Source organism: Sphingomonas sp. AC435 (assembly GCF_979253005.1).
Window position 1 is genome coordinate 511,917 of record NZ_CEEDCJ010000002.1, and the last position, 53,766, is coordinate 565,682.

67 protein-coding genes (2 of these 67 running past the window's edge) are annotated in these 53,766 nt (G+C 66.8%); 21 read left to right on the forward strand and 46 right to left on the reverse strand.

Going from position 1 to position 53,766, the window contains the following annotated elements:
• A protein-coding gene (gene epsC, locus AC0CH8_RS06065; RefSeq protein WP_204195527.1) for a serine O-acetyltransferase EpsC crosses the window boundary here: on the reverse strand, positions 1–533 show its 5' portion. It extends 151 nt beyond the left edge of the window; only the first 533 of its 684 coding nucleotides appear in the window; it begins with the start codon at positions 531–533; its stop codon lies beyond the left edge, outside the window.
• Between the two features lie 210 nt (positions 534–743).
• Here epsC and AC0CH8_RS06070 point away from each other — a divergent pair, with 210 nt between their 5' ends.
• From AC0CH8_RS06070 to AC0CH8_RS06085, 4 genes are all read left to right on the forward strand, one after another.
• The gene (locus AC0CH8_RS06070; RefSeq protein ID WP_204195528.1) at positions 744–1,508 is read left to right on the forward strand and encodes a sulfite exporter TauE/SafE family protein; all 765 of its coding nucleotides are present in this window, start codon (positions 744–746) and stop codon (positions 1,506–1,508) included.
• A gap of 47 nt (positions 1,509–1,555) precedes the next feature.
• Positions 1,556–2,455, forward strand: coding sequence for a hydrogen peroxide-inducible genes activator (locus tag AC0CH8_RS06075; protein WP_204195529.1), 900 nt, complete (start codon positions 1,556–1,558; stop codon positions 2,453–2,455).
• Positions 2,452–2,997: a fasciclin domain-containing protein gene (locus AC0CH8_RS06080; protein WP_465239111.1), complete on the forward strand. Its 546-nt coding sequence runs from the start codon at positions 2,452–2,454 to the stop codon at positions 2,995–2,997. Before AC0CH8_RS06075 ends, AC0CH8_RS06080 begins: the two co-directional genes overlap by 4 nt.
• A 119-nt stretch (positions 2,998–3,116) precedes the next feature.
• A complete protein-coding gene (locus AC0CH8_RS06085) occupies positions 3,117–3,863 on the forward strand; it encodes a fasciclin domain-containing protein (RefSeq protein ID WP_465239112.1) in 747 nt (248 codons plus the stop codon).
• A 182-nt stretch (positions 3,864–4,045) separates the two neighbouring features.
• Here the strand turns inward: AC0CH8_RS06085 and AC0CH8_RS06090 are convergent, their stop codons facing one another.
• Genes AC0CH8_RS06090 through pgsA form a run of 3 tightly spaced genes read right to left on the reverse strand, consistent with a single transcriptional unit; the run spans position 4,046 to position 5,291 of the window.
• A complete protein-coding gene (locus AC0CH8_RS06090; protein WP_204195532.1) occupies positions 4,046–4,483 on the reverse strand; it encodes a molybdenum cofactor biosynthesis protein MoaE in 438 nt (145 codons plus the stop codon).
• Positions 4,483–4,734 (reverse strand): molybdopterin converting factor subunit 1, encoded by a 252-nt coding sequence (gene moaD, locus AC0CH8_RS06095; protein ID WP_211534395.1) that lies wholly within the window; start codon positions 4,732–4,734, stop codon positions 4,483–4,485. Before moaD ends, AC0CH8_RS06090 begins: the two co-directional genes overlap by 1 nt.
• Before the next feature lie 5 nt (positions 4,735–4,739).
• Positions 4,740–5,291 carry a CDP-diacylglycerol--glycerol-3-phosphate 3-phosphatidyltransferase gene (gene pgsA, locus AC0CH8_RS06100; RefSeq protein ID WP_204195534.1) on the reverse strand — a complete coding sequence of 184 codons (552 nt, stop codon included), beginning with the start codon at positions 5,289–5,291 and terminating at the stop codon, positions 4,740–4,742.
• Between the two features lie 114 nt (positions 5,292–5,405).
• Between pgsA and AC0CH8_RS06105 the strand changes: the two genes are divergently transcribed.
• Entirely contained in the window at positions 5,406–6,695 is a 1,290-nt protein-coding gene (locus tag AC0CH8_RS06105) for an MFS transporter (RefSeq protein WP_204195535.1), read from the forward strand.
• Positions 6,696–6,701: 6 nt separating this feature from the next.
• On the opposite strand, the gene AC0CH8_RS06110 is transcribed toward AC0CH8_RS06105, so the two are convergent.
• From AC0CH8_RS06110 to AC0CH8_RS06125, 4 genes are all read right to left on the reverse strand, one after another.
• On the reverse strand, positions 6,702–6,869 hold the full coding sequence (locus tag AC0CH8_RS06110; protein WP_465239113.1) for a hypothetical protein: 168 nt from the start codon (positions 6,867–6,869) through the stop codon (positions 6,702–6,704).
• A 131-nt stretch (positions 6,870–7,000) separates the two neighbouring features.
• Positions 7,001–8,278 carry an SPOR domain-containing protein gene (locus AC0CH8_RS06115; RefSeq protein WP_465239114.1) on the reverse strand — a complete coding sequence of 426 codons (1,278 nt, stop codon included), beginning with the start codon at positions 8,276–8,278 and terminating at the stop codon, positions 7,001–7,003.
• Positions 8,279–8,293: 15 nt separating this feature from the next.
• Entirely contained in the window at positions 8,294–8,827 is a 534-nt protein-coding gene (locus AC0CH8_RS06120) for a hypothetical protein (RefSeq protein WP_465239115.1), read from the reverse strand.
• Between the two features lie 5 nt (positions 8,828–8,832).
• Positions 8,833–9,543 (reverse strand): AAA family ATPase, encoded by a 711-nt coding sequence (locus AC0CH8_RS06125; protein WP_465239116.1) that lies wholly within the window; start codon positions 9,541–9,543, stop codon positions 8,833–8,835.
• 155 nt (positions 9,544–9,698) lie between these two features.
• Between AC0CH8_RS06125 and AC0CH8_RS06130 the strand changes: the two genes are divergently transcribed.
• The gene (locus AC0CH8_RS06130; protein WP_465239117.1) at positions 9,699–10,634 is read left to right on the forward strand and encodes an SPOR domain-containing protein; all 936 of its coding nucleotides are present in this window, start codon (positions 9,699–9,701) and stop codon (positions 10,632–10,634) included.
• Between the two features lie 185 nt (positions 10,635–10,819).
• Here the strand turns inward: AC0CH8_RS06130 and serB are convergent, their stop codons facing one another.
• The gene (serB, locus tag AC0CH8_RS06135) at positions 10,820–11,701 is read right to left on the reverse strand and encodes a phosphoserine phosphatase SerB (RefSeq protein ID WP_465239118.1); all 882 of its coding nucleotides are present in this window, start codon (positions 11,699–11,701) and stop codon (positions 10,820–10,822) included.
• Here serB and miaA point away from each other — a divergent pair.
• The 5 genes from miaA (at position 11,694) to AC0CH8_RS06160 (ending at position 17,260) form a co-directional block, all read left to right on the forward strand.
• Positions 11,694–12,635 (forward strand): tRNA (adenosine(37)-N6)-dimethylallyltransferase MiaA, encoded by a 942-nt coding sequence (gene miaA / locus AC0CH8_RS06140; protein ID WP_465239119.1) that lies wholly within the window; start codon positions 11,694–11,696, stop codon positions 12,633–12,635. The two genes, serB and miaA, sit on opposite strands and share 8 nt — an antisense overlap.
• Positions 12,636–12,691: 56 nt before the next feature.
• On the forward strand, positions 12,692–14,437 hold the full coding sequence (locus AC0CH8_RS06145; RefSeq protein ID WP_465239120.1) for an acetolactate synthase 3 large subunit: 1,746 nt from the start codon (positions 12,692–12,694) through the stop codon (positions 14,435–14,437).
• 146 nt (positions 14,438–14,583) lie between these two features.
• Complete coding sequence (gene ilvN / locus AC0CH8_RS06150; RefSeq protein WP_465239121.1) at positions 14,584–15,099, forward strand: acetolactate synthase small subunit; 516 nt, start codon at positions 14,584–14,586, stop codon at positions 15,097–15,099.
• Positions 15,100–15,225: 126 nt separating this feature from the next.
• Positions 15,226–16,245 carry a ketol-acid reductoisomerase gene (ilvC, locus tag AC0CH8_RS06155; RefSeq protein WP_465239122.1) on the forward strand — a complete coding sequence of 340 codons (1,020 nt, stop codon included), beginning with the start codon at positions 15,226–15,228 and terminating at the stop codon, positions 16,243–16,245.
• A gap of 412 nt (positions 16,246–16,657) precedes the next feature.
• The gene (locus AC0CH8_RS06160) at positions 16,658–17,260 is read left to right on the forward strand and encodes a YceI family protein (RefSeq protein WP_204195547.1); all 603 of its coding nucleotides are present in this window, start codon (positions 16,658–16,660) and stop codon (positions 17,258–17,260) included.
• A gap of 35 nt (positions 17,261–17,295) precedes the next feature.
• Here AC0CH8_RS06160 and AC0CH8_RS06165 read toward each other — a convergent pair whose 3' ends face one another.
• Entirely contained in the window at positions 17,296–17,694 is a 399-nt protein-coding gene (locus AC0CH8_RS06165; protein WP_465239123.1) for a BLUF domain-containing protein, read from the reverse strand.
• Positions 17,695–17,942: 248 nt separating this feature from the next.
• Here AC0CH8_RS06165 and leuA point away from each other — a divergent pair, with 248 nt between their 5' ends.
• Complete coding sequence (gene leuA / locus AC0CH8_RS06170) at positions 17,943–19,601, forward strand: 2-isopropylmalate synthase (RefSeq protein WP_465239124.1); 1,659 nt, start codon at positions 17,943–17,945, stop codon at positions 19,599–19,601.
• A 77-nt stretch (positions 19,602–19,678) separates the two neighbouring features.
• Here the strand turns inward: leuA and AC0CH8_RS06175 are convergent, their stop codons facing one another.
• The 4 genes from AC0CH8_RS06175 to folE all read right to left on the reverse strand — a co-directional run bounded on the left by AC0CH8_RS06175 (position 19,679) and on the right by folE (position 22,283).
• Complete coding sequence (locus AC0CH8_RS06175) at positions 19,679–20,269, reverse strand: PEPxxWA-CTERM sorting domain-containing protein (protein WP_465239125.1); 591 nt, start codon at positions 20,267–20,269, stop codon at positions 19,679–19,681.
• Between the two features lie 295 nt (positions 20,270–20,564).
• Complete coding sequence (locus AC0CH8_RS06180) at positions 20,565–20,921, reverse strand: dihydroneopterin aldolase (protein WP_465239126.1); 357 nt, start codon at positions 20,919–20,921, stop codon at positions 20,565–20,567.
• Positions 20,914–21,666 carry an SDR family oxidoreductase gene (locus AC0CH8_RS06185; protein ID WP_465239127.1) on the reverse strand — a complete coding sequence of 251 codons (753 nt, stop codon included), beginning with the start codon at positions 21,664–21,666 and terminating at the stop codon, positions 20,914–20,916. The genes AC0CH8_RS06180 and AC0CH8_RS06185 overlap by 8 nt, the downstream gene beginning before the upstream one ends.
• Positions 21,663–22,283: a GTP cyclohydrolase I FolE gene (gene folE / locus AC0CH8_RS06190; protein ID WP_465239128.1), complete on the reverse strand. Its 621-nt coding sequence runs from the start codon at positions 22,281–22,283 to the stop codon at positions 21,663–21,665. Before folE ends, AC0CH8_RS06185 begins: the two co-directional genes overlap by 4 nt.
• Before the next feature lie 66 nt (positions 22,284–22,349).
• On the opposite strand from folE, the gene AC0CH8_RS06195 reads away from it, so the two are divergent.
• The 3 genes from AC0CH8_RS06195 to AC0CH8_RS06205 all read left to right on the forward strand — a co-directional run bounded on the left by AC0CH8_RS06195 (position 22,350) and on the right by AC0CH8_RS06205 (position 25,055).
• Entirely contained in the window at positions 22,350–22,553 is a 204-nt protein-coding gene (locus AC0CH8_RS06195; protein WP_465239129.1) for a hypervirulence associated TUDOR domain-containing protein, read from the forward strand.
• Between the two features lie 42 nt (positions 22,554–22,595).
• Entirely contained in the window at positions 22,596–22,898 is a 303-nt protein-coding gene (locus tag AC0CH8_RS06200) for an SWIB/MDM2 domain-containing protein (protein WP_204195555.1), read from the forward strand.
• Positions 22,899–22,994: 96 nt separating this feature from the next.
• Complete coding sequence (locus AC0CH8_RS06205; protein WP_465239130.1) at positions 22,995–25,055, forward strand: GDSL-type esterase/lipase family protein; 2,061 nt, start codon at positions 22,995–22,997, stop codon at positions 25,053–25,055.
• A gap of 328 nt (positions 25,056–25,383) precedes the next feature.
• Here the strand turns inward: AC0CH8_RS06205 and AC0CH8_RS06210 are convergent, their stop codons facing one another.
• On the reverse strand, positions 25,384–26,445 hold the full coding sequence (locus tag AC0CH8_RS06210; protein ID WP_239474108.1) for a LacI family DNA-binding transcriptional regulator: 1,062 nt from the start codon (positions 26,443–26,445) through the stop codon (positions 25,384–25,386).
• A 183-nt stretch (positions 26,446–26,628) separates the two neighbouring features.
• On the opposite strand from AC0CH8_RS06210, the gene AC0CH8_RS06215 reads away from it, so the two are divergent.
• The 6 genes from AC0CH8_RS06215 to paoC all read left to right on the forward strand — a co-directional run bounded on the left by AC0CH8_RS06215 (position 26,629) and on the right by paoC (position 34,738).
• Positions 26,629–27,720 carry a glycoside hydrolase family 43 protein gene (locus AC0CH8_RS06215; protein WP_204195558.1) on the forward strand — a complete coding sequence of 364 codons (1,092 nt, stop codon included), beginning with the start codon at positions 26,629–26,631 and terminating at the stop codon, positions 27,718–27,720.
• Positions 27,721–27,727: 7 nt separating this feature from the next.
• Positions 27,728–29,170 (forward strand): xylulokinase, encoded by a 1,443-nt coding sequence (gene xylB, locus AC0CH8_RS06220; protein ID WP_465239131.1) that lies wholly within the window; start codon positions 27,728–27,730, stop codon positions 29,168–29,170.
• Entirely contained in the window at positions 29,167–30,477 is a 1,311-nt protein-coding gene (gene xylA / locus AC0CH8_RS06225; RefSeq protein WP_465239166.1) for a xylose isomerase, read from the forward strand. Before xylB ends, xylA begins: the two co-directional genes overlap by 4 nt.
• A gap of 441 nt (positions 30,478–30,918) precedes the next feature.
• Complete coding sequence (paoA, locus tag AC0CH8_RS06230) at positions 30,919–31,566, forward strand: aldehyde dehydrogenase iron-sulfur subunit PaoA (protein ID WP_465239132.1); 648 nt, start codon at positions 30,919–30,921, stop codon at positions 31,564–31,566.
• Positions 31,563–32,519 carry an FAD binding domain-containing protein gene (locus AC0CH8_RS06235; protein ID WP_465239133.1) on the forward strand — a complete coding sequence of 319 codons (957 nt, stop codon included), beginning with the start codon at positions 31,563–31,565 and terminating at the stop codon, positions 32,517–32,519. Before paoA ends, AC0CH8_RS06235 begins: the two co-directional genes overlap by 4 nt.
• Positions 32,516–34,738, forward strand: a complete 2,223-nt coding sequence (gene paoC, locus AC0CH8_RS06240; protein ID WP_465239134.1) for an aldehyde oxidoreductase molybdenum-binding subunit PaoC — start codon at positions 32,516–32,518, stop codon at positions 34,736–34,738. The genes AC0CH8_RS06235 and paoC overlap by 4 nt, the downstream gene beginning before the upstream one ends.
• Before the next feature lie 45 nt (positions 34,739–34,783).
• On the opposite strand, the gene guaA is transcribed toward paoC, so the two are convergent.
• From guaA to rplC, 31 genes are all read right to left on the reverse strand, one after another.
• Positions 34,784–36,337, reverse strand: a complete 1,554-nt coding sequence (gene guaA / locus AC0CH8_RS06245) for a glutamine-hydrolyzing GMP synthase (protein ID WP_204195564.1) — start codon at positions 36,335–36,337, stop codon at positions 34,784–34,786.
• 90 nt (positions 36,338–36,427) lie between these two features.
• Positions 36,428–36,850: a 50S ribosomal protein L17 gene (gene rplQ / locus AC0CH8_RS06250; protein ID WP_204195565.1), complete on the reverse strand. Its 423-nt coding sequence runs from the start codon at positions 36,848–36,850 to the stop codon at positions 36,428–36,430.
• A gap of 248 nt (positions 36,851–37,098) precedes the next feature.
• A complete protein-coding gene (locus tag AC0CH8_RS06255; RefSeq protein WP_204195566.1) occupies positions 37,099–38,166 on the reverse strand; it encodes a DNA-directed RNA polymerase subunit alpha in 1,068 nt (355 codons plus the stop codon).
• Positions 38,167–38,246: 80 nt separating this feature from the next.
• Entirely contained in the window at positions 38,247–38,636 is a 390-nt protein-coding gene (gene rpsK / locus AC0CH8_RS06260) for a 30S ribosomal protein S11 (RefSeq protein WP_204195567.1), read from the reverse strand.
• 105 nt (positions 38,637–38,741) lie between these two features.
• A complete protein-coding gene (gene rpsM, locus AC0CH8_RS06265) occupies positions 38,742–39,110 on the reverse strand; it encodes a 30S ribosomal protein S13 (RefSeq protein WP_055845469.1) in 369 nt (122 codons plus the stop codon).
• A gap of 188 nt (positions 39,111–39,298) precedes the next feature.
• Positions 39,299–39,544 (reverse strand): hypothetical protein, encoded by a 246-nt coding sequence (locus AC0CH8_RS06270; RefSeq protein ID WP_465239135.1) that lies wholly within the window; start codon positions 39,542–39,544, stop codon positions 39,299–39,301.
• Between the two features lie 40 nt (positions 39,545–39,584).
• A complete protein-coding gene (locus tag AC0CH8_RS06275; RefSeq protein WP_465239136.1) occupies positions 39,585–40,958 on the reverse strand; it encodes a sensor histidine kinase in 1,374 nt (457 codons plus the stop codon).
• Entirely contained in the window at positions 40,955–41,647 is a 693-nt protein-coding gene (locus AC0CH8_RS06280; RefSeq protein WP_465239137.1) for a winged helix-turn-helix domain-containing protein, read from the reverse strand. The genes AC0CH8_RS06275 and AC0CH8_RS06280 overlap by 4 nt, the downstream gene beginning before the upstream one ends.
• Before the next feature lie 236 nt (positions 41,648–41,883).
• Positions 41,884–42,366, reverse strand: a complete 483-nt coding sequence (locus tag AC0CH8_RS06285) for a hypothetical protein (RefSeq protein WP_465239138.1) — start codon at positions 42,364–42,366, stop codon at positions 41,884–41,886.
• 45 nt (positions 42,367–42,411) lie between these two features.
• Positions 42,412–43,056 carry an adenylate kinase gene (locus AC0CH8_RS06290; RefSeq protein ID WP_465239139.1) on the reverse strand — a complete coding sequence of 215 codons (645 nt, stop codon included), beginning with the start codon at positions 43,054–43,056 and terminating at the stop codon, positions 42,412–42,414.
• A gap of 33 nt (positions 43,057–43,089) precedes the next feature.
• A complete protein-coding gene (gene secY, locus AC0CH8_RS06295) occupies positions 43,090–44,454 on the reverse strand; it encodes a preprotein translocase subunit SecY (RefSeq protein WP_055845486.1) in 1,365 nt (454 codons plus the stop codon).
• Positions 44,455–44,638: 184 nt separating this feature from the next.
• Complete coding sequence (rplO, locus tag AC0CH8_RS06300) at positions 44,639–45,181, reverse strand: 50S ribosomal protein L15 (protein ID WP_465239140.1); 543 nt, start codon at positions 45,179–45,181, stop codon at positions 44,639–44,641.
• Positions 45,182–45,287: 106 nt separating this feature from the next.
• The gene (rpmD, locus tag AC0CH8_RS06305; protein ID WP_204195574.1) at positions 45,288–45,464 is read right to left on the reverse strand and encodes a 50S ribosomal protein L30; all 177 of its coding nucleotides are present in this window, start codon (positions 45,462–45,464) and stop codon (positions 45,288–45,290) included.
• A gap of 6 nt (positions 45,465–45,470) precedes the next feature.
• Positions 45,471–46,277: a 30S ribosomal protein S5 gene (rpsE, locus tag AC0CH8_RS06310; protein ID WP_055845493.1), complete on the reverse strand. Its 807-nt coding sequence runs from the start codon at positions 46,275–46,277 to the stop codon at positions 45,471–45,473.
• A 2-nt stretch (positions 46,278–46,279) separates the two neighbouring features.
• Positions 46,280–46,630, reverse strand: a complete 351-nt coding sequence (gene rplR, locus AC0CH8_RS06315; RefSeq protein WP_204195576.1) for a 50S ribosomal protein L18 — start codon at positions 46,628–46,630, stop codon at positions 46,280–46,282.
• A complete protein-coding gene (rplF, locus tag AC0CH8_RS06320; protein WP_055845501.1) occupies positions 46,630–47,163 on the reverse strand; it encodes a 50S ribosomal protein L6 in 534 nt (177 codons plus the stop codon). The genes rplR and rplF overlap by 1 nt, the downstream gene beginning before the upstream one ends.
• Positions 47,163–47,558: a 30S ribosomal protein S8 gene (rpsH, locus tag AC0CH8_RS06325; protein WP_055845506.1), complete on the reverse strand. Its 396-nt coding sequence runs from the start codon at positions 47,556–47,558 to the stop codon at positions 47,163–47,165. The genes rplF and rpsH overlap by 1 nt, the downstream gene beginning before the upstream one ends.
• Before the next feature lie 9 nt (positions 47,559–47,567).
• Positions 47,568–47,873, reverse strand: coding sequence for a 30S ribosomal protein S14 (rpsN, locus tag AC0CH8_RS06330; protein ID WP_055845511.1), 306 nt, complete (start codon positions 47,871–47,873; stop codon positions 47,568–47,570).
• Positions 47,874–47,932: 59 nt separating this feature from the next.
• Positions 47,933–48,520 (reverse strand): 50S ribosomal protein L5, encoded by a 588-nt coding sequence (gene rplE / locus AC0CH8_RS06335; RefSeq protein WP_211534359.1) that lies wholly within the window; start codon positions 48,518–48,520, stop codon positions 47,933–47,935.
• A complete protein-coding gene (gene rplX / locus AC0CH8_RS06340; RefSeq protein WP_204195579.1) occupies positions 48,513–48,830 on the reverse strand; it encodes a 50S ribosomal protein L24 in 318 nt (105 codons plus the stop codon). Before rplX ends, rplE begins: the two co-directional genes overlap by 8 nt.
• Positions 48,830–49,198: a 50S ribosomal protein L14 gene (rplN, locus tag AC0CH8_RS06345; RefSeq protein ID WP_017979484.1), complete on the reverse strand. Its 369-nt coding sequence runs from the start codon at positions 49,196–49,198 to the stop codon at positions 48,830–48,832. The genes rplX and rplN overlap by 1 nt, the downstream gene beginning before the upstream one ends.
• Before the next feature lie 223 nt (positions 49,199–49,421).
• The gene (gene rpsQ / locus AC0CH8_RS06350; protein WP_055845520.1) at positions 49,422–49,694 is read right to left on the reverse strand and encodes a 30S ribosomal protein S17; all 273 of its coding nucleotides are present in this window, start codon (positions 49,692–49,694) and stop codon (positions 49,422–49,424) included.
• Between the two features lie 12 nt (positions 49,695–49,706).
• Positions 49,707–49,910 carry a 50S ribosomal protein L29 gene (gene rpmC, locus AC0CH8_RS06355; RefSeq protein ID WP_055845523.1) on the reverse strand — a complete coding sequence of 68 codons (204 nt, stop codon included), beginning with the start codon at positions 49,908–49,910 and terminating at the stop codon, positions 49,707–49,709.
• 2 nt (positions 49,911–49,912) lie between these two features.
• A complete protein-coding gene (rplP, locus tag AC0CH8_RS06360; RefSeq protein WP_055845527.1) occupies positions 49,913–50,347 on the reverse strand; it encodes a 50S ribosomal protein L16 in 435 nt (144 codons plus the stop codon).
• Between the two features lie 13 nt (positions 50,348–50,360).
• Positions 50,361–51,068, reverse strand: a complete 708-nt coding sequence (gene rpsC / locus AC0CH8_RS06365) for a 30S ribosomal protein S3 (RefSeq protein WP_055845529.1) — start codon at positions 51,066–51,068, stop codon at positions 50,361–50,363.
• Positions 51,068–51,445, reverse strand: coding sequence for a 50S ribosomal protein L22 (gene rplV / locus AC0CH8_RS06370; RefSeq protein ID WP_055845534.1), 378 nt, complete (start codon positions 51,443–51,445; stop codon positions 51,068–51,070). The genes rpsC and rplV overlap by 1 nt, the downstream gene beginning before the upstream one ends.
• A complete protein-coding gene (rpsS, locus tag AC0CH8_RS06375; protein ID WP_204195580.1) occupies positions 51,445–51,720 on the reverse strand; it encodes a 30S ribosomal protein S19 in 276 nt (91 codons plus the stop codon). Before rpsS ends, rplV begins: the two co-directional genes overlap by 1 nt.
• A gap of 3 nt (positions 51,721–51,723) precedes the next feature.
• On the reverse strand, positions 51,724–52,563 hold the full coding sequence (gene rplB / locus AC0CH8_RS06380) for a 50S ribosomal protein L2 (RefSeq protein WP_055845538.1): 840 nt from the start codon (positions 52,561–52,563) through the stop codon (positions 51,724–51,726).
• Between the two features lie 6 nt (positions 52,564–52,569).
• Positions 52,570–52,884, reverse strand: a complete 315-nt coding sequence (locus tag AC0CH8_RS06385) for a 50S ribosomal protein L23 (protein ID WP_204195581.1) — start codon at positions 52,882–52,884, stop codon at positions 52,570–52,572.
• Positions 52,877–53,503, reverse strand: coding sequence for a 50S ribosomal protein L4 (gene rplD, locus AC0CH8_RS06390; protein ID WP_465239141.1), 627 nt, complete (start codon positions 53,501–53,503; stop codon positions 52,877–52,879). Before rplD ends, AC0CH8_RS06385 begins: the two co-directional genes overlap by 8 nt.
• Before the next feature lie 3 nt (positions 53,504–53,506).
• Positions 53,507–53,766: the final stretch of a 50S ribosomal protein L3 gene (gene rplC / locus AC0CH8_RS06395; RefSeq protein ID WP_204195583.1), read on the reverse strand. Its footprint extends 475 nt past the window's final position; only the last 260 of its 735 coding nucleotides appear in the window; the start codon falls outside the window, past its right edge — the gene reads right to left on this strand; its stop codon occupies positions 53,507–53,509.

Here is a 53,766-nt window from a genome sequence, read left to right on the forward strand (position 1 = left end):
CGGCCGCGCGGCTCGACGCCGCCTTCGACGGTGGTGGGGCGTGCCGGGATACCGACCATCACCGCGCCTTCGGGCACGTCGCGCGTCACCACCGCATTGGCCCCGACCCGCGAGCGGCGGCCGAGCGTGATCGGCCCCAGCACCTGCGCGCCCGATCCGATGATCGCGCCGTCCATCACCGTCGGGTGACGCTTGCCACCGACACCGTTGTCCGGACTGGTCCCGCCCAGCGTCACGCACTGGTAGATCGTGACATCGTCGCCGATGTGCGCGGTTTCGCCGATCACCACGAAACCGTGGTCGATGAAGAAGTTGCGGCCGATCGTCGCGCCCGGATGGATGTCGATCGCGGTCCAGGCCCGCGTCCAGTGGTTGACCGCACGGGCGAGGAAGAACAGCCGTGCGCGAAACAGCCGGTTCGCGATGCGGTGCCCGGCGAGCGCCCAGACGCCCGGATACAGCAGCACCTCCGCGCGGCTGCGCGGGGCCGGATCGCGGGCGCGGATCGAATCGATATAGGTGCGAAGGCCCATTCCAGTCCCCTGCGCGGCCCTCCGCGCGCTCCAAGAAACACGCGGTCCTCCGCGCGTCCAGCGCGCGATTTAGGTGCTCGCCGCGCCGAAATCCAGACGCGGCCGACAATCGGGGGCTGATCGCGGCGTCCGGCACGACTCGGCTGAAAGCCTATCTTTGTTGTGGATATTGCCGCGTCCGGCCACGTTCATGGTCACGAAAGGACATCCATGCCCGATTTCGCCGCGTTCGATTATTCCTCCATCCTGCCCTTCATCGCGATCGGTTTCGCCGCGCAGGTGGTCGACGGCGCGCTCGGCATGGCGTTCGGCGTGATCTCCAACACCGCCCTGCTGTGGATCGGCGTTCCGCCCGCGGCGGCGTCGGCGGGCGTGCATACCGTCGAGACGTTCACGACCGCGGTGTCGGGGGTCAGCCATGTCCTGCATCGCAACGTGAACTGGAAGCTGTTCTTTCGCCTCGTCATCCCCGGCATCATCGGCGGCGTGCTCGGCGCATACCTGTTGTCGAACATCTCCGCGGCGGCGGCCAAGCCGTTCATCCTCGCCTATCTGTCGGGGATCGGCATCTATCTGCTCGTCCGCGCCTTCCGTTATCCGCCGCAGCACAAGGAGCCCAAGGTCGTCGAGCCGCTCGGGTTGATCGGCGGCTTCCTCGATGCGGCGGGCGGCGGCGGCTGGGGGCCGGTGGTGACGTCGAACCTGCTCGTGCAGGGCGCGACTCCGCGGACGACGATCGGCACCGTCAACACCGTCGAGTTCTTCCTGACGCTGACGATCTCGATCACGTTCCTCACGCAACTCGGCTGGGCGGCGTTCACGGTGGCGACGATCGGCTTGCTGATCGGCGGCGTCATCGCCGCGCCATTCGGAGCGATCCTGGCGAAGCGCGTGCCAGCCAAGACGTTGCTGGCGCTGGTCGGCGTGATCCTCATCATCACCAGCCTCTTCGGCCTGTGGCGGGCACTGCACTGATCCCCCCTGCCCTTTGAATGTCGCGGCGGGCTGGGCTAACGGCGGGCATGGCCGCAACCTACCTGCCGACCCTCAAGCAGCTGCAATATCTGGTCGCCCTGCGCGATCACGGGCATTTCGGGCGCGCCGCCGATGCCAGCTTCGTGACGCAGTCGACCCTGTCCGCCGGCCTGCGCGATCTGGAAACGCTGATCGGCGTGACGCTGGTCGAACGCACCCGCCGCGTCGTGCGCTTCACGCCGGTGGGGGAGCGGATCGTCGACAAGGCGCGGCGCGTCCTGCGCGAGGCCGAGGAGCTGGGCGATCTCGCCCGTGCCGCCGGCCGGCCGCTGACCGGCGAGATGCGGATGAGCGTCATCCCCACGATCGCGCCGTTCATGCTGCCACGCATCCTGCCCCGCCTGCGCCGTGACTATCCCGACCTCAAGCTGTTCCTGCGCGAGGAGCCGAGCGGGCCGGCGTGCGAGGGCCTGCACAACGGCCGCACCGATTGCGTGCTGCTGGCGCTACCCTTCGCATGCGGAGAGGTGGCGTCCGAACCGCTGTTCGACGACCGGCTCTATGTCGCGTTCCAGCAGGGCGAGGGCGAACCGCCCGCCTCCATTCCCGCCGCCGCCATCGACGAGACGCGGCTGTTGCTGCTGGAGGACGGGCATTGCCTGAAGGATCATGCGCTGTCCGCGTGCAACCGTCCGGAACTGCGGGCGGAGGCGACGATGATGGGCACGTCGCTGCACACGATCGTGCAGATGGTCGACAACGGGCTCGGCGTGACCATGCTGCCCGAGATGGCCGTGAACGCGGGCATTCTCGACCATACCAGCGTCACCGCGCGGCCACTGGATGCCGCGAACGCCGTTCGCCACATCGCCTTGGTGTGGCGGCGTGCGTCGCCGCGCGAGAGCGATTTCCGCCTGCTCGCCGGTGTATTGAAGGATCATTCTTGAAGCATTTCACGGCGCTTGCCGCCCTTTGCTCGCTGGCCGGCTGCGTTGCGGCGATCCCTGTCGTCGCACCGCCGCCGATGGTGCTCGCGCCCGAACAGCGGAACTTGGCGGCGGAGATCGCCGCGCGTCCCGATCTGTCGATCTTCTCGGCGCAACTCGCGGCGAGCGGCGATACACGCCTTGCCGCGGCACCGCCGATGACGGTGTTCGCGACCCAGGACGACGCCTATGCGCGGCTGGCGCCGGGGGTCGTGCCCGCGATGCTGACGGAGGAGAACCGGCCGCTGCTGACGAAGGTCGTGGCGTACCATATCGTACCCGGCGCTCTCGATCCGGTGGAATTGCGGCGGCGCGTCGCCGCCGGAAACGGCCGCGCGACCCTCGTCACGCTGGCGGGCGATCCGCTGGTCGTGACGCTGACCGGCACGACGCTGACGCTGACCGATGTCGATGGCGATGTCGGCTATGTCGGTGAGGACGTGCGGCGGCCGAACGGAATCCTGTATTCGGTGAACGGCTTCCTCGCCCCCGCCGTGGAGTAGCCGCGACCGAACGATCGATCCTGTATCGGCTTCGCTTCATCGTGGGTTTGTGACATTTCGGCTTCACATTCGTTCTGTGAACTCCATGATATATTGCAGAGCAACACGGGAGTGATCGAATGTTTCATGCCGGGACCAAGAATGTCCGCGTCATCCTCGCCGCCGGGACCGCGCTGATCGCGACGCCGGTCGTTGCAGTACCATATGCAACCGCTACGGCGGTGGCGCCGCAGGCTGCCGTCGGCCGTACGCCGATGACCGCGCCTGCCCAAACGGCCCAGGCTACCCAGACGGCGCCGCAAGCCGCGCCCGCAGGCCAGGCCGCGCCTGGCGGCCAAGCCGCACCGGCGGGTCAGGCCACTCCGGCGCAGGCCGCTCCTGCGGCACCCGCCGCCGCACCGGCACCGGCCGCCACCACCACGATCGCGGCAGCGCTGCCGACCCTGCCGAACCACGCCACACTATTGAAGCTGGTGACGGCCGCGAAGCTCGAGGCGCAGCTCGCCGGTCCGGGTCCGTTCACGGTCTTCGCCCCCGATGACGGAGCGTTCGCGCGCCTGCCCGCGGGCACGCTCGATGCCTTCCTCGCCCCGGCCAATGCGCCCACGCTGGCGACGATCCTGAAGAACCACATCGTCGCGGGCTCGATGGACGAGGCGCAGATCCGCGCCGCGATCACCGCCGGCGGCGGGCGCGCAACGATCCCGACGCTCTCCGGCCAGCCGCTGATCGCGACGATCGATCAAGGTTCGGTGCTTCTGACCGACGCCGTCGGCAACAAGAGCTACATCGACAAGCCCGATCTGCGCCAGACCAACGGCGTGATCCATTCGACCAACGGCATCAGCCTGCCCAAGATCGGCTAGGCCGTTTCTCTCCCCTCCCCTCGAGGGAGGGGGGTCCCCACCCCAGTCATCTCCGGCACGCGAGGCGGTGGAGGGAAAGCCACGAGCGGCATCGCTTGCTTCTGCCCCTCCGTCACGCCTGCGGCGTGCCACCTCCCCGTGCCGGGGAGGACTGCATGTCACCCTGAAGGAAGATGCCGGGCTCACGCCCCCCAGCGCGCCGCCGCTGTATCGTCGGCGGCGCGCGGTTCGACCCAGGTACTCGCGGCACCGCGCGTTTCGCGTTTCCAGAACGGGGCGTCGGTTTTCAGCCGGTCGATCAGATAGGCACAGGCCTCCAGCGCCGCACCGCGATGGGCCGCAGCCGCGGCCACGAACACGATCCGCTCGCCCGGATGCATCGCACCGACGCGGTGGACGATCGTCGCTGCGGTCAGCGACCAGCGCGCGGTCGCTTCCTCCGCCAGGCGGTGCAGCGCCGCCTCGGTCGCGCCCGGATAATGTTCCAGTTCCAGCGTACCGACGCCGTCGTCGGCGCGGACCAGTCCGGTGAAGGTCGCCACGGCACCCACTCCGTCTTCGACCCGCGTCATCTCGGCGGCGATGTCGATCGGATCGGGCGAGACGAGGATGCGGATCATCAACCGCCCGTCACTGGCGGGAAGATCGCGATCTCCCTCGCCCCTGCGATCGGCGCATCCAGCGCCACGAACGCCTGATCCACCGCGCACCTCAGCCGGCCGCGATCGGCGAAGGCACGGGCATGCCCGTCGCTGCGGCCGGCGAGCCAGTCGATCAGACCGGCGACCGTTGCGACCTCCGCCGGCGGGGTCACGTCCTCTTGGCCGATACCGACAGCTTCACGGACCCAGGCGAAATACAGCACACGCATCACGCTCAATCCATGTGCTTCAGGCCGACGCGCAGATAGTCCCAGCCGGTGATCGCCGTCAGCGCCGCCGCACCCCACAGGCTGGCGAGCCCGACGACCTTGATCCACTCCGCCTGTGGCAACGCGCCGCCCAGGATCAGCGCGCCGAGCGACACGAGTTGCAGCGTCGTCTTCCATTTGGCGAGCCGCGACACCGGCATCGACACGTGCAGCGGCGCGAGGAACTCCCGCAGGCCGGACACCGCGATCTCGCGCAGCAGGATGATCAGCGCGGCGACGATGCTGAACCCCTCGATATCGCGAGTCGCCACCAGCATCAGGATGACGGCGGCGACCATGATCTTGTCGGCGATCGGATCGAGGAACACGCCGAGCCGCGACACCGCGCCGTTGCTGCGCGCCAGATATCCGTCGAAATAATCGGTGATGCCCATCAGGCAGTACAGCGCAAAGGCGAGCGCATAGCCGGCCGGCCAGTGCGGCCACCACAGCAGCCCGACCAGCAGCGGCACCGCGACGATCCGCGACAGGGTCAGCAGGTTGGGCAGTGTCAGCATCGGGGGCGACTCCTAACCCCCTATGGCGGAACCGCAACCGGATTGAGCATGGCGCGGGCTCGCGCGCTCGGCTAAGTGCCGTTCGTTCGTAAACGACCGAGGCCGGCGTCCGTCATGATAAATGCCTTGGGGCTGTTGAAGCAGCGCCGCTTCCTGCCTCTGTTCACCACCCAGTTTCTCGGCGCCTTCAACGACAATCTGTTCAAGACGTCGATGGTGTTGTTCGCAACTTACGCGATCTTCGACGATGCCAAGCACGAAGCCAATTTCAATGCCCTGGCAACCGGCATCGCCATTTTTCCCTTCTTCCTGCTCTCCGCGCTGGCCGGCCAGCTGGCTGATAGTCACGACAAGGCGCGGATCATCCGGCTGGTGAAGTCGGCGGAGATCGGGATCATGGCGGTGGGAGCCGCGGGACTCGTGGTCGCGCGGGCGGGGCACATCAATCTCGGCGTCGGGTTGATGCTGTTCGCGGTGCTGTTGCTCGGTACGCACTCGACCTTCTTCGGGCCGATAAAATACGCGATCCTGCCGCAACACCTCGCCCCCTGCGACGTGCTGGGGGGCACGGGGCTGGTCGAGGCGGGCACCTATCTGGCAATCCTGCTCGGCACCGTCGTCGCCGGCTGGATCTCGATCGACGGTGCGGCGGTGCTGGTGCTGGTGATCGCCATCATCGGTTGGTTCGCCGGGCGTCACGTCCCGCCGGCTCCGCGTGAAGGACCGCCGCTGAAGCTGAACTACAACCCGTTCACCGCGTCGTGGCGCCTGATTTCCGCGACGATGCATATCCCGCGGCTGTTCCTGGCGATCTGCGCGATCAGCTTCTTCTGGACGATCGGATCGGTCCTCATCATCGTCTTCCCGCCGCTGGTGAAGAACGTGCTGACCGCCGACGAACGTGTCGCGAGTGCGGTGATCGCGGTGTTTTCGGTTGGCGTCGCGATCGGCTCCGTCGTCATCAACTCGATGCTGAAAGGTCGGATTTCGGCCCGCTATTCGCCCGTATCGGTGATCGCGATGGGCGCGTTGGTCTGCGTCTTCTCGTTCCTGTCGCGCAACTGGACTCCCGCGCCGGCGGGGCAACTCTACGGCTGGGCGGGCTTCGTGGCGCAGCCGGGCGCGATCCCGATCCTGGTGACGCTGCTGCTGATCGCCGTCACAGGCGGCATGTTCGTGGTGCCGCTCTACGCGTTCCTGACGACGACGGTGGAGAAGGATCAGACCGCGCGGACGGTGGCGGCGAACAATGTCGTCAATGCCGGGGCGATGACGATCGGCGCGGTCGCGGTGCTGTTCATCACCGGGCTTGGCGTCACGCCGGAGGACATGCTGTTCCTGGTGGCGGGCATGTGCCTCGTGTCCGCATGGATCGCGCAGAAGCTCCACCGCGCCTGCGATTGAGCCCCGTCAGATCAGGAACGTGTAGAAGCAGGTGAAGAACGCCGCGAAGCTGAGCAGGAACAGCTTCCAGTCGTGATCCTCGCTGCGGACGGCCCCTACGGCAGGCACGCGCGGCAGCGTCTGGCGGAAGGGATGCCTTGCGGCTTCGTTGGTCAGGACAAGGCGTCGTTTCATGGCGCATGTGTTAACGCGCCGTTTACGAATTGGACCAGCGACAAAAATGGTTAACCGCCACCCGTCCGGCGATGGGACGGATAGCGGTTAACGCGCCCGCCCTCCCCCACTCGGAGAGGCGATCGGGAATATCAGCGCGAGGCGACCTGCAAGCCCGGCTTCCGCAGCCACTGCGCCATCGCGTCGCCGGCGTTGCGGCGAACGAAACAGGCACCGCCGCGTGCACGATATTTCGTGCAGAGCGCCACCGCCTGCGTGCGATCGAACCCGCCGATCGACAGGCGATAGAAGTCGCTGCCGCCGGTCTTGAACATCATCCCCTGAGGCGTGTGCCCGGCGAGTGCGGAAAAGCGCCGCGTCATCCGTCCCCACGCGTCGCGCGCAACGCCGGGCGCACCGAACGCGCCGAGCTGGACCTGCCAGTCGCCCGAACGGACCGCCGGCTGCGCCGCTGCACGCTGGCGCAGGATCGCAGCGAAGGACACCTTGGCGGGCGCCTTGTCGGCGGCGATCAGGATCGACGGCTGCATCGGCAGCGGCTGCACGACTTCCTTGCGAGGACCGAATACGACAGGCGCGAGCAGCGGCGTGGGCAGCGGCTCCGCGGCAGGGACGATCGCGACGACCTTCTCGACCGGCTCCGCCTCGGCGACAGAAGCCGCTTCGGGCGCAGCGGCGGTCATCGTCGGCGCGGCGGACAGCGCCAGCGTCACCGGCTGGCCGCTATCGGCGACCGGATGCACGCCGAGCAACGTCGCGACCTGATCGGACGCGGCGGCGGGCTGCGCGAAGCTGGCCCATTCCTGCATGCGGTGGTCGACATCGGCGGGCGACAGATCGGCGGACGCGGCGGCCCGCGCCATCGTCCAGTCACCGGCCAGCGCCAGCGCCAGCGCGAGGTTCTGCCGCACGGTCGCGGTTGCCCCCGGCAGGCGCGCAGCCTGCGTCAGCAACGCGACGCCGCCCGCCGGATCACCGGCCAGCGCCATCGCCAGTCCGCGATCGGCCAACGCGATCTGGTTCGCATGATCGATCAGCGTCGTGCGCGCCGTCGCGAAATCACCCGTCGCGATCTGCATCAGCGCTAGGTTCAGCGCGGTCGCGCCGTCGTCCGGTGCCAGCGACAGCGCGTCGGCATAGGCTGCGCGTGCCGACTGGAAGCGACCGGCCTGAAGATAGCTCTTCGCCAGCAGCACGCGGTAATTGGCGACGGACGGTGCGGCGGCGACCGCCGCCTCCGCCTCGCCGATCGCGAGCGCGGGGCGATGCTTGTCCAGGGCCTTGCCCGCCTTGCGAGCGTGATCGGCGGGGCTGCCCTTGGCGGCGTCGCCACCGATGGCGCTGCCCGCCATCACCGTGCCGATCGCCAGCGCCGAGAGGCCGAGCGAGAACAGCGTGCGCGTCTTCATGTCATCGACTCCGGATCAGGCGGTACGGCGGGCCTTGGGTGCGGGCAGCTGTTCGATCAGCGCCTCCACCTCGGGCATCGTGTTCAGGAAGGCGTCGAGCGCGTCGGCGACCAGCGCCTGCGCCGAGCGGTTCGCGACCGCACTCGCCAGCCGCAGCCGCAGGTGTCGATCGGTGTCGAGGCGCAGCGTGAAGGCGGCCTTGCCGCGCTTCGTCTGGGCGGCGCTGTCGCGCCCGATCCGGGCGGCGGTGGCGATCGATACCGGCCGCGCCTCGACCCGCTCGCGCAGCACGGCGCGTTCGGTCAGCACCGGCGGCGCTTCGACGGGCAACGACACGGGCGCTTCCGCGACGGGTACGACGGACGGCTCGGGTGCCGCTACAGCCGCGACGACAGGCTCCCCGCCCATGTCGTTCCAGCCGAGATCGTCGGCGCTGACCGCCATAGTCTGCGGCGTGTGGGACATGGCGAAGGCCTGGCTGCGCATCGCGGGCCGGGCCTGCCCCTTGCGGGCGAGCAGTTGCGAGGAAAGCGAGGCGAGCGGCTTCATGCCCCTTACCCCACCACGCGACGGCCGAAGCCCGACGCGGCCGGGCGCTGGCCGAAGCCGACGGTGCCCGGAACCGCGAATACGGTTCGGCGAAAATTCTTCTCGAGGCGATCGGAGACATAGGTCCACAGCGCCTCGACCTCTGCCGCCGATTTGCCGTTCGGATCGGTTTCCATGACCGTGCGGCCGTCGATCATCGACGCGGCGAAGTCGGTGCGCTGGTGGATCGTGATCGGTGCGACCGTGCCGTGCTGCGACAGCGCGACCGCGGCCTCCGACGTAATCCGCGCCTTGGGCGTGGCGGCGTTGACGACGAACACCAGCGGCTTGCCCGCACGGTCGCAGATGTCGACCGTGGCCCCCACCGCGCGCAGGTCGTGCGGGCTGGGACGCGTTGGCACCAGCACCAGTTCGGCGACCTGGATGACGCTTTGGATCGCCACGGTGATCGCCGGCGGCGTGTCGATCATCGCCAGCTTGAAGCCCTGCTGGCGCAGCACCTCCAGATCGGCGGCCAGCCGTGCCACGGTAGTCTGCGCGAAGGCGGGAAACTCCGCCTCCCGCTCGTTCCACCATTCGGACAACGACCCCTGCGGATCGATATCGATCAGCACGACGGGTCCTGCGCCGGCGCGTTGCGCCTGCACGGCGAGATGGCCAGACAAGGTGGTCTTGCCCGATCCGCCTTTTTGCGATGCCAACGCGAGAACGCGCATAGTTCCCCGACACTCCTGTAAGTCGATCGGGGAAGTGACACGCGCGTCCCTAATAACTCGTTAAATCTCTCGCTTTAGAAATACCCCGGACGAACAACGCCGGTGAACGCGATCTTGACCAAAGACCACGGTACACCGGGCTCGAGGAACGGACGATGACGAAGCTGCTGCCATCACTGGTGTCCGCATTGGTGCTGACGATAACCGCCGCGCCCGCGGCGGCGGATGTGAAGACCGGCGTCGATGCGTGGGGCCGCGGCGAATATGCGCGTGCGGTGCAGGAGTGGCGGACACCGGCGGTGCAGGGAGACCCCGACGCGCAGTTCAATCTGGCGCAGGCGTACAAGCTGGGCCGCGGCGTGCCAGTCGACCCGGCGCAGGCGGAAAGCTGGTTCCGCAAGGCCGCCGATCAAGGCCATCAGCAGGCACAGGACAATTACGGTCTCGCGCTGTTCCAGGGGGGCCACAAGGAACAGGCCGCGCCGTGGCTGTTCAAGTCCGCCGACCGCGGCGAGGCGCGCGCGCAACTCGTACTGGGCACGATGCTGTTCAACGGCGACGGCGTGCCCCGCGACTATCCGCGCGCCTATGCGCTGATGACGCGCGCGTCTCAGGCCGGCTTGCAGTCGGCAGGTACGACGCTGGCACAGATGGACCAATATGTCTCCGCCGAAGACCGCCAGCGCGGGCTGGCGCTGGCGCAGGAATATGCGGTGGGCTCGGTGATGCCGGACCTGCCGGGGGTGGCAACGACCACGCCGGTGAAAGCCGTGAAATCGGCGTCTGTGGTGAAGCCCGTCGCGATCCCGGCCTCCGTGCTGCGTGAGCCGGTCCTGCGCGCCGAGCCGAAGACCGTCGCCAGACCGCCGGCAAAGACCGGAGCATGGCGGGTGCAGCTCGGCGCCTTCCGCGATCGCGGCAATGCGGAGGGATTGTGGAGGCAGGTTCGCGGTAAGCTCGGCGGCGCGGGACCGGCCTATGTAGCGGGCGGCGGGGTCACCCGGTTGCAGGCGACCGGCTTTATGAACAAGGCGGAGGCACAGCGCGCGTGCAAGGCCGTGGCGGCATCGTGCGTGGTGGTTGCGCCGTAGAGTTCTTGACGGGCTCGTTCCGGCATCCGCCGTTCCGCAGATGTGATTTGAGCTGACACCGCAAAACCATCTTCTCCCCTCCCCTTCAGGGGAGGGGCTTGGGGTGGGGCGATGCCGCGAGTACATCGCCTGAGGGGAGGCCCCACCCCAACCCTGCCCTGAAGGGGAGGGAGTAGAAAGTTTGGCTACACTCCGACCCAATCCGCCCGCGCGATGCCCTGTGCATAGAGCAGCGCCGTCAGGTCGGCATTCTCGACCCGCGCGCCGGCCGCCGCCGCGACGATCGGCTTGGCGCGAAACGCCACGCCCAGCCCCGCCGCGCAGATCATCGGCAGGTCGTTGGCGCCGTCGCCGACCGCCAGCGTATCCCCGTGCGACAGATCGAGGCGTGCGGTTTCCGCCGCCAGCGTCGCCTCCTTTGTCCCGGCATCGACGATCGGCTTCGCAACGGTGCCGGTGAGCTTGCCGTCCGCGACGAGCAGCACGTTGGCGATCGCGCGGTGGAAACCGATCTCCGCCGCCACCGGCTCGGCGAAGCGCGTGAAGCCGCCGGACACCAGCACGCAGGTCGCGCCCCGCGCCCGCATCGTCTGCACCAGCGGCTTCGCGCCCGGCATGATCCGCACGCGTTCGGCCAGACACTGGGCGATCACCGCCTCGTCCAGCCCCGCGAGCAGCGCGACGCGGGCGTCCAGCGCCCCCGCGAAGTCCAGTTCGCCGCGCATAGCCGCCTCGGTCACGGCCGAAACCTGCGCCTTGATCCCGGCATAGTCCGCCAGTTCGTCGATGCATTCGACGGTAATCATCGTCGAATCCATGTCGGCGATCAGCAACCGCTTCTCGCGCGCGGTCGCCGGCTGCACGATCGCATCGACGCCGGGCAGCAGCCCTTCGAGCACCGCCCTGCCCGCCTCGGGTTCCGCGGAGAAGACCAGATCGGCGGCCACGCCTTCGTCCAGCCATGTCGAAGCCCCCGGCGCGCAGCCGGCGTCACGCAGCGCGTCCAGCGCCACCGATACGTCTCCCGCCCGGAGCGTCTCTGCTGCTATCAGCGTCGCCATGAACATCGTCGATCTCCCACCGGCGGCTGAGCGGCCAAGGCTGGCGCTCATCGCAGGGCCGACCGCCAGCGGCAAGTCCGCCGCCGCGATCGCGCTGGCGGAACACGCCGATGGCGTGGTCGTCAACGCCGACGCCAGTCAGGTCTACGCCGACCTGCGCATCCTCAGCGCACGCCCGTCGGAGGAGGACGAGGCACGCGTGCCGCACCGCCTGTTCGGCTATATCGACGGCGCAGAGAGCTGCTCCGCCGCGCGCTGGGCGGGCGATGCCGCCGCCGCGATCCACGCGATCCACGCGGAGGGCAAGCTGCCGGTGCTGGCGGGCGGCACCGGCCTGTATATCCGCACGCTGCTCGACGGCATTGCTCCGGTGCCCGACATCGATCCGGCGATCCGTGCCGACGTACGCGCCCTGCCCGTGGCGGTCGCCCACGATCGGCTGGCGACGCTCGACCCCGCCGCCGCCGCCCGCCTCGCACCCGCCGACACCACCCGAGTCGCGCGCGCGCTGGAGGTGGTTCTGTCGACCGGACGATCGCTGGCGGCGTGGCAGGCGGAACGCAGCGGCGGGATCGGCGACCGCGTTGCGCTCCAGCCGCTCATCCTGCTTCCTGATCGAGCTGCGCTGATTGCACGCTGCGACGCGCGGCTGGCGGCGATGTTCGCCGGTGGCGCGTTCGAGGAAGTCGCCAGATTATTGAGACGCAACGATATTCCCCCCGACGCCCCCGTCCGTCGCGCCATCGGCGTGCCGGAAATCGCGGCGATGCTGGCCGGCGATGCGAGCCGGGAAGAGGCACTCGCGGGGGCGCGGCTGGCGACGCGCCGTTATGCCAAGCGCCAATATACGTGGTTCCGGCACCAGCCACCCGCTGACTGGCCGAGATCAGAAAGTTTCTCCCAAGAGACTTTAAATGAAATATTCTGTCTTTCGGGTTGACGCGCAGGAAAGCGTCCTTTAGCGGGACGGCCATTCCCAACAGGTGGAGACGTGACGTGACCGAGCAAAGCGGAGCAGACATCCTCGTCGAGGCGCTGTGCGATCTCGGCGTGGAGGTCGTGTTCGGCTATCCGGGCGGTGCCGTCCTGCCGATCTACGATGCGCTCTTCCGGTCGGGCCGGATCAAGCACATCCTCGTCCGGCACGAACAGGCCGCGACGCATGCGGCAGAGGGCTATGCCCGCTCCACCGGCAAGCCCGGCGTCGTCCTCGTCACCTCCGGCCCCGGCGCGACCAATGCCGTCACCGGAATCACCGATGCGCTGATGGACTCGATCCCGATGGTCGTCATCACGGGTCAGGTCCCGACCGCGCTGATCGGCACCGACGCTTTCCAGGAAGCGGATACGGTCGGCATCACGCGCCACTGTTCCAAGCACAATTATCTGGTGAAGGACCCGGCCAAGCTCGGCGCGATCATCCACGAGGCGTTCCACATCGCCACCAAGGGTCGTCCCGGTCCGGTCGTCGTCGACATTCCCAAGGACGTTCAGGTCGCAACCGCCGCCTACACGAAGCCGGGCGCGATCCAGCACAAGACCTATCGCCCGCAGGTGAAGGCGGACCGTGCCGCGATCGAGCAGGTCGTCGACATGCTCGCCGTGGCGGAGCGGCCCGTTCTTTACACCGGCGGCGGCATCATCAATTCGGGTCCGGCGGCGTCGCAGATGCTGGCGGAACTGGCGCGGCTGACCGGTGCGCCCGTCACCTCGACGTTGATGGGCCTGGGCTGCTTCCCAGCGTCGTCGCCGCAGTTCCTCGGCATGCTCGGCATGCACGGGACGTACGAGGCGAACATGGCGATGAACCAGGCCGATCTGGTCGTCGCGATCGGTGCGCGGTTCGACGATCGCGTCACCGGGCGGCTGGACGCGTTCAGCCCGAACAGCCGCAAGGTTCATATCGACATCGACCGCTCGTCGATCAACAAGACGGTGCGGATCGACCTGCCGATCGTCGCCGATGCCGGCCATGCGATGGAAGACATGGTCCGCATCTGGAAAAGCCGCCAGCATCCGAAGCCGGACACGCGCGAGTGGTGGAGCAGGATCGCCGAATGGCGCGCGGTCGCCTGCCTGTCGTTCCCGGAGGTCGGCAACGACATCATGCCGCAACGCGCGATCCGCGCCTTGTGGGAGGCGACCCACGCCCGCCAGCCGATCATCACGACCGAAGTCGGCCAGCACCAGATGTGGGCCGCGCAGCATTTCGGATTTGAGCTGCCCAACAAGTGGCTCACGTCCGGCGGGCTCGGCACGATGGGCTATGGCCTGCCCGCCGCGATCGGCGCGCAACTCGGCAATCCGAACGCGCTGGTCATCGACATTGCCGGCGAAGCATCGATCCAGATGAATATCCAGGAACTGGCGACGGCGACTCAGTATCGCCTGCCGGTCAAGATCTTCATCCTGAACAACCAGTATATGGGCATGGTCCGCCAGTGGCAGGAACTGACCTATTCCTCACGCTATGCGGAGAGCTATTCGGAATCGCTCCCCGACTTCGTGAAGCTCGGCGAGGCGTACGGGTGGAAGGGTATTCGCATCGAGACTCGCGATCAGCTCGACGCAGGCATCGCCGACATGCTCGCCTATGACGGGCCGGTGATCGTCGACTGCATGGTGTCGCAGCTGACAAACTGCTTCCCGATGATCCCGTCGGGCGCGGCGCATACCGACATGATCCTTCAGGCGAACGAGGTATCGGGCACGATGGACGACGAGGCCAAGGCCCTCGTCTGACCGTCTCCCTCCCTGTCAGGGGAGGGGCCGGGGGTGGGTAAAATGCTCGCGACCCAGCGCGGCATACCCCCAGCTCTCCGTACATCGCCCAGACGCCACCCACCCCCAGCCCCTCCCTTGCAAGGGAGGGGAGTTGAGGACCCGGAATGCACATCAAGACCGAAGCCGCCGAACGCCACACGCTGGCCGTGATCGTCGACAACGAGCCGGGCATCCTCGCCCGGATCGCCGGGCTGTTCACCGCGCGCGGCTATAATATCGAGAGCCTGACGGTGTCCGAGATCACCGAGGACAAGGCGGTCAGCCGCATCACGATCGTCACCAGCGCATCGCCGCCGGTGATGGAGCAAATCATGGCGCAGCTCGATCGGCTCGTCCCCGTCCATCGCGTCACCGACCTGACCGTCGCGGGCGAACACGTCGAACGCGAACTCGCGCTCGTGAAGGTGGCCGGCGTCGGCGACAAGCGGATCGAGGCGATGCGCCTCGCCGAGGTCTATCGCGGTCGGGTAGTCGATGCGACCACGTCCAGCTTCGTGTTCGAAGTCACCGGCGGCCGCGACAAGATCGACAAGTTCGTGGAACTGATGGCGGAGGTCGGGCTGGTCGAAGTCGCCCGCACCGGCATCGTCGCCATCTCCCGCGGTCGCGAGGCCGCCTAATCCTTACCACTCAACCAACCTCCGTCGCCCCGGCGCACGCCGGGGTCTCCCGGAGAGGGAGCACACCCTCACCGCGAGATGCCGGCGTCCGCCGGCATGACGGCCTTCGAAAAGGGACCTGAACCAATGCGTGTCTATTACGATCGCGACGCCGACCTGAACCTCGTCACCGACAAGAAGATCGCCATCGTCGGCTACGGCTCGCAGGGGCATGCCCATGCGCAGAACCTGCGCGACTCCGGCGTCAAGGACGTGGCGATCGCCCTGCGCGAGGGTTCGGCGACCGCGAAGAAGGCGCAGGACGCCGGCTTCAAGGTGCTGTCCAACCGCGAGGCGGCACAGTGGGCCGACATCGTCATGATCCTCGCCCCCGACGAGCATCAGGCGGCGATCTGGGACACCGACCTGAAGGGTCATATGAAGCCGGGCGCGGCGCTCGCCTTCGCGCATGGTCTGAACGTGCATTTCGGCCTGATCGAGCCGCCCGCGGACATCGACGTCATCATGATCGCGCCCAAGGGCCCCGGCCACACCGTGCGCAGCGAATACGTCAAGGGCGGCGGCGTGCCGTGTCTGATCGCGGTGCATCAGGACGCCAGCGGCAACGCGCATGACGTCGCGCTCGCCTATGCGTCGGGCGTCGGCGGCGGCCGTTCGGGCATCATCGAAACGAACTTCAAGGAAGAGTGCGAAACCGACCTGTTCGGCGAGCAGGCCGTGCTGTGCGGCGGCATCACCCACCTGATCCAGGCCGGCTTCGAGACGCTGGTCGAGGCCGGCTACGCCCCGGAAATGGCGTATTTCGAATGCCTCCACGAGACGAAGCTGATCGTCGACCTGCTGTACGAGGGCGGTATCGCCAACATGCGCTACTCGATCTCGAACACCGCCGAATATGGCGACATCGTCACCGGGCCGCGGATCATCACCGACGAGACCAAGGCGGAAATGAAGCGCGTGCTGGCCGACATCCAGTCGGGCCGCTTCGTCCAGAAGTTCGTCCTCGACAACCGCGCCGGTCAGCCCGAACTGAAGGCGTCGCGCAAGCAGGCCGCCGCGCACCCGATCGAGAAGGTCGGCAGCGAGTTGCGCGCGATGATGCCGTGGATCGGCGCGAACAAGCTGGTCGACAAGGCGAAGAACTGAGACACGCTGCCACTGCTCCCCTCGTTCACCGAGGGGAGCAGTAGTCTCGGGTCCGGTCCCGCTCCAGTTCGGTGATATTGCCGGCGCGAGATTGCCGTAGGACTCGTGTCGCGCGCGTTCCGGCCAGCCTTGCTGTCCCGATTTTACGTCGTCCGCCTCGATCTCGACCACGGTTGGTTCGGTCGCGGCCCGACACACCGGCCGCTGCGGTGACGGACAGGCCCAGCGTCGTCACGCTGGCGGCAAGTGCAATCCGCATCGTGATGAATTCCCGGGAAGATCCGCGAACCGGTCGAACGTCATCGAACGTTGCCTTGCTCTCCAACTCGCGAAACCGATCGTTGCCGCTTTGGTCGTTTGACAAGGGCCGCATCGGCCCGCACCTCCTGTGCCATCAACAGGAGGATTATCCATGCGTTTCGCGCTTCCCGTCGCGGCTCTGTTCGCCGTCGCCGCCCCCGTCATCGCTCAGGGCCTGCCCGGCACCGCCAACACGGCGCTGGTCAAGGCCGGCACCTATCAGGTCGATCCCAATCACACGCAGGTGACGTGGACCGTCAATCATATGGGCTTTTCCATGTTGTCGGGTCAGTTCGGTGCCGGCTCCGGTTCGATTACGATCGATCCCGCCAAGCCCGCGGCGACGAAGGTCGATGTGACCTTCCCCGTCGACCAGCTGTCGACCACCGCGGCTCGGTTCACGGAGCATCTGAAGTCGAAGGATTTCTTCGACGTCGCCAACAATCCGACCGCGCGCTTCGTCTCGACCGGCGTGACGCCGACCGCGAACGGCGCGACGGTGACCGGCAACCTGACGCTGAAGGGCGTGACCAAGCCGGTGACGTTGCAGGCGAAGTTCGTCGGGGCGGGCGATAACCCAATGAGCAAGAAGCTGAACTTCGGCTTTCACGCGACCGGCACGATCAACCGCAGCGATTTCGGCCTCGGCTATGCCGTGCCGGCGGTGGCCGACAAGGTCGACCTGACGATCAACGCGGCCTTCTCGGCCTCGTAACGACCGACGGGCGGCGTCCTCGACGCCGCCCGCTCTCAGGCCGTACGCCGGGTCGCGATCAGGCCGGTGAAGGTCGCGCGGACGCTGTCGCTGGCACCCGCCAGCAGCCGCGCGACCTTGCCGTCGAACGTGTCCGCCTCGTCCGTCGGCAGGCGATAGGCCATCGACCAATTGCCGAACTCGCGCGTCGTGATCGTGCGATCCGATAATATGACGACCGCATGATGACGGGGATCGGCCTTGATCCGCGCGAAGGTCGCGGCGACGGGTCCCTCGTCCCCCTCCAGCACTTGCAGAAACCGCGTCCCGTCCGTGTAGAGCAGTCCGGTCACGCCGGCCGCGTCGTTGTTGCGGCGGGAAATCATCAGGATGTTGCCGACGCTGACCTCCGGAACGCTCGGCGGGCGGGAACTGACGTAAAGAAGTTGGCGCACGCGGAGTTTCCCTGATGTTGCAGGCGTTCGGACGGGCTCCTAACGCGCCGCTGTCCGGACATCGCTGACCTGCATCAGCCGAGCGGACTTTACCATACTGGACAATCGGTCGTCGTCGCGCCACAGGATGCGTCATGCCGGCCAACCGCCTCGATCCGCGACTTATCCGCCCCTAGGGGCGCGACCACGGCCAGCGCACCTGGGGGACGATAGCGGCCACCCTCCCCTTCTCGCCGAAAGGCTCCGCCATGTTGCGCAATCCCTCCGAAAAATATCGCCCCTTTCCGCCGATCGCCCTGCCCGATCGGCAATGGCCGTCGCGTACGATCACGCAGGCACCCCGCTGGCTGTCGACCGACCTGCGCGACGGCAATCAGGCGCTGATCGATCCGATGGACGCGGAAAAGAAGACCCGGCTGTTCGATCTGCTGGTGAAGGTAGGATTGAAGGAGATCGAGGTCGGTTTCCCCAGCGCGGGCGCGACCGAGTTCGACTTCATCTCCGGATTGGTGCGCGACGATCGCATCCCCGACGACGTGCACATCCAGGTGCTGACCCAATCGCGCCGCGACTTGATCGAGACGAGCTTCAAAAGCCTCGACGGCGCGAAGCAGGCGATCGTCCACCTCTACAACGCGGTCAGCCCGGCGTGGCGCAAGATCGTGTTCGGCATGACCCGCGACGAAGTGAAGGCGATCGCCGTCGCCGGCGCGAAGGTGCTGCGCGACGAGGCGGCCAAGCGGCCCGATACCGCGTGGCAGTTCGAATATTCGCCGGAGACGTTCTCCACCGCCGAACTCGATTTCTCGGTCGAGGTTTGCGAGGCGGTGATGGACGTGCTGCAACCGACGCCGGATCGCCCGATCATCTTCAACCTGCCCGCGACCGTCGAGTGCGCGACGCCCAACGTCTATGCCGACCAGATCGAATGGTTCGGCCGCAACATCCGCAACCGCGACTCGGTGGTGATCTCGCTCCACACCCACAACGATCGCGGCACCGGTGTCGCCGCGGCGGAACTGGGGATGATGGCCGGCGCCGACCGGGTGGAGGGCTGCCTGCTCGGCAATGGCGAGCGCACCGGGAATTGCGATCTCGTGACCGTCGCGCTGAACATGTACACGCAGGGGATCGATCCCAAGCTGGACCTGTCGGACATCGACGCGGTCGTGAACACGATCAACTATTGCACCAACCTGCCCGTCCATCCGCGCACGCCCTATGCCGGCGATCTGGTGTTCACGGCGTTTTCCGGATCGCATCAGGACGCGATCAAGAAGGGATTCGCGGCGCAGGCGACCCGCAACGACGGGCTGTGGGAAGTCCCCTATCTGCCGATCGACCCCGCCGATCTCGGCCGCAGCTACGAAGCGGTCATCCGCGTCAACTCGCAATCGGGCAAGGGCGGCGTCGCCTGGGTGATCGAGCAGGACAAGGGCCTGAAGCTGCCCAAGCGCTTGCAGGCCGATTTCAGTCGCCATGTTCAGGCGCTGGCGGACGAAACGAGTCGCGAACTGGGCGCGGCCGACATTTGGGGCCGGTTCGAAGCGACCTATCTGCCGCGCAACGACGACCGCTTCGTGCTGCGCGATTACGAGGAGAGCGGCATTGCCGGCCAGCGCCTGTTCGTCGGCAGGGTCGCGGTCGATGGCGAGGAGCGATCGATCTCAGGCCGCGGCAACGGCCTGATCTCCGGCGTGATCGCCGCGCTGGGCGATACGACGGGACCGACGCTCGACGTGGTCGATTATTCGGAGCACGCGATCGGCCATGGTGCCGATGCGCAGGCCGCCGCTTATGTCGAGTGCCGGACGGACGACGGCCGCACCGTCTTTGGCGTCGGGCTGGACACCGACATCGCCACCGCCAGCGTGCGCGCGGTGCTCAGCGCCGCCAACCGCGTCTAGCGCGGAGCCCGGTAAGGCAGACACGAAAACGCCGCCGGTCTTCCGACCGGCGGCGTCCTTCGTACTGCTACAGCAGATCAGGCGTAACGGACGCTGACCTTCTGGCGACGACGCATCGCGCCACCGACCATGCCGAAGCCACCGATCATCATCGCCCACGTCGCCGGCTCCGGCACCGCACCGGCGCCCGACGGCGTGTAGGTGAAGGTGATCGATCCGCTGTTCCAGACACCGTCCGGCGCGACCGAGCCATCGTCGAAATCCTCGAAGAATTCGAGGCGCAGGATGCCGTCCGCGCCAACGGTGAAGTCGAGGCCGAGATCGGTCAGGCTGGCCGAGTCAGCATAGCTGGCGGTGCCCGAGAAGTTGTCGGCGAAGCCCGGATTCAGGAACACGCCTTCGGACAGGTCCGAGCTGGTGAATCCCAGCGTCGCTTCCGAAAGCCAGCTTGGTGAGAATGCGGTCAACGACACGTTGTAGGCTACGTCGGTGATACGCGAATTCGCGCCGATATTGACCGTGAAGACGTCGTTGAGAGCGTCGCCAAGTTCGCCGAAGCTCTGGGCGCCGGCAACATTGAACACATAAGTATCGGCGGATGCCGCAGCCGGAAGCGCCACTGCAGCGAATGCGGAAGCAACGATAGCAGTCTTGATAAAGGTCTTCATGGGTCCAACCCCCGTTGGCAGCGACCCCGCGGAAACTCCCGCGGACCCGCGCTGACGATCGTCCTCACCTTATGATGAAGTACGATCCAGATGCGGCGGCGCACGATATGTCGCTGCGCCTCCGGGGATGATTTGTGAACAACCTGTTAACGAAAAACAAGCGCTAAATCAGAACATTGCAAATTAGCTTGACATTCGATTGTAACGTTGCGGCCGATGCGGCCACAGCTGGAATAATGCATCGCAGCATGAATTCCGCCGGAACAAATTTAGCCGGCACGCGTGATGACGGAGATCAGCCGTTTCTGTGTCGCCGGATTTCACATCCGATCACGGCGTCGGGATAGATGTCGGTTTTCGACGTCCGGACGCGGACCGCCTGCACACGTTCGTCGCTCATGCATAGCGACGCGACGGCATCGCACAGCGTCTCCTGGAGCGCGAATCGGCGTTCCGCCGCAAGCGCGAGGATGCCGGTGCGAACGAAGTCGTAATCCAGCACCTCGGCGATCGAGTCGGCAGTGGGCGGCCGGTCATAGCCGACGGTCATCTCCACCGTCACCAGCACCCGCTGTGGCTCGACCTCGTGCGGGTGAATGCCCAGGCGGATCATCACCGCCAGTCCTTCGAGGATGGTCGTGTACTCAGCCATCGGCACCCTCGAACATCACGTCGCCGTCGCGCTTCAGGAATCGTTGGCCGCAGTCGACGAACAGGTTCTGGCCCGTGACGCTGCGCGCGCCGATCAGGTACACGACAGCGTCCGCGACAGCCTCCGCGCCGACGGGGCGCTGGAGCAGGTTGGCGCGCGCGACCCGCTCAAACGCCGCATCGCTCTGGTCGCCGCTCTTCAGCGTCAGGCCGGGCGACACGGCGTTGACCCGGACGCGCGGCGCGAACGCCTGCGCCATCATTTCGGTCGCCCCCGCCAGTGCGATCTTGGCGCAGCTATACGAGAAGAAGTCGGGGTTCGGATTCGCCAGCTTCTGATCGATCAGATTGACCACCGCGCCCTCGGCCAGATCCTCCTGCGCCGCCAGTGCGGAGGCGAGCAGCGACGGCGCGGTGCAGTTGATCGCGTAAAGCCGTGCCGCCAGATTCGTGTCGATCCCGTCCGGTCGATCGAACTCGAACGCGGAGGCGCTGTTGACGAGGCCGTGGATGGCGCCGCCCGCCGCATCCCGCGCGCGCGCGAACAGCGTCGACACCGCCGCGGTATCGGCGAGATCGCCCTGCACCGTCACGCCGCCGATCTCGACCGCCAGCCGCTCCGCATCGTCGCGCGAGCCGCCATAGTGGATCACGACCCGGTGCCCCGCCCCGGCCAGCCCCCGCGCGATCGCCGCGCCGAGTCGCTTCGCACCACCGGTCACCAGGATCGTCTGCGCGCCGATCACCCCTTCTGCCCCATCAGCGCGAGCACTTCCTTGCGGCTGCGATCGTCGTCGCGGAACACGCCCATCATGCGGCTGGTGACCATCGCGACTCCCGGCGTGCGGACGCCGCGCGCCGTCATGCAGGCGTGGCTCGCCTCGATCACCACCGCGACGCCGAGCGGCTTCAGGTGGTTCCAGATACAGTCGGCGACCTCCGCCGTCAGCCGCTCCTGCACCTGCAACCGGCGCGCGAAGCCATGCAGCACGCGCGCCAGCTTCGAGATGCCGACGACGTGATCGCGCGGCAGATAGGCGATGTGCGCGCGGCCGATGATCGGGGCCATGTGATGTTCGCAATGCGACTGGAACGGGATGTCCTTCAGCAGCACGATCTCGTCATACCCGCCGACCTCCTCGAAGATACGCGACAGATGCATCGACGGGTCCTCGCCGTAACCGGCGCAGTATTCCCGCCACGCCCGCGCGACGCGGCGCGGCGTGTCGACCAGCCCCTCGCGACCCGGATCGTCGCCGGCCCAGGCGATCAGCGTCCGGACCGCCTCCGCCACATGCGGAGGAACGACGATCTTTCCGTCACTTCCGATCAGGTCGCCATCCTCGGGACTGGCTTCGCTCATGATATCCTCCTCGCAACCAAGACCGCCGTCCGGCGGTTGGCGCACGATCAAAACAGGAGAACAGCGATGGCCGATCTGAAGAAGGGCGACAAGGTGACCTGGAATTCGCACGGCGGAACCGCCCACGGCACCGTCGAAAAGAAGCAGACCACCGACACCAAGATCAAGGGTCATCAGGTCCGTGCATCGAAGGACGAGCCGCAATTTATCGTAGAGAGTGACAACGGCGGCAAGGCGGCGCACAAGGCGGGCACGCTCAAGAAGGCGTAAGTCCGGTCAAGCGGGCTTTGAGGATCAACAGGAAGGACGATCATGGCCACTGCCAAGCAGGAAGCCGGCGCCAAGAAGGCCGCCACCAAGCAGACCAATTCGGGCACCGGCATCCACGCCCCGGTGCAGCCCTCGCCGGAGCTCGGCGCGGTGGTCGGCAACGACAAGCTGCCCCGCAGCGAAGTCATCAGCAAGGTCTGGGCCTACATCAAGTCCAACGACCTGCAGAACCCCGAGAACAAGCGTGAGATCCTGGCCGACGAAAACCTGAAGAAGGTATTCGGCAAGGACAAGGTCACGATGTTCGAGATGAACAAGTACATCTCGGCGCACGTCAAGGCCTGAAGCAGATCGGCCGGGGGTGACGATCATCCCCGGCCACGCTTGCACGCCTCTCCGCCCCGCTGCTAATGATAGCGGTAACGATGTGACGGGGAGAGAATGATGCGGTGGCTCATCGCGCTGGTGGGATGTGCCGTACTGTCGGCATCCGGCCCGGCCCGGACGATTTCTCCCGCATACACGTCGTGGACGACGAGCTGGGGTTCGGCGCAAATGCCGGCAGAAGGCGACAACGCCCTGCCCGCCGGACTCGATCGCGATATCACGCTCCGACAGGTCGTCCGGCTCTCCGCCGGTGGATCACGCGTCCGTGTGCGCCTGTCCAACCGCTTCGGCACGCAACCGCTGGCGATCGGGGCTGGCCATTTGGCCCTCGCCGCCCAGTCCGGCACGTCGCGCGTCGGCAACGGCGCGGCGCTGACCTTCGCCGGGCGCGCCGATGCGGTGATTCCGGCCGGGGCCGAACTCTATTCCGACCCGGTGAGACTCGACGTCACGGGCGGCAGCGATCTTGCGATCAGCCTCTATCTACCGGACAAACCGGTCTCGCAGACCGGCCATCCCGGCTCCCGTGCGACCAGCTTCCTGACCACGGGCAACCACGTCGCCGATCCCGAACTGCGCGACGCCAGGACCGTCATCCACTGGTACGCGATCGCCGATGTCGAGGTGACGGGGGATGCAACGGACAAGGCGGCCGGCGGCACGATCGTCGCGATCGGCGACTCGATCACCGACGGCTACGGCGTTAAGCCGGAACGCAATACGCGCTGGCCCGATATCCTCGCCGCCCGCCTGCGTGCGACACCGACGATGCGCGGCATCGGCGCCGTCAACGCCGGCATCGGCGGCAATCGCGTGCTGCTCGACGGGCTCGGGCCCAATCTGCTGGCGCGGTTCGACCGCGACGTCCTGTCCCGGACCGGCGTACGCTGGGCGATCGTGCTGGAGGGGGTCAACGATCTCGGCGTCCTCACCCGCGACGCGCCCGCGACACCGGCGCAGCATGCGGAGATCGTGGCCCAAATCACCGCAGGCTATCGCCAGATGGCGGCGCGCGCCCATGCGCAGGGGATCGCGCTGATCGGCGGCACGATCACGCCGTTCGGTGGCAACGACTATTACCACCCCGCCGCAGCAACCGAAGCCGACCGGCTGGCGATCAACACCTTCATCCGCACCTCCGGCGTTTTCGACCACGTCGTCGACTTCGACGCGCTGCTCCGCGACCCGGCACGGCCCGACCGGCTGGCGGCGCGCTACGATTCGGGCGATCACCTTCATCCGTCGGAGGCCGGATACCGGGCAATGGGCGAGGCGGTACCGCTGGCCCTGTTCGCCACGAAACCGGTCGATCCGCGACCGGCGATCGCACTGACCTTCGACGACATTCCGTCCCACGGCCCGCTGCCGCCGGGCGAGACGCGCCTCTCCGTCATCCGCCGGATCACCGCGGCGCTGGCGGCGGAAAAGGCGCCCGCCTTCGGCTTCCTCAACGCCGGCATCGGTATCGACGAGCCGACCGCCGCCGCTGCGACCGCGGCATGGCGCACGGCCGGGCACCCGCTGGGCAATCACGGCTGGTCGCACCTCAGCCTCGACAAGGTCGGCGCGACAGCCTTCACCGCGGACCTGATCCGCAACGAACCGGCTCTGGCGACATCACGCGGCGCCGGGCGCTGGTTCCGCTATCCCTTCCTCGACGAAGGCCGCGACGCCGCCACGCGCGACGCGGTCCGCGCCACGCTCGCGGAGCGCGGTTACCGGATCGCCGCCGTGACGATGAGCTTCGCCGACTATGACTGGAACGCGCCCTATGTCGCCTGCCTCGCAAGGCGCGACGCCGCCGCGATCACCCGGCTGGAAACCGCCTATCTGGCCGATGCCCGCACCGCCGCGCTGTCGGCGCGCGATGCGGCACAGGCGCGCACCGATCGCGACGTGCCGCAGGTGGTACTGATGCACGTCGGCGCGTTCGGCGCGCGCATGCTGCCGCGCGTGCTCGCCCAGTATCGCCAACTCGGCTTCCGCTTCGTCTCGCTTCCGGATGCCGAGAGCGACCCCTTCTACGCCGCCGCCGCCGACCCCCGCCTGCCGGGGCCGTCGCCGTCCCTGCCCTATGCGCGTCTGGTGGGTCCGCCGAAGGGGTTGTGCGGATAGTCGCAGACATGTCGCGACGAAGTCGCCCAAGGTCGCTAATCCGGTCCTACCCCCCTCCCCTTCAGGGGAGGGGTTGGGGGTGGCGCGCTGCCGCAAGCACATCGCCTGTGGAGAGGCCCCATCTCCAGCCCCCCGTGGGGGAATCCTTACGGAATAGCTCCGTTGCCTGACACCACCCCGGCGAAGGCCGGGGTCCAGTTGGGTAACGCTCTCGGTCGATGACTGAAGACGGCGAGACTGGACCCCGGCCTTCGCCGGGGTGGGAAGAAGTTGAGAAACTCTCTCTTGAAGGCCGGGAGCCGAGTCAGATTTCTCTGCCCACCCCGCCTCAACGACTCCGTGGCCGCTTCCGGGGCGCGGCGTCGGACTGGCGGCGGATCAGGGTATAATCCAGCGTCCGGTGACGCTCGGTCATATCGCCCGCCTTCTGTCGACGGATCGTCGTCACCAGCAACTCGACGGCCGCGCGCGACATGTCGGCGATCGGCTGGTGGATGGTCGTCAGTTCGGGCCAGATCGCCGTCGACAGCGTCGTGTCGTCGAACCCGCAGACGGTCAGGTCGCTCGGCACGTCCAGCCCTCGGCGGTGCGCGACCGCGACGGTCGCCGCCGCCATGTCGTCGTTCGACGCGAAGATCGCGGAGGGCGGATCGTCCAGTTCCAGCAACTGCTCCGCCGCATCCAGGCCGGAGCGATAGGTGAACAGCCCGTGCGCGATCAGCGCCTGGTCGACCGCGATCCCCGCCTCCTCCAGCGCCGCCGAATAGCCCTCCAGCCGGCGGGCGCTGGCGGACAGATTGGGGTTGCCGGTGATGAAGCCGATGCGGCTGTGCCCCAGTTGCATGATGTGGCGCATCATCGTCAGCGCCGCCTCGCGGTCGTCGATGCGAATCGCGAGCAGATCGTCGGGCGCACGCCCCGTCGCCACCGTGACGGTCGGGATGTTCGCTGCCGCCAGCAGTTCCAGCACGGCATCCGCCTCGCACAACGGCGGTGGCAGCACGACGCCGTCGATCCCCCCTTCGATCAGGTGACGGGTGACCTCCAGCTCATGTTCGCCCAGCTCGCATTTTTCGACGACGATCTGCACGTCGTTGCGGCTTGCCTGATCGAGGCTGCCGAGCAGGAATTCGCTGAGAAAACCGGCGCTGGGATTGCTGTACAGCAGGCCGATGCGGGTCTGCCCCGCGCCCGCCAGACTGCGCGCCGCCGGGTTCGGCGCGTAATTCAGCGCGGAGATCGCGGCGTTCACCACCTCCCGCGTGGTCGGGCGCACGTTGCTCTCGCCGTTGATGACGCGCGACACCGTCATCGGGGAGACGCCGGCCCGCTTCGCGACGTCGCTGATCGTCGGGGCGGAGCCCGCGCGGCGGGAGGGTTTCGGCTTCATCATGTCGCTGCTTTCCCGAAACCGGGGGTTAGCGCAATCTCCGCCGCGACGATTCCATCGCGAATCCGACGCCGGCGTCCCTTGCCCTCCGCCGATCCGCCGAATATGGTAGCGCTACCCAATCCGCTTCGGCGGTTGACAGACCTCATCAGAAGGTCGCCAGAGGAAGGATCGTCCAAGGCCATGCGTACCCGCCCGCTTCTTTTCGCCGCCGCCGCGACGCTGTTCGCCGGGGGCATCGCCGTCGCGCAAACCGCCGGCCGATCGGGTCAGGAACCCCGCAGCCCGGAGGGTCGCCGCTATCTGTCGCAGCCGCTGGTGCGCGAGATCTATACCGCCGATCCGTCCGCGCACGTCTTCGACGGCAAGATCTACGTCTACAACAGCCACGACATCGACGGGCCGACGCCCGAGGACGATCTCGGCGCGCATTTCGAGATGCGCGACTACCGCGTGCTGAAGATGGACGGGATCGGGAAGCCGGTGACGGTCGGCCCCGTCGCGCTCGACGTGAAGCAGGTGCCGTGGGCCGACAGGCAGATGTGGGCCCCGGACGCGGCGCGCAAGAACGGCACCTACTTCCTGTATTTCCCCGCCAAGGATCGGCAGGGCGCGTTCCGCATTGGCGTTGCGACCTCGAAGTCGCCGATGGGGCCGTTCAAGGCCAACCCGCAGCCGATCAAGGGCAGCTTCTCGATCGATCCGGCCGTCTTCACCGATGACGACGGCAAGGCGTATATGTATTTCGGCGGCATCTGGGGCGGCCAGCTTCAGCGTAACACGACCGGCACCTACGACCCGAACGGATCGAAGACCGACCTTCAGGCCGACGACAAGCCGGCCCTCACGGCCAAGGTCGCGGCGATGACCCCGGGTATGACGGAATTCGCGGAAAAGCCGCGCGACGTCGTGATCCTGGACGAGGCAGGCAAGCCCTTGCTCGGCGGCGACCACGACCGTCGCTTCTTCGAAGCGTCGTGGATGCACAAGTACAAGGGCAAGTACTATTTCTCCTACTCGACCGGCGACACGCACTTCCTGAATTACGCGATCGGCGACAATCCCTACGGCCCCTTCACCTACAAGGGCCATGTCATGCTGCCGGTGCAGGGCTGGACGACGCATCACTCGATCGTCGAGTGGAACAAGCGCTGGTGGCTGTTCTACGCCGACACGCAACTGTCGAACCAGACGCGCCTCCGCAACGTCAAGGTCACGGAATTGTTCTACAATCCCGACGGGACGATCCGGACCATCGATCCGTTCGTGAAGTGAGGGGCTGATGTTCCTCGGCATCGATATCGGTACGTCGGGCGTCAAGGCGGTGGTGCTCGACACCGCCGGCGCGGTCGTGGCGCAGGGCACTGCGGCGCTGACGGTGCAGCGCCCGCAGCCCCTGTGGTCCGAACAGGACCCCGCCGCGTGGTGGGATGCGACCATCGCCGCGGTGCAGGCGATCGACCCGGCGGTGCGCCGCTCGGTGCGCGGCATCGGCCTTGCCGGCCAGATGCACGGCGCGACCCTGCTCGGTGCGGACGACCGGCCGTTGCGCCCCGCGATCCTGTGGAACGACGGGCGCTCCTTCGCCGAGTGCGCGGAGCTGGAGGCGGCGGAGCCCGCCTTCCACGGCGTCGCCGGTAACCTGGTGATGCCGGGCTTCACCGCCCCCAAGCTGGAATGGGTTCGCAGGCACGAGCCGGACACGTTCGCGCAGGTCCGCACCGTGCTGTTGCCGAAGGATTATGTCCGCCTGCTGATGACCGGCGACAAGGCGTCCGACCTTTCCGACTCGGCTGGGACCTTGTGGCTCGACGTGGCGGAGCGGCGCTGGAGCGACACGCTGCTCGCCGCCACCGGGCTGACGGTCGACCACATGCCGCGGCTGGTCGAGGGGACGGAGGTCACCGGACATCTGCTGCCGGAGATCGCCGAGCTCTGGGGCATGCCACAGGTACCGGTCGCGGGTGGCGGCAGCGACAACGCCGCGGGTGCTGTCGGCGTCGGCGTGGTCGCGGACGGCGATGCGCTGCTGTCGCTCGGCACGTCGGGCGTCATCTTCGTCGCCAACGACGGTTTTCGCCCCAATGTCGCCGGGGCCGTCCACGCCTTCTGTCATGCGCTGCCCGGCCTGTGGCACCAGATGGCGGTTCACCTCAGCGCCGCCTCCTGCATCGACTGGGTTGCGCGGATCACCGGCGCGGCCGGCGCCGCCGACCTGTTCGCCCGCGCCGAAGCCGCCGGCCCCGCCAGCGGCCCGGAGCTGTTCCTCCCCTATCTGTCGGGCGAGCGGACGCCGCACAACGACGCGCAGGTCCGCGGCGCGTTCCTGCGCCTCGACAACGACACCGGGCCGGAACGGCTGGCGCAGGCGGTGCTGGAGGGCGTCGCCTTCGCGCTCGCCGACGGTGTGCGCGTCCTGCGCGAAGCGGGCACGACTGTCGATCGCCTGTCGGTGATCGGCGGCGGCGCACGCTCCGCCTATTGGGGCCGCACGCTGGCCGCCGCGATGGACGTGCCGCTGGTGTATCTGAAAGGCGGCGAGGTCGGTCCCGCGCTCGGAGCGGCGCGCCTCGCCCAGCTCGCGGTCGACGGCGGCGTGCCCGCCCAGGTCTGCGTCGCCCCGCCCGTATCCCACGTCATCGAGCCCGACCGCGACCTGGTCGACCGGCTCGCCCCCAAATACGCCGCGTTTCGCGACGCCTATCCCCGCATGAGGACCTTCTGATGGCCGACTTCTTCGCCGACATTCCCCAGATCGCGTTCGAGGGTCCTGAAACGACCAACGAACTCGCCTATCGCTTCTACGACAAGAACCGCGTCGTGCTGGGCAAGACGATGGAGGAGCATCTGCGCTTCGCCGCCTGCTTCTGGCACACCTTCTGCTGGCCCGGCAGCGACGTGTTCGGCGGCGGCACTTTCGACCGTCCCTGGCACCGCGGCGCGAACGACAGCGCGGCAGCGGCGCAGAAGCGTGAAGTCGCCTTCGACTTCTTCTCGAAGCTCGACGTGCCCTATTATTGCTTCCACGACGTCGACGTCATGGCCGACGCCCACGGCGTGGCGGAGCATCGCCGCTTCTTCGCGGAGGCCGTCGACCATCTCGAAAAGCTGCAAGCCTCGTCTGGCCGCAAGCTGCTCTGGGGCACCGCCAACCTGTTCAGCCACCCGCGCTTCGCCGCCGGTGGCGCGACCAACCCCGACCCCGAGGTCTTCGCGTTCGGCGCGATGCAGGTTCGCGACGCGCTGGAGGCGACGCATCGGCTCGGTGGCCAGAATTACGTGCTGTGGGGCGGTCGTGAGGGCTATGAGACGCTGCACAACACCGATCTGAAGCGCGAACTCGACAATCTCGGCCGTTTCCTGACGCTGGTCGTGGAGCACAAGCACAAGATCGGCTTCACCGGCACGATCCTGATCGAGCCGAAGCCGCACGAGCCGACCAAGCACCAGTACGACTTCGACACCGCGACGGTGTACGGCTTCCTCAAGCGCTATGGGCTGGAGAAAGAGGTCCGCGTCAATATCGAGGCGAACCACGCGACGCTGGCGGGCCACACGTTCGAGCATGAGATCGCGACCGCCTCCGCGCTCGGCATCTTCGGATCGATCGACGCCAATCGCGGCGATCACCAGAATGGCTGGGATACCGACCAATTCCCGAACTCGGTCGAGGAACTGACGCTCGCGATGCTGGAGATTCTGCGCGCGGGCGGCTTCACCACCGGCGGCTTCAACTTCGACGCGAAGGTTCGCCGCCAGTCGATGGACGCGACCGACCTGTTCTACGGCCATATCGGCGGTATCGACGTCGTCGCGAAGGGCCTGCTGAACGCCGCCGCCCTGAGCGAGGACGGTCGCCTCGACGCGATCAAGGCCGAGCGCTACGCCGGCTGGACTGGCCCGCTCGGGGAGCAGATCGGCGGTCTCGACCTCGCCGCGATTGCCGATCTCGCGGAAACGCAGGGCCTCGACCCCAAGCCGCGTTCGGGCCGGCAGGAGCGGATCGAGAACATCATCAACCGCTTCATCTGATCGGGCGGGCGGGCGGCGACACGGCACCTGCCCCCCCCCTTCCCCCTCCGTCACCTCCTCGAGCGCCGGGGTCTTCCTGAAGGGCGCGTATCGCGCCTCTCGGAGATCCCGGTGTTGGCCGGGATGACGGACTGGGGTTTGGCCCGGGAATATAATCAGCCTGCGCCCGACCGCGCCGTCCCGCCACCACCCTCCTCCTGCCGTCACCCGCCGCGAAAGCTGGGGTCCCCTATTGGACGTCCCTTCGCGCGCCTCACGGAGACTCCAGCGTACGCTGGGTGACGAAGGTGAAGAGCGCCTCCCTCCCCGATCATGCCAGCGACGAGCCGCGCTCGTCACGATCCGGTGATTGTCACGGGTCCAGCCGGTGTTATCGTGCGTTAGGAACATGATGACAGCGTCATGTCGCCGTCCGGCGGCATCAGAGGAACCAGGACCCTCATGGATCAGACAATCGAACCGGCTGCGAGCGGGACTATCTCCCGCCGCGGCATCATCGTCGGCGGTGCGGCGACCGTCGCGGTGACGGCCGTGCCCGCCGCCGACGCGCAGGGCGCACCCGCCGCCCCGCAACCGACGATGATGCCGGTGGTGTTGGAGGTGAACGGCCAGCGCCGGGAACTGAACCTCGACACCCGCACCACCCTGCTCGACGCGCTGCGCGAGCATCTGCACCTGACCGGCACCAAGAAGGGCTGCGACCACGGCCAGTGCGGTGCCTGCACGGTCATGGTCGACGGCAAGCGCATCAATAGCTGCCTCAGCCTCGCGGTCATGCATCAGGGCGACAAGGTCACCACGATCGAGGGGCTCGGCACGCCCGACAAGCTGCACCCGATGCAGGCGGCGTTCGTGAAGCATGACGGATACCAGTGCGGATACTGCACACCCGGCCAGATCTGCTCCGCGGTCGCGGTGCTCGACGAGATCAAGGCGGGTATTCCCAGTCACGCCTCCGCCGACATCACCGGCAAGTTCCAGGTGACCGACGCCGAAATCCGCGAGCGGATGAGTGGCAACATCTGCCGCTGCGGAGCTTATTCCAACATCGTCGAGGCGATGAACGACGTCGCAGGGACCCGCGCATGAAGCCCTTCTCCTACGAACGCGCCACGACGCCGGCCGAGGCCGCCGCCGCCGCGGTCCGCCACCCCGGTGCCAAGTTCATCGCCGGCGGCACCAACCTGCTCGACCTGATGAAGCTGGAGATCGAGACGCCGCAGCATCTGGTCGATGTCGGCACGCTGAAGCTCGACCGGATCGAGAAGACGTCTAACGGTGGCCTGCGCATCGGCGCGCTGGTCACCAATACCGATCTCGCCGCCGAGCAGCGTGTCCGGCGCGATTACGGCGTCCTCAGCCGTGCGATCGTCGCGGGTGCATCGGGCCAGCTTCGCAACAAGGCGACGACCGCGGGTAATTTGCTCCAGCGGACGCGCTGCCCGTATTTCTACGACACCAATCAGGCGTGCAACAAGCGCAAGCCCGGCTCCGGCTGCGCGGCGATCGGCGGGTTCAGCCGCCAACTGGCGGTGATGGGCGTCAGCGATGCGTGCATCGCGACGTATCCGGGCGACATGGCGGTCGCGATGCGCGTGCTCGACGCATCGGTGGAGACGGTGAACTCCGCCGGCCAGTCGCGGACGATCCCGATCGCCGACTTCCACCGCCTGCCCGGCAACACCCCGCATATCGAAACGGCGCTGGCTCCGGGCGAACTCATCACCGCGGTGACGCTGCCGAAACCGATCGGCGGCACGCACATCTATCGCAAGGTCCGCGACCGCGCCTCCTACGCCTTCGCGCTCGTATCAGTCGCGGCGGTGATCCAGAAGGATGGCAGCGGCCGGGTCGCGGTGGGCGGCGTCGCGCACAAACCTTGGCGTGTCGAGGCGGCGGAAGCCGCCATGCCGCAGGGGTCGAAGGCCGTCGCGGCTCGCCTGATGGCCGGTGCGAAGCCCACGAAGGACAACCAGTTCAAGGTGCCGCTGGTGGAGCGAACGCTCGCCGCCGCGCTGGCCGAAGTGAGGGCCACAGCATGAAGTTCGATGCGCCCACGGGCAACAATCCGATCGACCGGATGTCGGTGATCGGCAAGCCGACCGACCGGATCGACGGCAAATACAAGACGACCGGCACCGCGCCCTACGCGTATGAGCATAACGACGACGCGCCGAACGCCGCCTATGGCTATGTCGTCGGTGCCGCCATCGCCAAGGGCCGGATCGCGTCGATCGACCTCGCCGCCGCCAAGGCCGCGCCGGGCGTGCTGGCGATCGTCACGGCCGATACTGCCGGCAAGCTCGCCAAGGGCAACTTCAACACGGCGAAGCTGCTCGGCGGGCCGGAGGTCGATCATTATCATCAGGCGATCGCCGTCGTCGTTGCAGATACGTTCGAACAGGCACGCGCCGCCGCCAACCTGATCCGCGTCGATTACGCCCGCGCCAGGGGCCGCTACGATCTGGCGGAGGCGCTGAAGACCGCTCCGCTGAAGGGCGACAGCAGCGGCGAGGGCAGCGCCGCGCCGCCGATCGACAAGGTCGGCGACTTCGCGGGCGCATTCGCCAGCGCACCGGTGAAGCTCGATGCGACCTACACCACGCCCGACCACAGCCACGTGATGATGGAACCGCACGCGACGATCGCGTCGTGGGAGGGTGACCAGCTCACGCTGTGGACGGCCAACCAGATGATCGACTGGGGCAAGGGCGATGTCGCCAAGACGCTCGGCATTCCCAAAGACAAGGTGCGCCTGATCGCGCCCTATGTCGGTGGCGGTTTCGGCGGCAAGCTGTTCGTCCGCTCGGATGCGATCATGGCGGCGCTCGGCGCGCGCGCGGCGAAGCGGCCGGTGAAGGTCGCGCTGACGCGGCCGATGAGCATCAACAACACCACTCACCGCCCTGCGACCGTCCAGCGCATCCGCATCGGCGCGGATCGCACCGGCAAGATCACCGCGATCGCGCACGAAAGCGGCTCGGGCGATCTGCCCGGCGGCGGTCCCGAGACGGCGGTGTCGCAGACCAAGCTCCTTTATGCGGGCGCCAATCGCCTGACGTCGATGCGCCTCGCGGTGCTCGACCTGCCGGAGGGCAATGCGATGCGCGCCCCCGGCGAGGCTCCCGGCCTGATGGCGCTGGAAGTGGCGATGGACGAGATGGCGGAGAAGCTGGGCATGGACCCTGTCGAATTCCGCGTCGTCAACGATACGCAGGTCGATCCGGAAAAGCCCGATCGCAAGTTCTCGCAGCGTCAGTTGGTCAAGTGCCTGCGTGACGGTGCGGAGCGCTTCGGCTGGAGCGCGCGCAACGCCAAGCCCGGCTCCGTCCGCGACGGTCAGTGGCTGATCGGCATGGGCGTCGCGGCGGCGTTCCGCAACAACCTGCTGATGAAGTCCGCCGCGCGCGTCCGCCTCGATCGGGCGGGTGTCGTCACGGTCGAGACCGACATGACCGACATCGGAACGGGTACCTACACGATCATCGCCCAGACCGCGGCGGAGATGCTGGGCGTGCCGGTCGAGGCCGTCGTCGTGAAGCTCGGCGACTCGTCCTTCCCCGTGTCCGCCGGCTCCGGTGGCCAATGGGGCGGCAACAGCTCGACCGCGGGCGTCTACGCCGCCTGCATGAAGATGCGCGAGCAGGTGGCGCAGCGTCTCGGCTTCAACGCTACCGATGTCGAGTTCGCCGGCGGTCAGGTCCGCTCCGGCAACCGCACCGCCGCGCTGGCCGAGGCAGCGAAGGCCGGTGCGCTGAGCGCCGAGGACGTCATGGAATATGGCGACGAGCTACAGAAGCAGCAGCAGCAATCGACCTTCGGCGGCCATTTCGTCGAGGTCGCGGTCAACGCCTATACCGGCGAAACGCGCATCCGCCGCATGCTCGCGGTGTGTGCGGCGGGCCGAATCCTCAACCCCAAGGCCGCACGAAATCAAGTGATCGGCGGCATGACGATGGGCGCGGGCGCAGCGCTGATGGAGGACCTCGCGGTCGACAAGCGCTTCGGCTTCTTCGTCAATCACGACCTCGCCGGCTACGAAGTGCCCGTCCACGCCGACATCCCGCATCAGGAGGTGATCTTCCTCGACGAGGCGGACCCCATGTCCTCGCCGATGAAGGCCAAGGGCGTCGGCGAACTCGGCATCTGCGGCGTCGGCGCCGCGGTCGCGAATGCGGTCTACAACGCCACCGGCGTCCGCGTCCGCGAATATCCGATCACGCTCGACAAATATCTGGATCGCCTGCCGCAAGTGGCATGAGATGCCCGCTGGCGAACGGCCCCACGGCCGTTCGCTAGTCCCGCGTCACTCCCACTCGATCGTCCCCGGCGGCTTCGACGTATAGTCGTACACGACCCGGTTGACGCCCTTCACCTCGTTGATGATCCGCGTCGCCACGCGCGGCAGGAAGTCGCCGGGGAACTGGAAAACCTGCGCCGTCATCCCGTCGGTCGACGTCACCGCCCGCAGTGCCAGCACGCTGTCATAGGTCCGCGCGTCGCCCATCACGCCGACCGTCTTCACCGGCAGCAGCACCGCGAACGCCTGCCAGATGGCGTCGTACAGCCCCGCCGCACGGATCTCCTCCAGATAGATCGCATCCGCCTTGCGCAGGATGTCGCACCGTTCGCGCGTGACTTCGCCGGGAATACGGATCGCGAGGCCGGGTCCGGGGAACGGGTGCCGCCCGACGAACACATCCGGCAGGCCCAGTTCGCGGCCGAGCACGCGGACCTCGTCCTTGAACAGCTCGCGCAGCGGCTCGACCAGCTTCATGTTCATGCGCTCGGGCAGGCCGCCGACATTGTGGTGGCTCTTGATCGTTACCGACGGGCCACCGGTGAAGCTGACGCTCTCGATCACGTCCGGATACAGCGTCCCCTGCGCCAGGAAGCCGGCCCCGCCGATCTTGTTCGCCTCCGCCTCGAACACGTCGATGAACGTCTTGCCGATGAACTTGCGCTTCGCCTCAGGGTCGGTGACCCCGGCGAGCCCGTCCATGAACAGGTCCTGCGCCTCCACATGCACCAGCGGGATATTGTAATGATTGCGGAACAGCCCGACGACCTGCTCGGCCTCCCCTGCCCGCAGAATGCCGCCGTCGACGAATACGCACGTCAGTTGCTCGCCGATCGCCTCGTGGATCAGCAGCGCCGCGACCGACGAGTCGACCCCGCCCGACAGGCCGCAGATGACCTTGCCGTCGCCGACCTGCTCGCGGATTTCGGCAATCTTGGCGGCCCGGAACTCCGCCATCGTCCAGTCGCCCGCCAGCCCGCAGATATGCCGCGCGAAGTTCGCGATCAGCTTGCCCCCGTCCGGCGTGTGCACGACTTCGGGGTGGAACTGCATGCCGTAGATGCGGCGCTCGTCGTCCGCGGTGATCGCGAAGGGCGCGCCCCTGGACGACGCGACCGGCCGGAACCCCGGTGCCAGCGCCGCGACATGATCGCCGTGGCTCATCCACACCTGATGCCGCTCGCCCGCGGTCCACAGCCCGTCGAACAGTCCGCAGCCGTCATCGACGGACACGAACGCCTCACCGAATTCCCCACTGTTGCCCTTCTCGACCCGCCCCCCAAGCTGCGCGTTCAGCGCCTGCTGCCCGTAGCAGATGCCGAGCAGCGGCACGCCGGCGTCGAGGATCGGCTGCGGGATGCGCGGGCTGTCGGCATCGACGACGGAGGCCGGACCGCCGGACAGGATCACGCCCTTCGGCTTCAGACGCTCGTACGCCGCTTCGGCGGACTGGAAGGGGGCGATCTCGCTATACACCCCTGCCTCGCGCACGCGGCGGGCGATGAGCTGGGTGACCTGGCTGCCGAAGTCGACGATGAGGATGGTGTCGGGATGCTCCATGCCGAGCCGATAGCGGTCCGCGCCCGATAACGAAAGAGGCCGCGCTCCCCGTAGGGAACGCGGCCTCTGTTCTGACCGACCCGTCGCCAATCAGGCGGCGGCGTCGAAATCCTCGTCCGACTGGACCGGACCCGAGTCCTGTCCCTTGGCCGAGACGTCGCGGTCAACGAACTCGATGATTGCCATCGGCGATGCGTCCGACAGGCGCGGGCCGGCTTTGATGACGCGGGTGTAGCCACCGTTGCGATCGGCGTAGCGCGTCGCGATGACGTCGAACAGCTTCACGAGCTGGGCGTCGTCGAGCAGACGGGCGTGCGCCAGACGACGGTTGGACAGGCCACCCTTCTTCGCGAGCGTCACCAGCTTCTCGACGTACGGGCGAAGCTCCTTCGCCTTGGCGACGGTCGTGGTGATCTGCTCGTGCTTGATGAGCGCCGCCGCCATGTTGCGGAAGAGCGCGATACGATGGGCCGAGGTACGCTGTAGCTTACGGCCGCCGACGCGATGACGCATGATGATTCCTTCGTTCGATAAGGGGCCGTGTCACGGTACCCCAGAGCAGGTGGTGTGGAACGGGCCACCACCGAAAACCCTGATAATCTGGTCGGAAGGTTAGGCTAAGGTTAGTCCTACGCTGCACCATTCCGAAGGCCGGGAGTACCGCGCCGAGGCCGCGGTTTGGCATCGAACGGGTCGGACGAACCGACCCGCCGGCCGGGCTTACGCCGTCGTGCGGATAGCCAATGCTATCCGCGGGCGGCTCAGCCCATGATTTCCTGCTCGAGCTTCTTCGCCATCTCTTCGATGTTCTCGGGCGGCCAGCCAGGGATTTCCATGCCCAAGCGCAACCCCATCGACGACAGCACTTCCTTGATTTCGTTCAAGGACTTGCGGCCGAAGTTCGGGGTGCGGAGCATTTCCGCCTCGGTCTTGCCGACGAGATCGCCGATATAGATGATGTTGTCGTTCTTCAGGCAATTCGCCGAACGCACCGACAGCTCCAGCTCGTCCACCTTCTTGAGCAGGTAGCGGTTGATCTGCTGCGTGTCGCCCGCGGGCTCCGCACCACCGGCGGTCGGCGCAGCGGCCTGACCGATCGGGGCCGAACGCGTGACCGACGAGTCGTCGAAGTGGACGAACAGCGCCAGCTGGTCCTGGAGGATGCGACCGGCATAGCCCACCGCGTCTTCAGGGGTGACGGTGCCGTCGGTCTCGATGGTCAGCGTCAGCTTGTCGTAGTCCAGATCCTGCCCGACGCGGGTCGGGTCGACCTTGTACGATACCTGACGTACCGGCGAGTACAGCGCATCGACCGGGATCAGGCCGATCGGTGCATCGGCGGGACGGTTGGCCGTCGCGGGAACGTAACCCTTACCGACGTCGGCGGTCAGCTCCATGTTGAGCGTCGCACCCTCGTCGAGGTGGCAGATCACGAGGTCCTTGTTCATGACCTCGATGTCGCCCGATACCGCGATGTCGCCAGCCTTCACCTCGGCCGGACCGGTGGCGGACAGCTGGAGGCGCTTCGGCCCCTCGCCCTGCATGCGCAGCGCGATCTGCTTCACGTTCAGGACGATGTCGGTGACGTCCTCGCGGACGCCGGCGAGCGACGAGAATTCGTGCAGGACGTTCTCGATCTTGATCGACGTCACCGCCGCACCCTGGAGCGAGGAGAGCAGAACTCTACGCAGCGCATTGCCGAGCGTCAGGCCGAAGCCACGCTCCAGCGGCTCGGCGACGAAGGTCGCCTTGCGCTTGCCGTCACCGCCCTTTTTCTCCAGGCCGTTCGGCTTCTTGAGTTCCTGCCAGTTCTTTGCGTTGACAGCCACGGGGTTCCCCTGGGTTGGAGGCGGTTGGGGGACCGCCTCAAGTAACGAAGACGCCGGCTCGTCAGCCGGCGCCCGATCATTCAGACGCGGCGACGCTTCGACGGACGCACACCATTGTGCGGGATCGAGGTGACGTCACGGATCGAGGAGATCTGAAAACCAACGGCCTGAAGCGCGCGCAGCGCGGACTCGCGGCCCGAGCCGGGGCCCTTGACCTCGACTTCCAGCGTGCGGACGCCGTGCTCGGCGGCCTTCTTGCCGGCGTCTTCCGCCGCGACCTGCGCAGCGTACGGCGTCGACTTGCGCGAGCCCTTGAAGCCCATCGCGCCGGCGGACGACCACGAGATGGCGTTGCCCTGCGCGTCGGTGATGGTGATCATGGTGTTGTTGAAGCTGGCGTTCACATGGGCGACGCCGGCGGTGATGTTCTTGCGTTCGCGACGGCGAATACGCTGCGGTTCACGTGCCATTGAATGTAATCCTGACCTGGATCGTCTGATGCGAAAGCCGGGAGGTACGGTACCTCGCACCGGCTTTCGGCGGAGAAGATGTCAAAAACGGACCCGGGGGCCGTTTTACTTCTTCTTGCCTGCGATCGGCTTCGCCTTGCCCTTGCGGGTGCGCGCATTCGTGTGCGTGCGCTGGCCGCGGACCGGAAGGCCCTTGCGGTGGCGCAGGCCACGATAGCAGGCGAGATCCATCAGGCGCTTGATGTTCATCGCAGTTTCGCGGCGCAGATCGCCCTCGACCATGTGGTCGGCATCGATCGCTTCGCGGATCTGGAGGACCTCCTGATCCGTCAGGTCCTGTACGCGGCGCTCGGCAGCGATTTCCAGCTTGTCCGTGATCTGCTTGGCCTTGGCCGGGCCGATCCCGTGGATGTAGGTCAGCGCGATCACCACGCGCTTGTTGGTCGGGATGTTAACACCCGCGATACGTGCCATGTGTATGTTCTCCTAGCTCCACGGCACCCGGCATGGCAGCACGGGCGCCATCTCGACGCGTTGGCCCCGGTCCACTGGTTCTACGATGATGCCGGAGCATCGACGCAAGATGGCGGCGAGCGCAAACGAGCGCCGCCGGCAAACCGGTGTATCGGGGTTGGGTCAGTTAGGACGCGCGCAACGCCGAGTCAAGCCGCGGGTTCCACCACCCTGCCGGCTTTGGCGCGCAGCCGGACCCACCGTCTCAGCGCGACGACGAACCAGATCAGCTCGACCGCCCCGAACGGCCATGCCCCCTGCAGGAAGCCGTATGCCGATCCCATCAGGCACCCGATCGCGAACAGGAACGTCCAGAACGGCGCACGATCCTCCAGAACGTAGCACACCAGCATGAAGGTGACGGCGAAAAGGCCGAAGGCGGTCAGCGCATCCATGACCCGTCATGTGGGACATGCCGGCCGGAATGACCAGCCGTCAGCCCGGCAGCACCAGCCGTGCCACCAGTCCGGGCGCGTTGTCCGCCAGTTCGAACCGCCCGCCGTGCAGCCGCGCCACCGTATCGATCAGCGCCAGCCCGAGCCCTGCTCCCGGCGTCGACCGCGCGCTGTCGAGGCGACCGAACCGCTTCATGGCCTGCGCCCGATCGCGCGCGGCGATGCCGGGACCGCGATCCTCGACCTGGATCGCCACGCCGTCGGGCCGGCAGCAGAGACGCAGGACGATCTCCCGCTCCGCCCCGGCCTGCTTCGGCACCCCGTGCTTCAGCGCATTGTCGACGAGGTTCGCCAACGCCTGACTCACGAGCTCCCGGTGAAGCGACAGCGGCGCGGGGCGATCGTCGATCGCCACGACGAAGCGGATGCCCGCATCCTCCGCCACCGGCTCGTAGAGCTCGGCGACCTCCTCGACCAATTCGGCGGGCTCGACCAGCGTGAATCGGTCGCGCGACACCGACTCGGACCGGCTGATCTCGATGACCATCGTCAGCATCCGCATCACGAGATCGGTTTCCGCGAGCAGCCCGCCCAACGCCGAGTCGCGCTGCGCCGGATCGGACACCAGCACCGCCTGCTCGGTCTTGGTGCGCAACCGCGCCAGCGGCGAGCGGAGGTCGTGCGCCAGGCTGTCGGTGACGATCCGCAATTCCGCCATCAGCCCTTCGATCCGCCCGAGCATCGCGTTCAGTCGCGCCGCCAACCGGTCGAACGCGTCGGCGCCCTTGGCCTCCATCGGCACGCGGCGCGACAGATTGCCCTCCGCCGCCTCGTCGATCACCGCCGCAATCCGGTCCAGCCGAGTCGCCACGTAACGGGCCAGCACGAGGCCGGCGACGATCCCCAGCGCCAGCGACATCACCACTGCCAGCGCCAGCGCGCGCTCGATCGCGGTCTGCTCCGCTTCGATCACGTCCAGCTTGCGCGCCGTCAACAGCCACACGCGTCCGACCGGCCGCAGGATGTAACCCGCCTCATGCTCGCGCCAGCCCGGCAGGTCGGCGAGGTAGCCCACCCGGAACGCGCGGGCCGCGATCGGCACCTCCAGCCGCGGCGGTGCATAGCCGACCAGCCGGCGACCCTCCTCATCGACAATCGCGACGACCAGCGAGGTGTCGCCTGGCGGCTGAGCGTTACGGACCGCCTCGCTCAGGCGCGGCAATCCGCCGTCGCGCCAGATGCCGATCAGCGCATCCGACTGCTCGACCATTTCCCGCCGGGTCGCGGCGATGGCCACGTCGTGCGTCTGCTTCCACAGGAATCCGATCAGGGCGAGATTGCTGAGCAGCGCCAGCGCGATCGCCAGCAGCGCGATCCGCGCCGTGACCGACAGCCGCCCGCCCCACGGCGTCAACCGTCGACCGCCAATCGGTAGCCCGCCCCGCGCACGGTATGCAGGATCGGGGTCGGGAACCCGTCCTCCAGCTTGCGGCGAAGGCGGCCGATATGCACGTCGACGACGTTGGAGCCGGGGTCGAAGTGGTAGTTCCAGATCTTCTCCAGCATCATCGTGCGGGTGACGACCTGACCGGCATGCCGGGCGAGGAACTCCAGCAGGCTGAACTCGCGCGTGCCGAGCGCGATCGAGCGGCCAGCGCGGCTGACGTGGCGCGACAGCAGGTCGATCTCCAGATCGCCGACCGACAGCCGCGTCTTCTGGGGCTCGGCCGCGGTGCGGTCCGTCCGCCGCACCAGCGCCTCGATCCGGGCCGAGAGCTCAGCGAACGAGAACGGCTTGCAGAGATAGTCGTCGGCACCGGCCTTCAGCCCGTCGACACGGTCGTCGACGGACGCGAGCGCCGACAGCACCAGCACCGGCGTCTCGACCTTGGCGGCGCGCAATGCCCCGACCAGCGACAGCCCGTCGAGCCCCGGCAACATGCGGTCCGCGATGACGAGGTCGAAGATGCCCTCGCTCGCCAGAAACAGCCCGTCGCGGCCGTCATGGCTGACCTCCACGGAATAGCCAGCCTCGGTCAGGCCCTTGGCCAGATAGGCGGCGGTGGAGGGATCATCCTCGACGATCAGTATCTTGCGGGTCAATTCGCGCTCCGCCCAATCCTGGAAGATGCCGCCCTGTACAGCAAAGGCCGGCGGAGGGCAGCCCCTCCACCGGCCCTACCGGCGCCCCCGGGAGTGACGGACGCCGATCTCGTGGCAATGGCTGGCGATCGATAGACCGCGGCGCCGTGGCCGTAGGGCGCTGATAGGAGATGGGGGTTTGCCGCTGGATGAAGGCTGTGTGACAATCGCGTCATGCCGTTGATCGTGCCGGCGGCTCAGCCAACGCCCTGACCCGCGACGACCTGCGGATCGCTGGCGAGCGAATGCAGATACAATTGTCGATCGAGCGAGTCCGCTGGCAGCTTGCCCAACGACTTCGCCTGCGCCTTCGTCAGCGCGAATTGACGGTAGCCGCGGTTGGTCAGGCATGCCTCGACGACAGTGCGGAGATATCTACCTACCTCCCGCACCCTCGCATCGGGACGCAGCGCGCGCATTCGCAGGACGCGCGCATTGGGGTCGAGTTCGTCGCCGTTGTTCAGTTCGCGATCGGCCGTTTCCAGCACCCGGATCGCGTCCTTGGCCTGCTGCGTATCGCGCACGTCGGTGAAGTAGCCCGACTTCGCGCATTCGAACGAGTCGATGCGATACTGGTCGATCGACACGCCGGGTTTCCCCCAACTCAGCTCGGGGGTCTCAGCCGCGATGGCAGCCGACCAGCCGCAGAGCAGCAGCATCCCGAACCGAACCGCGCGCATACTACCCTCCCGGTGTCTCCGACACTGAGGATAGGCGAAGTCGCATCAGGCGTCGAGGATTGCCGCGATCTGGCCGCCAACCACGTCCATGTCGGCCATGCCATCGACCCGCGACACCAGCCCTCGCGCTTCGTAGAGCGGCAGGATCGGCGCAGTCTTGGCGCGGTACTCGGCCATCCGCGTCGACACCGTTTCGGCGTTGTCGTCGGGCCGGCGTTTGAAATCCGTCGAGCCGCACACGTCGCAAACGCCCGCGACCGCGGGCTGCTTGAAGACGTCGTGATAGCCGGCGCCGCACGATGCGCAGGTGAAGCGACCGACGATCCGCTCGATCAATGCGGCCTCGTCCACTTCGAGTTCGATCACCGCGTCCAGTTGCTGCCCGCGCTCGGCCAGCAACAGATCGAGCGCATCGGCCTGCGCCGCCGTCCGGGGATAGCCGTCGAAGATCGCACCATGCTCGACACCCTGATCCAGCCGTTCGCCGATCAAAGCGGAGACGATCGCGTCGGACACCAGCTCGCCCGCGTCCATCACTGCTTTCGCCTGAATGCCCACCGGTGTCCCGGCCTTGACCGCCGCGCGCAGCATGTCGCCCGTCGACAACTGGACCATGCCACGTTCGCTGACGAGCCGTGCGGCCTGGGTCCCCTTGCCCGCACCCGGCGGTCCCAGCAGGATGATGTTCACGGCCACTCTCCCCTTACGTCCGTACCGCTCCGCTCAGCGGAGCCGGCCACCCTTCAGCTTCGCCTTCTTGATCAGATCGCCATACTGGTGCGCCAGCAAATGCGACTGGATCTGCGTTACCGTGTCCATCGTCACGTTCACGACGATCAACAGGCTGGTACCGCCCAGATAGAACGGGATCGACAGCGCCGACACCAGATATTCCGGCAACAGGCAGATGATCGTCAGATAGGCCGCGCCGAGCACGGTGATCCGCGTCAGGACGTAATCGAAGTAATTCTCGGTGTTCTTGCCGGGACGGATGCCGGGCACGAACCCGCCATAGCGCTTCAGATTGTCTGCCGTTTCTTCCGGGTTGAAGACGACCGCGGTGTAGAAGAACGAGAAGAAGATAATGCCGGCACCGTACAGCAGCATGTACACCGGGCTGCCGTGCTGGAGGTACTGGTTGAGGGTGATGATGAAGTCGCCCCACTTCGACTCGCCGGCGACGCGCTGGCCCGCGAACTGCGAGATCGTCAGGGGCATCAGCAGCAGCGACGACGCGAAGATCGGCGGGATGACGCCCGCGGTGTTGATCTTCAGCGGCAGATGGCTGCGATCCGCCTGCATCCCGCGCTGCGTCTGACGCTTGGGATACTGGATCAGGATGCGACGCTGCGCACGCTCCATGAAGCAGATGAACAGGACAAGCGCCACGACCGCGACGATGATGCCGATCAGACGCAGCGGGTCGAGCGAGCCCGAGCGGCCGCCTTCCAGCAGGTTGACGAGCGTCGTCGGCAGATGTGCAACGATGCCCGCCATGATGATCAGCGACACGCCATTGCCGATGCCACGGCTGGTGATCTGCTCACCCAGCCACATCAGGAACATCGTCCCGCCGATCAGCGAGATGACGGCGGCGACGCGGAACGCCATACCCGGCTCGATCACCGCCTGCACGCCGTTCGATGCGCCCAGCGCCTCAAGGCCCACGGCGATGAAGTAACCCTGCACCGCGGTCAGCAGCACGGTGCCGTAGCGGGTATACTGGTTCAGCCGCTTACGACCGCTCTCGCCGTCCTTCTTGATCGCCGCCAGCTTGGGGCTGAGCGAGGTCGCCAACTGCACCACGATCGACGCGGTGATGTACGGCATCACGCCCAGCGCGATCAGCGACATGCGGCTGAGCGAGCCGCCCGAGAAAGTGTTGAAGAAGTCGAGCACGCCGCCCGTGGTCCGCTCGCTGAGCAGACCGAGTGCGGTCGGGTCGACGCCCGGCAGCGGCACGTAGCTGAGCAGGCGGAACACGATCAGCGCGCCGATCGTGAACCATAGCCGCTTCTTGAGGTCGGTCGCCTTCGCGAACTTCGACAGGCTGATGCTTTGCGCCATCTGGTCGGCTGCGGATGCCATGCGGGATTGTGTCCTGGAAACAGAAACGGCGGGCGAGCGTTATGTCGCTCCCCCGCCGCTCATATAGTCGCCCGCCAAGGCTTGTCTAACCTCCGGCGGAATAATCCGTCCCGGCGTGTCGCCGGGACCCAGTTACGAGCGGCCCGATGCTGGACCCCGACAAGCGCCGGGGTGGCGGACGGAATCAGGCCTTGAACGACGCCTTGTGAGCCTGACGCTCCTTATACTTCACGCCCTTCTTGGCGGCGGCCTTCTCGGCGGCGGGCACGACCGCGATCACGGACACCGAACCGCCCGACTTCTCGACCGCCTCGATCGCGCCCTTCGACGCGCCGGCGACGGTGAAGGTCAGCTTGGCGGTCAACTCGCCCTTGCCGAGCAGACGCACGCCGTCCTTGCCGCCACGGGCCAGACCGGCCAGCTTCAGCGCCGCGTGGTCGAGCGCCGCACCGGCCTCGATCTTGCCCGCATCGACCGCCTTTTGGATCGCGCCGAGATTCACCTCGGCATAATCCTTGGCGAAGATGTTGTTGAAGCCACGCTTCGGCAGACGCATGTGGAGCGGCATCTGGCCGCCCTCGAAGCCGGCGATGGACACGCCCTCGCGGCTCTTCTGGCCCTTCTGGCCACGTCCGCCGGTCTTGCCCTTGCCCGAGCCGATGCCGCGGCCGACGCGGATCTTGGACTTGCGGGCGCCGTCATTGTCGCGGAGTTCGTTGAGCTTCATGATATGCACTCGCTTTCGCTTGTTACGCGCTGGTTGTTGGAAACCGGAAAAAGGAAGGGGGCCGGTTAGCCCCCTTCCCCGTATTTGTCACTGATGAAGTGGGGGCTCAGCCCTGCACTTCGACCATGTGTTGCACCTTGCGGATCATGCCGCGAACCTCGGGGGTATCCTCGAGCTCCGACACGCGGTGCATCTTGTTGAGGCCGAGGCCGATGAGCGTCGCACGCTGATCGCCAGTGCGGCGGATCGGCGAACCGGTCTGCTTGATCTTGATCGTCGCCATCTGAGCTTACTCCGTGATGGCCGCGGCATCGGCCTCGGCGGTTTGCGCCGAAGCACCCGCGCCGCGGCCGAGCAGGTCGGCGATCTTCTTGCCACGACGCTGCGCGACGGCCTTGGGCGAAGTCTGGTCGCCCAGCGCCTCGAACGTCGCGCGGATCATGTTGTAGGGGTTCGACGTGCCGATCGACTTCGTCACCACGTCGGCGACGCCGAGCGATTCGAAGATGGCGCGCATCGGACCACCGGCGATGATGCCCGTGCCCTGCGGCGCCGAACGCAGCGTCACGCGACCGGCACCGAAGTGACCATTGCCGTCATGATGCAGCGTGCGGCCATCCTTCAGGGGCACGCGAACCATCTTCTTCTTGGCTGCCGCAGTTGCCTTGGAGATCGCCTCCGGCACTTCGCGAGCCTTGCCGTGGCCGAAGCCCGCACGACCCTTGCCGTCGCCGACCACGACCAAAGCTGCGAAGCCGAAGCGCTTGCCGCCCTTCACCGTCTTCGAGACGCGGTTGATGTGCACCAGCTTCTCGATCAGCTCTTCGCCGCCGTCGTCCTGACCGGGGCCACCCCGACCACGATTGTCGCGACCGCCACGACCGCCGTCACGGCCACCGCGCTGTCCGCCCGGACCGCCACGACCACGACCACCGCCGCCACCGCCGCCCGGACCACCGCGTCCACGGCCACCGCCCTGTCCGCCCTGATAACCGCCACCAGTGTTGTTGCTGGTGTTAGCGCCGGCATCGCCGGCGGGAGCCTCAACCGCGGCAGGATTGCCGGGCTGCGACTGGATATCGTTGGTATCGGCCATTCTTAGAACTCCAATCCGGCTTCGCGCGCGGCGTCAGCCAGCGCCTTGACGCGGCCGTGATAGAGGAACCCGCCGCGATCGAAGACGACCTGCGTCACGCCGGCCGCCAGCGCTGCCTCCGCGACGCGCTTGCCCACCGCCGTGGCGGCCGACATGTTCGCACCCGACTCGTCGCGCGCGGTCAGCGTCGACGCCGCGGCGACGGTGTGACCCGCCGCATCGTCGATCACCTGGGCGTACATGTGCTTGCCCGAACGATGCACCGACAGCCGCGGACGGCTGCCCGAACGCGCCCGCAGCGCGGTACGATTGCGCCGACGGCGCTTCTCGAAAAGAGAGAGACCCTTGGTCATTACTTCTTCTTCCCTTCCTTGCGGAAGATGAACTCGCCGTCGTACTTGATACCCTTGCCCTTGTACGGCTCGGGCTTGCGCCAGCGGCGGATTTCGGCGGCCAGCTGGCCGACCTTCTGCTTGTCGGCGCCCGAAATCTCGACCGTCGTATTGTCGGGCGTCTTGACCTCAAGACCTTCCGGCACGGCGATGTCGACGTCATGGCTGTAGCCGAGCTGCAGCTTCAGATTGCGACCCTGCGCGGCGGCACGATAGCCGACGCCGGTGATGAGCAGCTTCTTGGTGAAGCCCTCGGTCACGCCGGTGACGAGGTTCGCGACCAGCGTCCGCTGCATGCCCCAGAAGGCCCGCGCCTGCTTGGTGTCGTTCGCCGGCTGCACCGAGATGCTGCCGTCTTCGACCGAATAGCTGATCTCGTCGCGCATCGCGAGCGTCAGGGTGCCCTTGGGACCCTTCACGCTCATCGTCTTGCCCTCGATGCTGGCGGTCACGCCGGCCGGAACCGGGATCGCCTTCTTGCCGATGCGGCTCATCAGAACACCTCCGCGAGCACTTCGCCGCCGACGTTCTGCTCGCGCGCTTCCGCGTCGGACAGGACGCCGTTCGGCGTGGAGACGATGGTGATGCCCAGGCCGTTCATCACCCGCGGCAGCTCCTGGCTGCCGGAGTAGACGCGACGACCGGGCTTCGAAACGCGCGCGACGTGCTTGATCGCGGGCTGACCCTCGAAATACTTGAGCTCGATGCGCACGCCGGCGGCGGGGCCCATCTGCTCTTCGGAATAGCCGCGGATGTAGCCTTCGCGCTGCAGCACGTCGAGGACGCGCACGCGCAGCTTGGACGCGGGCGACAGGACGGAGTCCTTCTTAGCGCGCTGGCCATTGCGGATGCGGGTGAGCAGGTCACCCAGGGGATCGGTCACTGCCATGATAAATCCTTACCAGCTCGACTTCGTGACGCCGGGGATCAGGCCCTTGTTGGCCAGATCGCGCAGCTGGATACGGCAAAGCCGGAACTTGCGGTAATAGGCACGCGGGCGACCGGTCGTCTCGCAGCGATTGCGGATGCGGGTCGGGTTCGCGTTGCGCGGCAGTTCCGCCATCTTGAGACGCGCGATAAGACGCTCGGTCTCGTCGAGCGACTGGTCGTTGGCCGTAGCCTTCAGCTTCGCGAGCTTCGGGGCATACTGCTTCACGAGCTTCTTGCGACGCTCGTTCTTGTTGATCGAACTCAGTTTCGCCATTGGACTTAAGCTCTTCCTTGGATGCCCTCCCCCGCCGAAGCGGAGGGAGGGGGTAGATGTCAGGCCGCCTGCTTCTCTTCGGCGGCTTCCTCGATCGGGAACGGGAACCCGAACAGACGGAGCAGCTCGCGCGCCTCGTCGTCCGTCTTCGCCGTGGTGGTGACGATCACGTCCATGCCGCGCACCTTGTCGATGCGGTCATAGTTGATCTCGGGGAAGATGATCTGCTCCTTGATGCCGCAGGCATAGTTGCCGCGACCGTCGAAGCTCTTCGGGTTCAGCCCGCGGAAATCGCGAACGCGCGGCAGCGCGATCGTGATGAAGCGGTCGAGAAACTCGTACATGCGCTCCCGACGAAGGGTGACCTTCACGCCGATCGGCATGCCCTCGCGCAGCTTGAACTGCGCGATCGACTTCTTCGCCTTGGTGATGACGGGCTTCTGGCCGGCGATCAGCTCCATCTCGGACGCGGCCTGATCGACGCGCTTCTTGTCCTGCGTGGCTTCGCCGACACCCATGTTCAGCACGATCTTCTCGATCCGCGGAATCTCGAGCGCGTTCTTGTACCCGAATTTCTCGGTCATCGCCGCGACGATACGATCGTCGTAGATGCCCTTCATCCGGGGCTTGTAAGCTGCATCAGCCATCGATCTTGTCCCCCGTCTTCACGGCCACGCGGACCTTCTTGCCGTCCTGCGTCTCGAAACGGACGCGGGTCGGCTTGCCGTCGGCGGTCACGTGCGCGACCTTGCTGACATGAAGCGGCGCTTCCTTCGTGACCTTGCCGCCCTGCGGGTCGGCCTGGGTCGGCTTGGTGTGGCGCACGACGGTGTTGACACCCTCCACCACGACCTTGCCATCCTTTGGCATCGACAGGGTGACCGTACCGGTCTTGCCCTTGTCCTTGCCGGACAGGACAACGACGCGGTCGCCCTTCTTGATCTTCGCGGCGCCCATTACAGCACCTCGGGCGCGAGGGAGATGATCTTCATGTGCTTCTTGCCGCGCAACTCGCGCACGACCGGGCCGAAGATACGGGTGCCGATCGGCTCCTCGTTCTTGTTGACCAGGACGGCGGCGTTGCCGTCGAAGCGGATGGTCGAGCCATCGGCACGGTGGATGTCCTTGGCGGTGCGGACGATGACGGCGCGATGCACGTCACCCTTCTTCACCTTGCCGCGGGGCTGTGCTTCCTTGATGCTGACGACGATGATGTCGCCGACCGATGCCGTGCGGCGCTTCGAGCCACCCAACACCTTGATGCACTGCACCCGCTTCGCGCCGCTGTTGTCAGCGACGTCGAGATTGGACTGCATCTGGATCATGGATCCGTATCCCTTCTCTTCATCTGGGGCCGATTGCTGACCGGCACCCGCCTAAAACAATGACCCCCGGCACGGGCGCGGCCCGAACCAGGGGGAGCGGTCCGATAACCGCCCCGCGGGGAAAAAGCAACGCCCTTCCCCGCCGTCGCCCTGGCCTGAACCAGGGACTTCGAATCACATCCGAACCTTTTGCGATCCCGGAATCTACCGGGTGACGCGGGGTTCAGGCGTCGACGTCAACCCGCTCGGGCGTCGCATGCGTGTTGACGCGATCGAGCACCTTCCAGGTCTTCAGCTTGGAGATCGGAGCGACCTCCTCGATCCGGACCGTCTCACCCTGCTTGTACTCGTTGCTCTCGTCGTGAGCGTGGTACTTCTTGGAGCGACGGATGATCTTGCCGTAGAGCGGGTGCTTGACCTTGCGCTCGACGTTCACAACCACGGTCTTGTCGCCCTTGTCGGAGACGATCAGGCCGGTCAGCACGCGCTTCGGCATGTGCCTAAATCCTTACTTGGCCGACGCAGCGGCGGAGCGCTGGGCCTGCATGGTCTTGATACGCGCGATGTCGCGACGGACCTCGCGGACGCGGCTCGGCTTCTCGAGCTGGTTCGTCGCCGCCTGGAAGCGGAGGTTGAACTGCTCGCGCTTCAACTGGCCGAGGCTCTCGCCGAGCTGGTCGTCGGACTGGCCGGTGAAATCGGTCTTGGCCATGATTACTCGCCTCCGAGGTGCGAGGTGTCGCCCAGACGGGCAACGACCTTGGTCTTGATGGGGAGCTTCATGGCGGCGCGCTCGAACGCCTCGGCGGCGATCTTGCCCTCGACACCGTCGAGCTCGAACAGGATCCGGCCCGGCTTGACGCGGGCGGCCCAGAACTCCGGCGATCCCTTGCCCGAGCCCATGCGGACTTCGGCCGGCTTCGACGAGACCGGAACGTCCGGGAAGATGCGGATCCACAAACGCCCCTGGCGCTTGATATGACGCGTGATCGCGCGGCGAGCCGCCTCGATCTGGCGTGCGGTGATCCGCTCCGGCTCCATCGCCTTCAGGCCATAGGCGCCGAAGTTGAGGCTGGTGCCACCCTTGGCGTCGCCATGGATGCGGCCCTTGAAGGCCTTGCGGAATTTGGTGCGCTTTGGCTGCAACATGTCGTGTCAGTCCTTAACGACGGTCGTCGCGCGCCGGGCGCACGCCGGAGGTCTGAGCCTCCATCATGAGCCGGTCGGTCGCCATCGGGTCGTGGCCGAGGATCTCGCCCTTGAACACCCACACCTTGACGCCGCAGACGCCGTACGACGTGTGCGCCGTGGCTTCGGCATAATCGATGTTCGCGCGCAGCGTGTGCAACGGAACGCGGCCTTCACGGTAGCTCTCCGACCGTGCGATTTCCGCACCGCCAAGGCGGCCACCGCAATACACGCGGATGCCATCGGCACCCAGGCGCATCGCCGACTGCACCGCGCGCTTCATCGCCCGGCGAAACGCGATACGGCGCTCCAGCTGGTCGGCGATGCCCTGCGCGACGAGGCGGGCGTCCACCTCGGGCTTGCGGATCTCGACGATGTTGAGTGAGACGTCGGACGAGGTCATCGCCCCGATCGTCTTGCGCAGCTTCTCGATATCCGTGCCCTTCTTGCCGATGATGACACCGGGGCGGGCGGCGAAGATCGAGATGCGGCACAGCTTGGCCGGACGCTCGATCACCACCTTGGAGATCGCCGCCTGCGGCAGCGTCTTCATGATGTACTGGCGGATCTTCAGATCCTCCAGCAGCAGACGGCCATAGTCCGCGCCTTCGGCGAACCAGCGGCTGTCCCAGGTACGGTTGATCTGCAACCGCATCCCGATCGGATTGCTCTTGTGACCCATTACGCTTCTTCCTGCTCGCGCACGACGATGCGCAGACGGCTGAACGGCTTCAGGATGCGGGTGGACTTGCCACGGCCGCGGGTCGCGAAGCGCTTCATGGTGATCGACTTGCCGACCGACGCCTCGGCGACGACCAGCGCGTCGACGTCGAGGTTGTGGTTGTTCTCGGCATTGGCGATGGCCGAGGCCAGAACCTTGCGCGCGTCGACCGCCATGCCCTTCGTGGAGAAGGCCAGGATGTTCATCGCGTCCGACGCCTTGCGGCCCCGGATAAGACCGGCGACCAGGTTCAGCTTCTGCGCCGAGCCGCGGATCTGCGTGCCGACGGAGAGGGCTTCCTTCTCGCCGACCTTGCGGGGGGAGACTGGCTTGCTCATCAGCGCTTGCCCTTCTTGTCGGCCGCGTGACCCGGGAAGTAGCGCGTCGGCGCAAACTCACCCAGCTTCATGCCGACCATGTCCTCGTTGACCGATACCGGCACGAACTTGCGACCATTGTAGACGCTGAACGTCAGACCGACGAACGACGGCAGGATGGTGGAACGACGCGACCAGGTCTTGATCGGTGCACGGCCACCGGCATCCTGCGCGGTTTCCGCTTTCTTCAGAAGGCTCAGTTCGACGAACGGGCCCTTCCAGACTGAACGAGCCATGAGTTAGCCCTTCCTCTTCGTCGAATGACGCGACCGGATGATCATCTTGTCGGTCGACTTGTTGTGACGGGTGCGCGCACCCTTCGTCGGCTTGCCCCAGGGCGTAACCGGATGACGGCCACCCGAGGTCCGGCCTTCGCCACCGCCGTGCGGATGGTCGACCGGGTTCTTGGCGACGCCGCGGGTCAGCGGACGCTTGCCCATCCAGCGCGAACGCCCGGCCTTGCCGAGGTTCTGGTTCTGGTTGTCCGGGTTCGACACCGCACCGACCGTCGCCATGCACTCACCGTGGATGTAACGCTGCTCGCCCGAGTTCAGGCGGACGATCACCATCCCGCGATCGCGACCCACGACCTGCACGTACGTGCCGGCCGAACGGGCTATCTGGCCACCCTTCATCGGCTTCATCTCCACATTGTGGACGATGGTTCCGACCGGGACCTGACCCAGCTCCATGGCGTTGCCCGGCTTCACGTCGGTCTTCTTCGCCGCGAGCACCTTGTCACCGACCGCCAGACGCTGGGGTGCGATGATATAGGCCTGCTCACCGTCCGCATAGCTGACGAGCGCGATGAACGCAGTGCGGTTGGGATCATACTCCAGCCGCTCGACCGTACCCTCAGCATCCCACTTGCGACGCTTGAAGTCGATGTAGCGGTACTTCTGCTTGTGACCACCCGCGATGCCGCGGCTGGTGACGTGGCCCTTGTTGTTGCGGCCACCGGTCTTGTTCTTGCCCTCGACGAGCGCCTTGACCGGCTTGCCCTTCCAGAGCTGCGACTTGTCGACAAGGATCAGGCCGCGGCGGGCCGGACTCGTCGGGTTGTACTGCTTGAGTGCCATGATCCCTTAGACCCCCGTCGTCACGTCGATCGACTGACCGTCGGCGAGCGTGACGATCGCCTTCTTCACGTCGGACTTCGTGTAGGGCACGCCCTTCCACTTCTTGGTCTTGCCCTTCTGGACGATCGTGTTCACGCCAAGAACCTTGACGTTGAACAGCGCCTCGACGGCCGCCTTGATCTCGGGCTTGCTCGCATCGTGAGCGACCTTGAACACGACCGCATTGTGCTCACTGAGCAGGGTCGTCTTCTCGGTGATGTGCGGCGCGACGATCACGTCATAGTGACGGTTGTCGATCGCGGCTTTCTGCGGCTTAGCCATTGAAGCGCGCCTCCAGCTTCTCGACCGCGGCGCGCGTGAGCACCAGCGTGTCTGCCTTGATGATGTCGTAGACGTTAGCGCCGGCTGCCGGCAGCACGTCCACTTCGTGAAGGTTGCCAGCGGCGAGTGCGAAGCTCGTCTCGACGGCGTCGCCGTCTATGACCAGAGCGCGCTTACCCCAACCGAGCTTCGCGAGATCGCCCTTCAGCGTCTTGGTCTTGTTACCCTCGACCGAGAGGCTGTCCATGACGAACAGCGAGCCGGCCTTGGCATGGCTCGACAGCGCCATCTTCAGACCCAGCGCACGAACCTTCTTGTTCAGGCCGGGGTTGAAGTCGCGGACGCGGGCGCCATGAGCCTTACCACCGCCGATGAAGACGGGAGCGCGGCGATCGCCGTGACGTGCCGTACCGCCGCCCTTCTGACGGCCGAACTTCTTGCCGGTGCGTGCGACATCGGCGCGCTCGCGGGTGCCGCGGGCGGTGCCGCGACGCTTTTCCAACTGCCAGGTGACGACACGGTGCAGGATGTCGGCGCGCGGATCGAGGCCGAAGACCTCGTCGTTGAGCTCGATGTCCTGACCGTCGGTACCGGCGAAGGACTTGACGGTGACCTTCACTTCTTAGCCCTCCTGGCCGGTGGATGCTTCCGGCGCGGGTGCGGCGTCAGCGTTGTTGTTGGCGGCGGTCTTCAGACCGGCGGGCATCGGCGCATCGGCGTGGCGAGCGGTCTTCACCGCGTCCTTCACGAACAGCCAACCACCCTTTGATCCAGGCACGGAGCCCTTCACGAAGATCAGGCCACGCTCGACGTCGGTCGAGACGATCTCGAGGTTCTGCTGGGTGCGATACTTATCACCCATGTGGCCGGCCATCTTCTTGT

Excerpts from the sequence above, each read along its gene's own strand:
- AC0CH8_RS06070 (WP_204195528.1), top strand. The coding sequence starts at position 744 with ATGCCCGATTTCGCCGCGTTCGATTATTCCTCCATCCTGCCCTTCATC.
- AC0CH8_RS06075 (WP_204195529.1), top strand. The coding sequence starts at position 1,556 with ATGGCCGCAACCTACCTGCCGACCCTCAAGCAGCTGCAATATCTGGTC.
- AC0CH8_RS06085 (WP_465239112.1), top strand. The coding sequence starts at position 3,117 with ATGTTTCATGCCGGGACCAAGAATGTCCGCGTCATCCTCGCCGCCGGG.
- AC0CH8_RS06090 (WP_204195532.1), bottom strand. The coding sequence starts at position 4,483 with ATGATCCGCATCCTCGTCTCGCCCGATCCGATCGACATCGCCGCCGAG.
- moaD (WP_211534395.1), bottom strand. The coding sequence starts at position 4,734 with ATGCGTGTGCTGTATTTCGCCTGGGTCCGTGAAGCTGTCGGTATCGGC.
- pgsA (WP_204195534.1), bottom strand. The coding sequence starts at position 5,291 with ATGCTGACACTGCCCAACCTGCTGACCCTGTCGCGGATCGTCGCGGTG.
- AC0CH8_RS06105 (WP_204195535.1), top strand. The coding sequence starts at position 5,406 with ATGATAAATGCCTTGGGGCTGTTGAAGCAGCGCCGCTTCCTGCCTCTG.
- AC0CH8_RS06110 (WP_465239113.1), bottom strand. The coding sequence starts at position 6,869 with ATGAAACGACGCCTTGTCCTGACCAACGAAGCCGCAAGGCATCCCTTC.
- AC0CH8_RS06115 (WP_465239114.1), bottom strand. The coding sequence starts at position 8,278 with ATGAAGACGCGCACGCTGTTCTCGCTCGGCCTCTCGGCGCTGGCGATC.
- AC0CH8_RS06120 (WP_465239115.1), bottom strand. The coding sequence starts at position 8,827 with ATGAAGCCGCTCGCCTCGCTTTCCTCGCAACTGCTCGCCCGCAAGGGG.
- AC0CH8_RS06125 (WP_465239116.1), bottom strand. The coding sequence starts at position 9,543 with ATGCGCGTTCTCGCGTTGGCATCGCAAAAAGGCGGATCGGGCAAGACC.
- AC0CH8_RS06130 (WP_465239117.1), top strand. The coding sequence starts at position 9,699 with ATGACGAAGCTGCTGCCATCACTGGTGTCCGCATTGGTGCTGACGATA.
- miaA (WP_465239119.1), top strand. The coding sequence starts at position 11,694 with ATGAACATCGTCGATCTCCCACCGGCGGCTGAGCGGCCAAGGCTGGCG.
- serB (WP_465239118.1), bottom strand. The coding sequence starts at position 11,701 with ATGTTCATGGCGACGCTGATAGCAGCAGAGACGCTCCGGGCGGGAGAC.
- ilvN (WP_465239121.1), top strand. The coding sequence starts at position 14,584 with ATGCACATCAAGACCGAAGCCGCCGAACGCCACACGCTGGCCGTGATC.
- ilvC (WP_465239122.1), top strand. The coding sequence starts at position 15,226 with ATGCGTGTCTATTACGATCGCGACGCCGACCTGAACCTCGTCACCGAC.
- AC0CH8_RS06160 (WP_204195547.1), top strand. The coding sequence starts at position 16,658 with ATGCGTTTCGCGCTTCCCGTCGCGGCTCTGTTCGCCGTCGCCGCCCCC.
- leuA (WP_465239124.1), top strand. The coding sequence starts at position 17,943 with ATGTTGCGCAATCCCTCCGAAAAATATCGCCCCTTTCCGCCGATCGCC.
- AC0CH8_RS06175 (WP_465239125.1), bottom strand. The coding sequence starts at position 20,269 with ATGAAGACCTTTATCAAGACTGCTATCGTTGCTTCCGCATTCGCTGCA.
- AC0CH8_RS06180 (WP_465239126.1), bottom strand. The coding sequence starts at position 20,921 with ATGGCTGAGTACACGACCATCCTCGAAGGACTGGCGGTGATGATCCGC.
- folE (WP_465239128.1), bottom strand. The coding sequence starts at position 22,283 with ATGAGCGAAGCCAGTCCCGAGGATGGCGACCTGATCGGAAGTGACGGA.
- AC0CH8_RS06195 (WP_465239129.1), top strand. The coding sequence starts at position 22,350 with ATGGCCGATCTGAAGAAGGGCGACAAGGTGACCTGGAATTCGCACGGC.
- AC0CH8_RS06200 (WP_204195555.1), top strand. The coding sequence starts at position 22,596 with ATGGCCACTGCCAAGCAGGAAGCCGGCGCCAAGAAGGCCGCCACCAAG.
- AC0CH8_RS06205 (WP_465239130.1), top strand. The coding sequence starts at position 22,995 with ATGATGCGGTGGCTCATCGCGCTGGTGGGATGTGCCGTACTGTCGGCA.
- AC0CH8_RS06210 (WP_239474108.1), bottom strand. The coding sequence starts at position 26,445 with ATGAAGCCGAAACCCTCCCGCCGCGCGGGCTCCGCCCCGACGATCAGC.
- AC0CH8_RS06215 (WP_204195558.1), top strand. The coding sequence starts at position 26,629 with ATGCGTACCCGCCCGCTTCTTTTCGCCGCCGCCGCGACGCTGTTCGCC.
- xylB (WP_465239131.1), top strand. The coding sequence starts at position 27,728 with ATGTTCCTCGGCATCGATATCGGTACGTCGGGCGTCAAGGCGGTGGTG.
- paoA (WP_465239132.1), top strand. The coding sequence starts at position 30,919 with ATGGATCAGACAATCGAACCGGCTGCGAGCGGGACTATCTCCCGCCGC.
- AC0CH8_RS06235 (WP_465239133.1), top strand. The coding sequence starts at position 31,563 with ATGAAGCCCTTCTCCTACGAACGCGCCACGACGCCGGCCGAGGCCGCC.
- paoC (WP_465239134.1), top strand. The coding sequence starts at position 32,516 with ATGAAGTTCGATGCGCCCACGGGCAACAATCCGATCGACCGGATGTCG.
- guaA (WP_204195564.1), bottom strand. The coding sequence starts at position 36,337 with ATGGAGCATCCCGACACCATCCTCATCGTCGACTTCGGCAGCCAGGTC.
- rplQ (WP_204195565.1), bottom strand. The coding sequence starts at position 36,850 with ATGCGTCATCGCGTCGGCGGCCGTAAGCTACAGCGTACCTCGGCCCAT.
- rpsK (WP_204195567.1), bottom strand. The coding sequence starts at position 38,636 with ATGGCACGTGAACCGCAGCGTATTCGCCGTCGCGAACGCAAGAACATC.
- rpsM (WP_055845469.1), bottom strand. The coding sequence starts at position 39,110 with ATGGCACGTATCGCGGGTGTTAACATCCCGACCAACAAGCGCGTGGTG.
- AC0CH8_RS06270 (WP_465239135.1), bottom strand. The coding sequence starts at position 39,544 with ATGGATGCGCTGACCGCCTTCGGCCTTTTCGCCGTCACCTTCATGCTG.
- AC0CH8_RS06285 (WP_465239138.1), bottom strand. The coding sequence starts at position 42,366 with ATGCGCGCGGTTCGGTTCGGGATGCTGCTGCTCTGCGGCTGGTCGGCT.
- secY (WP_055845486.1), bottom strand. The coding sequence starts at position 44,454 with ATGGCATCCGCAGCCGACCAGATGGCGCAAAGCATCAGCCTGTCGAAG.
- rplO (WP_465239140.1), bottom strand. The coding sequence starts at position 45,181 with ATGAAGCTCAACGAACTCCGCGACAATGACGGCGCCCGCAAGTCCAAG.
- rpmD (WP_204195574.1), bottom strand. The coding sequence starts at position 45,464 with ATGGCGACGATCAAGATCAAGCAGACCGGTTCGCCGATCCGCCGCACT.
- rpsE (WP_055845493.1), bottom strand. The coding sequence starts at position 46,277 with ATGGCCGATACCAACGATATCCAGTCGCAGCCCGGCAATCCTGCCGCG.
- rplR (WP_204195576.1), bottom strand. The coding sequence starts at position 46,630 with ATGACCAAGGGTCTCTCTCTTTTCGAGAAGCGCCGTCGGCGCAATCGT.
- rplF (WP_055845501.1), bottom strand. The coding sequence starts at position 47,163 with ATGAGCCGCATCGGCAAGAAGGCGATCCCGGTTCCGGCCGGCGTGACC.
- rpsH (WP_055845506.1), bottom strand. The coding sequence starts at position 47,558 with ATGGCAGTGACCGATCCCCTGGGTGACCTGCTCACCCGCATCCGCAAT.
- rpsN (WP_055845511.1), bottom strand. The coding sequence starts at position 47,873 with ATGGCGAAACTGAGTTCGATCAACAAGAACGAGCGTCGCAAGAAGCTC.
- rplE (WP_211534359.1), bottom strand. The coding sequence starts at position 48,520 with ATGGCTGATGCAGCTTACAAGCCCCGGATGAAGGGCATCTACGACGAT.
- rplX (WP_204195579.1), bottom strand. The coding sequence starts at position 48,830 with ATGGGCGCCGCGAAGATCAAGAAGGGCGACCGCGTCGTTGTCCTGTCC.
- rplN (WP_017979484.1), bottom strand. The coding sequence starts at position 49,198 with ATGATCCAGATGCAGTCCAATCTCGACGTCGCTGACAACAGCGGCGCG.
- rpsQ (WP_055845520.1), bottom strand. The coding sequence starts at position 49,694 with ATGCCGAAGCGCGTGCTGACCGGCCTGATCGTCTCCGACAAGGGCGAC.
- rpmC (WP_055845523.1), bottom strand. The coding sequence starts at position 49,910 with ATGGCCAAGACCGATTTCACCGGCCAGTCCGACGACCAGCTCGGCGAG.
- rplP (WP_055845527.1), bottom strand. The coding sequence starts at position 50,347 with ATGTTGCAGCCAAAGCGCACCAAATTCCGCAAGGCCTTCAAGGGCCGC.
- rpsC (WP_055845529.1), bottom strand. The coding sequence starts at position 51,068 with ATGGGTCACAAGAGCAATCCGATCGGGATGCGGTTGCAGATCAACCGT.
- rplV (WP_055845534.1), bottom strand. The coding sequence starts at position 51,445 with ATGAGCAAGCCAGTCTCCCCCCGCAAGGTCGGCGAGAAGGAAGCCCTC.
- rpsS (WP_204195580.1), bottom strand. The coding sequence starts at position 51,720 with ATGGCTCGTTCAGTCTGGAAGGGCCCGTTCGTCGAACTGAGCCTTCTG.
- rplB (WP_055845538.1), bottom strand. The coding sequence starts at position 52,563 with ATGGCACTCAAGCAGTACAACCCGACGAGTCCGGCCCGCCGCGGCCTG.
- AC0CH8_RS06385 (WP_204195581.1), bottom strand. The coding sequence starts at position 52,884 with ATGGCTAAGCCGCAGAAAGCCGCGATCGACAACCGTCACTATGACGTG.